Consider the following 42,084-nt stretch of genomic DNA (forward strand, 5'->3'; position numbering starts at 1 on the left):
GTGCCGGGCGGCGAAGCGTCCTGAACCACACCTTCGGCAGCCGCATGAAAGCCACACCCGGCACCCCTGGGCCAGCCAACCCTACGAACGGCTCGCTCAACCCGATCAAGAAGGTAGGGCCTCGTGAGCCGCGGAGTCCGCGGAGAGGACCGTCCTCCGCCCGGCGGCCGCTGACACGGCCGCCCCGCACAGCCCCGCCCCGGAACCCCCGGCCGCCTCCCGCGGCCGGGGGTTCCGCCGTGCGGCCTAGTTACCCCTTCGCGGGGTCGGTGCAGGAGCCGGTGGCGGTGGGGCTCGGTGCGGGCGCCGGGTCCCGCTCGGGGAGGCCCGGACCCGTGCGGCGCAGGTTGTGCGTCCTCATCACCGACTGCAGGTCGGGGTTGCCGTCGCGGCCGTCGGCGTCGGCGAGCGCGGGGCACGCCCAGGCGTCCTGGCGGCCCCACGAGTAGCTGATGTCGAACGCGGGCCTCGGGATGAGCCGGTCCCACCGGGTGAGGATCGCCTTCATCTCGCCCGCGGCCGGCAGCCGCCAGTTCTTCTCCCCGTCGCTGCAGGACTGCCCGAACGTCTGGAACACCGGCACGATCATCTTCCGGGTGAACCCGGCCCGGGTCGCCTGGCCCACCATCGTGTCGATCGCCTTCAGGTCGCACCCGTCGTGCCCGGAGCGGCACGGGTAGGGGTCGAGGCCGATCAGGTCGAGGTGGGTCTCCGACGGCTTCAGCGGGGCCATCGGCCAGTCCGTCAGCGACGCGAACGCCTTCTGGCCGGGCGCGTACCGGTGCACGATGTCGGCGCGCCGCCGCAGCTCGCCGGCGATGCCGGGGCACTGGTCGGGGTTCGGCTCGTCCGACAGGTACCAGCCGTACACGCGGTCGTTCCCGGCGAACCGCTTCACCGTGTCGGCGAACGCCGACGTGCTGTTCTGCTGGAAGTCGCCGCAGGTGGTGTTGCCGACCCACAGCAGCGCCCGGCCGCCCTTCGGCAGCGAGGCGATCTCTCCGGCGTCGGGGTCCACGTCGAACAGGTCGTAGCCGAGCGCCGCGGCCTTCGCGCGGTCGCCCGCCGGCATGTTCAGCGCGGCGTGCAGGGTCCCGGTGGCCAGGGCTCCGGCGGCCCGGGACGCGGCGGCCGGGCGGGCGGCGGCGTCGCCGGCCGACGGGGCGAGGAGGTATCCGGTGGCGGCGCCGCCGAGGGCGGCCGCGGCGGCCACCGCGAGGAGTCGCGTCTTCATGAGGTCTCCCGGCATCGCTGATGCGGCATGGGCATGAGATGCGCGTCCAGCGTCGCACGGGAACGGCGCAGATCACCGGGAAACCGTCCGCGGGCCGCGATGACCCCGGAAACGGACGGGACCGGCCGCCTTTACGGACGGCCGGTCCCTGGACGAGCGGTGCGCTCGCGGTGCCGGTGGTGCGGGAGGGTCAGACGCGCCAGGAGCGGACGAGCTCGTCCAGCGCCGCCTGGTCGTAGACGATGCCCTGGTCGCCCAGCTCCTTGGCGACCAGCTCGCCGTCGCCGTGGTGCTTGGCCAGCAGCCGGTACACCGCGTAGGGGAACCAGTGGTTGTCGCTGATCCGCCGGATCTCGGCCTCGTCGCAGCTGTAGCCCTCGGCGCGCACCTCGGCCAGCGTCGCGGCGATGTCGCCGTGCCGGCGTTCGAGGACGTCGATGACGATCGTGCGCAGGTTCTCCGGGTCGGGGGCGGGGCCGGTCTCCTCGTGCGGGACGCCGACCGCGCTGCGGCCGTTGAGGCTCCCGCGCGCGGCGGCGCTGACCACGGCCATCTCCGGGTCGGGCGCGGGCTCGGGCTCGCGCGGCGCGGCCGGGGAGGCCGCGGCGGGGGACGGCGCCGGGGCGGCCGCGGGCTCGGCCTCGCGGGTCGCGGCGGCGGAGCCGTTCGCCGAGCCGTTCGCCGTGCCCGACTCGATCGCCTTGCCGGAGTGTCCGGGCACCTGGATCTGCGGGAACGGCCCGGTGTTGCGCAGCGGCATCAGCGTGATCTGCTGCAGCGTGACCGGGCCGGCGATGGCGCGCGGCGCGGGCTCGGCGGCCTTCGGCTCCTCCTCCTCGTCGGATTGGCGCGAGACGTACCGGTGGAGTGTTCGCAGCAGGACGAACAGGCCGAGCATCGACACGATCGGCGGGACCGCGGCGGTCGCCTGGTAGGAGAACGACCGGTGCCCGACGTGCCCGACGTTGAAGATGAGGCTGGCCGTCCAGCCCGCGAGGGCGATGGCGAGCGGCAGGAAGAAGTCCAGCCAGCTCATCATGTCGCGGCGGCGCAGCACGAAGGCGTCGACGGCGAGCAGGAAGAGGCCGAGTTCGCCCACGATGATGAAGAGGTCGACCAGCAGCGGGAACGAGTCGGCCTTCCATCCGCGCAGGCCGTGTTCCAGTGCCCAGTGGTAGAGACCGGCGTAGGACTGGGCGAAGCCTCCCGCGGTCGCGGTCATGACCGCGATCGCCATGAAGGCGATGGCCCCCCACCGTGTGATGACCTGTACCCGGTTGGCAGCGCTCATGCGGCAGGTGCTCCAGATTGTCTTACTTAACCAAATGTGATCGGTGGGAGACTATCCATTCCCTGCGCGTTTCGTGGGGGATTCCAGTTACGTCTGTGTACCGGTCGGTCCCCGCCGGACCCGCGGGACGGATCCGGACCGCGCCCTTCGCCCGCCCGTGACCGTCCCGCCGGACGGCGCCGCCGTTGGCGCCGACTGCCCAAAGAACGGCGCCGATGTCGTGCTGACTCGCTCATTGACCTTCCTGACCGACCGTAGAAGCCTTGCGAGTGCGTCCGGGGTCCCGCACCCAGCGAGAAGGAGCGTCATGTCCGCGCTCGTCAGCACCTCGGACCACCCTGTACGCGACCGTGCCGGCCTCGGGCGGCACGCGATCCGCGAGGCCCCCGGCCCGTTCCGCGTCCGGCCCGCTCGCTCGGACGGGCTCGCCGCCCGGTCTCAGGGCCGCGGTCCCGGCCCGGAGGAGGCCGCGGAGGTCCGGGCGATCAAGGAGTGGATCGAGGCGCACCTGCGGGACCCGGATCTGACCCCGGCAGCGATCGCGGCCGCGCACCACATCTCCGTCCGGCAGCTGTACCGGGTGTTCGAGTCGTCCGGCACGACGGTGGCCCGGTACGTGCGGGACCTCCGGCTGGAGCGGTGCCGCCGGGAGCTGTCCGACCCGTCGCTGGCGGGCCTGCGGATCGGCGCGATCGCGAGCCGCTGGGGGCTGCCGGACGCGGCGGGGTTCAGCCGGGCGTTCCGGGCCGCCTACGGACTGTCGCCCTCCGCATACCGTGAGCGTGCGGCCGGTCCCCATCGGCGCGGCTGAGCGGGGTCGCGAGCCCCGGACCCGGGGGCAGGGGCCCGAATCGGTCCGGCGGCGTGCATCGATCCGGGGATCCGGGGAACGGCGACAGCAACGAGCGATTTGAGTGGAATGTCGAAATCCGTCGCGGGAGAACCCTGGGGGAGGGGGACACGATGAGCGACGTGGACGACGTGCTGGGGGCCGCGCTGCCGCTGGAGTACGCCGAGGACCTGGACCCGCTGCTCGACCGCATCGGGGACGCCTCGTGCGTCCTGATCGGCGAGGCCAGCCACGGCACCCACGAGTACTACGCGTGGCGGGCCGCGATCACCCGCCGGCTGATCGCCGAACGCGGCTTCTCCTTCGTGGCCGTCGAGGGCGACTGGCCGGACTGCCGCGAGGTCGGGCGGTCGGTCACGCTGGCGCCCGGCGGCGCGGAGGACCCGCGCACCGCCCTGGACGGCTTCGGGCGCTGGCCCACCTGGATGTGGGCCAACGAGGAGACCGTCCGGTTCTGCCGGTGGCTGCGCGAGCACAACGCCGGCCTGCCGCCCGACGAGAGGGCCGGCTTCTACGGCCTCGACGTCTACAGCCTGTGGGAGTCGCTGCGGGCCGTCGTCGACCACCTGGCCGAGCACCGCCCCGAGTACCTGGCGACGGCGCTGGAGGCCTACCGCTGCTTCGAGCCGCACGGCGAGGACCCGCGGTCCTACGGCTGGAACACCTCGCTGGTCCCGGACGGGTGCGCCGAGGAGGTCATGGCGCTGCTGACGCGGCTGCGCCGCCCGGTCTCGCACGGCGACTCCCGGGACCCCGACGAGGAGCTGGACGTCCGGCAGAACGCCGAGATCGCGGCGGGCGCCGAGCGGTACTACCGCACCATGATCGCCGGCGGGCCGGAGTCGTGGAACGTCCGCGACGTGCACATGGCCGACACGCTCGACCGGCTGACGGACTTCCACACCCACGGCGGCCAGACCGGCAAGGGGGTCGTGTGGGCGCACAACACCCACGTCGGCGACGCGCGCGCCACCGACATGGCGGACGCGGGCATGGTGAACCTCGGGCAGCTGGCCCGCGAGCGGCGCGGCCGCGACCGGGTCGTCATCGTGGGGTTCGCGGGCGGTCCCGGCGAGGTGGTCGCCGCGCCGAGCTGGGGCGACCCGATGGAGGTCATGACCGTCCCGCCGCCGGCGCACGGGTCGCTGGAGGAGGTGCTCGCGCGGTCGGAGCTGCACCGCGGCATGTTCGTGGTGCCGCCCGAACGGGACATGCCCGGGTTCCTCACCGGGACGCTCGGGCAGCGGGCGATCGGCGTCGTCTACGACCCCGACCGCGATCCGCGCCAGTACGTGCCGACGCGGCTCGCCGAGCGGTACGACGCGCTGTGCTGGTTCCGGATCACCTCCGCGCTCGCTCCGCTGCACCTGGAGGCGGCGCGCCGCGGCGAGCTGGAGACCATGCCGTCGGGCGTGTGAGCGCGGTCCCGGTTGGGCACGCCGACTCCGTGGACGGGCCGGCCGCGCGAGCCGGCCCGCAGGGAGATGAGCATGTCGCTGACCTTCGCCCCAGGACCCCTCGCCGGATCGCCCGGCGACGTCAACTACGGCATCGACGGGCCGAAGCACCGGCTGCTGATGCACGAGTTCCCGCGCCGGGTGCACGCCCGCTTCGGCGGTGAGGTCGTGCTCGACACCGAACGCGGCAGGCTGCTGCACGAGACGGGGCTGCTGCCCGCCCTGTACGTCCCGGAGGACGACGTGCGGACCGATCTGCTGGAGCGGACCGACCACAGCACGCACTGCCCGTTCAAGGGCGACGCCGCGTACTGGACGATCCGCGTCGGCGACCGGGTCGCGGAGAACGCGGTGTGGGGGTACCCGGAGCCGCTGCCGGAGTCGTCCTGGCTGCGCGGCTACATGGCCTTCTACTGGGCCCCGATGGACGCCTGGTACGACGAGGACGAGCGGGTCCACGGCCACCTGCGGGACCCGTTCCACCGGGTGGACGCCCGCGCCTCGTCGCGGCACGTCCGGGTGCTGCTGGACGGGGAGCTCATCGCCGAGACCGAGCACCCGAAGGTGCTGTCGGAGACGGGGCTGCCCAACCGGATCTACATTCCGGCCGTCGACGTGCGCCGCGAGTTGCTGACCCGCAGCGAGAAGCGGACCGTGTGCCCCTACAAGGGCGAGGCGACGTACTGGTCGCTGGACGGCGCGGAGGATGCGGCGTGGTCCTATGAGGACCCGCTGGAGAACGCGCTCAAGGTCGCCGGGCACTTCAGCTTCGACCACCGGGCGCTGACCGTCGAGGCCGAGCCGCCGCGGCGCGCGTGAGCGGCGGCGGGCCGGACGTCTGCGTCGTGGGGCAGATCGCCCGCGACCTGGTGCTCGTCGTCGGCGAGGTGCCGGGGCCGGGCGGCTCGGCGCGGGTGCGGCGCCGCCGGGAGATGCTCGGCGGGAAGGGCGCCAACCAGGCGGTCGGGCTGGCGCAGCTCGGCATGCGGCCCGCGCTGGCCGGCGTCGTCGGCGACGACGACGCCGGCCGCGACACGCTCGGCCAGGCGGTCCGCGACGGCATCGACGTGTCCGCGGTGGTGCGCCGCGAGGGCGCGCGGACCGGCCTGATCGTGGACGTCGTGGACGGCGACGGCCGCTGGCGCTACCTGGAGGACCTCCCGCCGCCCGTCCGGCGGACGAGGCGGTGCGGCTCGGCGCCGACCTCGTCCGGCGCGGCCCGGCGCTGGTCGCGCTGGCCGTGGAGGACGCGAACGTCTTCGTCTGGGAGGGCGGCCGCGCCGTCGTGCCGCTGGACGAGACGCCCGTCGCCGACACCACCGGTGCCGGTGACGCGCTCACCGCCGCGCTGATCGCCGCGCTCGCGCGCGGGGAGCCGCCGGAGCGCGCCGCCCGGTTCTCGGTCGCGGCGGCCGGCGCCACCGTCGGCCATCCCGGAGGGCGTCCCGCCCTGAGCTTCGAGGGCGTGGGGGCGCGCGCCGGTCTCTGACGCACTCGCGTCCATGACGGGCGCGGCTCTCCGACGAACTCGTGCCAGGGCGGTTTACCGAACAGGTGACAGCGGGCATGTCAAGGTACCCGGCGACCGGTAAGGAGGACGACTTTTGGCGACCCCCTCCTCACCGCCCTCCCCGTCCGTCCCCCGCCCCGGCTTCTGGGCCGCGCTCGACACCGCGCAGCGGACCGCGCTGCGCGCCGCCGCGCGGCCCCGCCAGTTCGCGGTCAAGGCGCCGCTGGTCTACCAGGGCGACGAGTCCGACCACGTGATCATCATCGAGCGGGGCTGGGCCAAGGTGACCTCCTCCACCGAGGACGGCCACGACGTGGTGCTGGCCGTGCGCGGGCCGGGCGACCTGCTCGCCGAGAGCGCGGTGCTCGGCGGCCGCACCCGCTCGGCGACGGTGACGGCGCTGTCCCCGGTGCGGGCGCTGGTGGTCCCGGCCGGCCGGTTCACCGGGTTCCTGGACGAGCACCCGGACGTGTGGATGCTCGTCACCGGCACGTTCGTGCAGCGCATCGACGACTCCGACCGGCGGCTGCGCGCGCACGTGACCAGCCGCGGCACGCAGCGGCTCGCGCGGCTGCTGGCCGACCTCGCCGAGCGCTCGGCGCAGCACGTCCCGCCCGCGCCGGACGGGTCGATCGTGATCGGGCCGCCGCTGTCGCAGGAGGAGCTCGGCAGCTGGATGGACGCCTCGCGTGAGACGGTCGCGCGGGCCATGACGGGGCTGCGCGCGGCGGGCCTGATCCGCACCGGCTGGCGCAGGATCACCGTCATCGACCTGCCCGGCCTGCGCGCGTTCGCCGAGGACGCCGAGCCGCCCGGCTAGCCGCGGCCCGGCCGCTCGCCGGGGCTTCGGCTCTCCGCGATGCGCCGCCGCGCCTCCTCCCAGGTGACGGGCAGGTCGGCGGCCTTCGCCTGCCAGAAGACGAACGTGGAGTCGCGCATCACCGCGCGCTTGGCCCGCATCGTCGACCGGTGCGGCTCCGCCGCGGCGTAGGCCCGGATCGCCTTCTCGTCGCGCCAGGCGGACAGCGTCCAGAACGTCCGTTCGAGCAGCTGGGCCTTCAGGGCGACGCCGTGCGCGCCGTCGGACCGGCGGGCCTGGCGCCGCAGGGACAGCGACGCGAGGAGGAACCCCGGCACGTGGCGCAGCGAGCGCACCTCGAGCCGGGACGCCATGACGGTGACCTCGGCGCCGGGGCCGGGGGCGTGGACGGGGGTCCAGGGCAGGGTCGGCATGGGACGGTCCTTCGCTCGGATGCAATCTTGTCAATGGCCAGATTGCCTCCGCGGCCGCGAACTTGTCAATGACAAGATAGGATCGGCGGCATGAGTGACGACGCCTACCACCACGGTGATCTGCGGCGCGCCATCATGGCGGCGGCCGTGGGCGCGATCGCCGAGTCGGGACCGGCCACCTGGAGCCTGCGCGAGCTGGCCCGCCGCGCGGGCGTCTCGCACGCCGCCCCCGCCCACCACTTCGGCGACAAGGCCGGGCTGCTCACCGCCGTCGCCGCCGAGGGCTATGGGCTGTTCGCCGACGCGCTCGAGGGCGCGGGCGACGACTTCCACGACGTCGGGCTCGCCTACATCCGCTTCGCCATCGACCACCGCGCGCACTTCGAGGTCATGTTCCGGCCCGAGCTGTACCGTGCCGACGATCCCGAGGTCGTCGCCGCACGCGCGCGCGCCGACGGCGTGCTCGTGCGCGGCGCCCGGAGCGTCGCCCCGGGCCGTCCCCGCGGCGACCTGACCGCCCCGATCGCCGCCTGGTCGATCGTGCACGGCTTCGCCGAGCTGTGGCTCCGCGGCGCCCTGCCCGCGGAGCTCGGCGACGACCCCGAGGCCGCCGCCGAACCCGTCATCCGCCTGCTGTTCGAGAAGCCCGCCCGGACCGCCGGGTCCTAGGACCGGGACGCGGCGGAACGCGGCCCCGCCGAGGCCGCCGGATCCGCCGGGTCCGCCGGGACGGCGCGGGCCTTCGCCGGGACGCACAGCGCCGCGACCACTCCTGCGGCGGCCACCGCCGACGCGACCCACAAGGCGGGCTTGAACCCGTCGATGAACGAGGCGGGCGTCTCGTAGCCGCCGCTGTGCGCGAACACCGCGGCGAGGATCGCGATGCCGAAGACGGCGCCGAGCTCGCGCAACGCCGTGTTGGTGCCGGCCGCCACGCCCGCGTCGCCCGCGGGCACCGCGGCGGTCGCCGCCCCGGCCGTCGTCGCGAAGACCATGCCGGTGCCGGCGCCCGCGACCACCAGCGGCGCGACGAGCGTCCCGTACGACACGTCCGGCGCCGTCACGGCCGCCAGCCAGCCGAGCCCGGCCGCCTGCAGCACCATCCCGCCCGCCATCAGCGGCCGCGGCCCGATCCGGTCGGCGAGCGCGCCCGCGAGCGGCGCGGCGACCATCGGCATGCCCGTCCAGACCAGCAGCCGCAGCCCCGTCTGCAGCGGGGAGTCGCCCAGCCCGACCTGGAACAGCTGGGTCATCATGAACAGCGCGCCGAGCAGCGACACCGCCAGCAGGAAGATCACCGCGTTCGCGGACGCGAAGCCGCGCAGCCGGAAGTACGCCAGCGGCAGCATCGGATGCGCGGCCCGGCGCTCCCACAACAGGAACGCCGCCACGAGCACGGCACCGGCCGCCAGCGACCCCGCCACCTCGGGCGAGTCCCAGCCCGCCGACGGCGCCCGCACCGGCGCCCACGTCAGCGCGAACATCCCGAGCCCCGCGAGGAGCTGGCCCGGCACGTCCAGGTGCGGGCGCGGTCCGCGGCTCTCCCGCAGCAGCGTCGCCGACAGCGGGATCATCACGAGCCCGACCGGCACGTTGATCCAGAAGATCCACTGCCACGCCAGGCCGTCGGTGATCGCGCCGCCCAGCACCGGCCCGCCGGCCACCCCGAGGCCGGTGATCCCGCCCCACAGCCCGATGGCGCCGCCGCGCTTCTCCACCGGGAACACGTCGCTGATCAGCGTGAGCGTCAGCGGCAGCAGCAGCGCCGCGCCGGCGCCCTCGACCACCCGGGCCGCGACGAGCGCGCCCGCGCCGCCCGCGAGCGCGCACGCGGCGGACGCCGCGGTGAACACCGCCAGGCCCGTCACGTAGATCCGGCGCCGGCCGAACCGGTCGCCGAGCGCCGACCCCGTCAGCATCAGGCAGGCGAAGGCGAGGTTGTAGGCGTTGATCGTCCATTCGAGGTCGGACAGGCTCGCGCCCAGGTGGGTGCGCAGCACCGGCAGCGCGGTCGCCACCACCACCACGTCCAGGGAGCACAGGAACGCCCCCAGCCCCGCCAGCACCAGCGTCCAGACCCGCCGCGCCGCCGGGACGGCGTCCGCCTCGGACGCCTCCCGGCCGGTCGCGGTCTTGCTCGTCATCTCCGGCATCCCGGTCCCTTCCCTTGGAGCGGATCGCTCACCGGGTACAGACCGCCGCCGATCCGGAAGGAACCGGTCCGCCGGGCACCGCCGCGGACGGCGGCTCGTACGGCAGCTCGGCGGGAAGCCCGAACCGGGGGAACAGGCCCGGATCGAGGAACGCCACGATCCCCGCGACGCGGCCGTCCGCGACCGTCAGCACCTGGACGCAGTGCGCGCGGTGCACGCCGTCCGGAGAGCGCATGTACGACGCGGCGGCGGGCCGGCCGTTCGCCGAGACGGGGAACAGCCGCAGGTCGCCGGGCGCGCCGAGGATGTGCGCGGCGGCGAACCGCGCCACGTGGTCGCGGCCGGCGAACCACGCCGCGAACGGCGGCATCTCCAGCGTCGCGTCCCGCGTCAGCAGGTCCGCGAGCGCCGCCGCGTCGGCGTTCTCGAAGGCCGCCGCGTACCGGTCCAGCAGCGCGCGGACGCCCGGGTCGTCCGGCTCGGCGACGCCGTCCTCCTCCGGGGCGAGCCGCTCGATCTGCTCGCGCGCCCGCTGCAGCATGCTCTTCACCGCGATCGTGGACGTGCCGAGCGTCTCGGCGACCTCGGCCGCCCGCCAGCCCAGCACGTCCCGCAGGATCAGCACCGCCCGCTGCCGCGCGGGCAGGTGCTGCAGCGCCGCGATCAGCGCCAGCCGGACCCCCGCGCGAGACGCGACGACCGCCGCCGGGTCGCCGCCGTCCGCCGCGTCCGCCCACCGGCCCGGAAGCGGCTGCAGCCACTCGACCTCCGTCCGGGCCGGCCCGACCGGGCCCTCCGGATCGGAGCCCGGGGCGCCGAGCCCCGACGGCAGCGGCCGCCGGCGCCGGGCGCCGAGCCCGGTCAGGCACACGTTCGTCGCGATCCGGTGCAGCCAGGTGCGCAGCGACGCGCGCCCCTCGAACCGGTCGAACGACCGCCACGCCCGCAGGTACACCTCCTGGACGAGGTCCTCCGCCTCGTCCAGGGACCCGAGCATCCGGTAGCAGTGCACCAGCAGCTCGGACCGGTACGGATCGGTCAGCCGCGCGAACTCCCCGTCATCGGCCATCGGCACTTCCCTCCACCGCTCTCACACCTGTACGGACCCGTGCGGAGCGGAAAAGGGACCGGGTTCCGGCCCGCGGATTCAGCGGGACGCCCGCGCGGCCGCCGAGCCGGCGCCCTCCCCGTGCGCGCCGCCGTCCTCGATCGCGGGGGCGTCCGGCGCGGTGTCCGGGACGACGGCCAGGTCCGCGCGGAACCGGCGGTTGAGGGCCGCGCGCATCCGCGCCGTCCGGCTCCGGGCCCGCGGGCTCTCGACCCCGCCGGTCTCGGGCGGGAGGTCCAGCGGCACCGCCGGCGCAGGGCGCGGATCGGTGATCGCGGCCGTCCGCTCCGCCGGAAGGCGCCGCTCGACCTCGCTGTACCGGCCCTCCGGCGACCGCCGGATGACGCCGGTCTCCAGGCCGTGCTCGACGAGCGCGAGGTCGCGGTGCTGCAGGCCGACGCAGATCCGGTAGGTGACGGCGTAGGCCAGCACGGGCCCGAGGATCACCAGGCCCCGGAAGAACCAGGTCGTCCAGAACAGCGGGACGTCGAACCGGTCGGCGATGACGTCGTTGCCGCCCGCCGCCCACAGGCCGCCGAAGAACACCACGCCGGCCATGCCGATCCCGGTCCGCGCCGGGACGTCGCGGGGCCGGTCGAGCAGGTGGTGGATCTGGCGGTCGCCGGTGACCCAGCGTTCCAGGAACGGGTAGAGGGCGAGTCCGGTGAACAGCACCCCGGGCACCACCAGCGCCGGGACGACCACGCTCAGCGTGACCGTGTGCCCCCACGCGGTGACCTCCCAGGCCGGCATGATCCGCAGCGCGCCCTCCAGCCAGCCCATGTACCAGTCCGGCTGGGAGCCGGAGCTGATCGCGCCCGGGTCGTACGGGCCGAACAGCCAGATCGGGTTGATCTGGATGAACGCGGCCATCAGCGTGGTGACGCCCAGCACCCACAGGAACAGCGACGTGGTCTTGCCGATGAACACCGGGAAGAACGGGTAGCCGCGCACGGTGGTGTTGCTGCTGCCCTTGCCGGGGAACTGGGTGTGGGTCTGCCGCCAGGTCAGCACGATCGCGTGCAGCGGGACGAGCGCCGCCAGGAGCCCGGGGATCAGCAGCACGTGGATGACGTACAGCCGCGGGATGATGTCGTTGCCGGGGAACTCCCCGCCGAACAGGAACATCACCAGGTACGTCCCCACCACGGGGATGGCCGCGGTGACGCCCTCGAGGATCCGGATGCCGGTGCCCGACAGCAGATCGTCCGGCAGCGAGTAGCCGAACAGCCCGTTGAGCATCGCCAGGATGAGCATGACGACGCCGATGATCCAGTTCAGCTCGCGCGGCTTGCGGAACGAGCCGGTGAAGAAGTGCCGCAGCGTGTGCACCAGGATCGAGGCCAGGAAGATCAGCGTGGCCCAGTGGTGGAGCTGCCGGACGAGCAGCCCGCCCCGCACGTCGAAGCTGATCTTCAGTGCGGAGGCGTACGCCTCGCTCATCCGCACGCCCTGCAACTGCGTGTACGAGCCGTGGTAGGTGACCTCGTTCATGCTCGGCTTGAAGAACAGGGTGAGGTACACCCCGGTGAGCAGGATGACCACGAACGAGTACATCGCGATCTCCCCGACCAGGAAGCTCCAGTGGTCCGGGAAGGCCTTGCGCAGCGCCTTGCGCGCGAAGCCGGTGGTGCCGAGCCGCTCGTCGAGGGCGTGCGCCGCGGCGTCGACGCCCCGCGCCGCACCCGTCCCCGTGCTCGGCATCGTGTCCGCCATCGACGCCGTCCTTTCGTCGGTCTGGACCGGTTCTGCGCATAAGACCGATCCAGACCGACGAAACGTGACACAAGGCGATGTAACGCCCGTCACATGGCGGTGCTCACACCAGGGCGGCGCTCGCAACAGGGCGGCGCTCAGACCATGGCGGCGCTCAGACGGCGGGCGCCGCCCACCTCTCCCGGCGCCGGTAGCGCGGCAGCCAGCGCGCCCGGTACAGCATCCGGAACGGCGGCGGCAGCAGCCGCAGCACCGCCCGGGACGTGGCGTCGGGCGCCCCGTCCAGCAGCCACGGCACGAACGATCCCAGCCCCCGCATGCCCAGCTCGCGGCGCATCTCGACGTCGAAGGTGCCCCACTCGAACGGGGTCAGCGCGCGGTGGATGAGCGGCAGCATCTCCGCCTCCTTGTAGTCCAGGAGGTCGTTCACCGCCGCCGGCAGCGCCCGCGCGTACTGGCGCAGGGCGCGCCGGTCGCCGTGCTCCAGCGCCGCGTCGACCCCGTCCAGCAGCGGGACGACCCGGAACGCGCGCGTCTCCAGCGCGTCGAACACGGCGGGATGCTCCCGGCCGCGCATCACCGCCCACAACGCGCGCTGCTCGGCGGCTTGCTGGGCCAGCCAGTGCCGGCGGAACATCGCCCATCCCCGGGCGACCCGCCCGGGGTCCGGCGCGGCGTCCGCGTCCGCGGCGGCCGACATCCGGGCCATGTCCCGTCGGAACGCGTCATAGGCGGCGTTCAGCATGGTCAGGTTGAACCGCCGTGGCGTGCTGCTCTCCGGTATGGCGCCCATGCCCCCTCCAAACCCTCCGTGCGACCCGTCACAGAGAAGATGGATCAGTGCCGCCGAACGTGACGCGATCGGGCCCGGTCCGGCTGTGACCTGCCCCACATCGCGCTCGTCCGGACGGCGTCATAAGTCCATGCAATCACCCTTCCCCGCCGCGTCCCGCTGATGCGGCCCCGTCTCCCGGAGGTGCTTCCCGCCCGCCGGCACGGGCCGCACCGCGGGTCCCGCGGCGGCCCCCGCGGCGGCGGCCCGCTGATCACGGCGAACCTCTGCCATGACCACGATCTTCGCGTAGCCTGCCGCCTGATGATTGATGAGCACACGTCGGTGGGTTCCCGGCATGTCCTGTGCGTCCTCGGCGCCGGGCTCGACCTCGCCGAGGTCGAGGCGATCGCCGAGCCGGAGGGCTTCGAGCTCGACTGGGAGTACTCCGGGCACGCGCCGGACCCGCGGATGCCGGCCGCGTTCGAGGCGTGCGGCGCCGCCGCCTCGTTCACCGCTCTGGACTGGGAGGCGGTGCGCGGCCACGACACCGTCGCCTACCTGCTGTCGCCGGCCGCCCGCCCCGGCGTCGCGTTCACCGTCGCGCGCCGCACCCTCGCGCTGACCGCCCGGCTGCTGCGCTCCGGCGCGACCGCGGTGAAGAACGAGAGCAACGGCCTCGCGCACGGCCGCGACCGGTGGCTCGACCTCGCCTACAAGGCGTACGCGGGCCAGGAGGCGGCCGTCCCGCTGTACCAGGCGTGCGTCAAGCGGCCGATCACGACCGGCGCGCTGTACTTCAGCTGCGGCATGCACCTGCTCGGCGCCCCGGACGTCGAGCTGGACCATCCGGGCGCCCCGCACCCCGAGGACGTCCTCGACCTGATCGACGGGCTGGCGCTCTACCTGCTGATGGAGCAGCGGACGCGGGAGCTGCACGACGGCGAGACGTTCGCCCTGGAGGACGGCGCCGACCAGTGGGTGCTGCGGCACGGCCCGTGCGAGCGGTTCGCGGAGGACGACTTCTTCCACAACCCGCACGGCTACTGGCGGCTCACCCCCGCTTGAGCGACCCGGCGGATCCCGCCGCGTCCCGCCGCGTCCCGTGCCGGGACGCGGCGGGCCGGCGCGGTCAGGTCACCGGGTTGTCGACCAGGTAGACGGTGGGGGAGGGGGCGCCGCACGTCGCCGAGGCCGTGGACCCGCCGTTGAACGACAGGTCGGCGGCGGCCGACCCGAGCGCGACGGACGTGCTCGTCGCCGACGACGACGGCGTGAACGGTCCCGCGGTCAGCGTGCCGTCGCCCGGCAGCGGCACCGTGATCTGCTCGTCGCGCGTCAGCGGCGTGTTCGGGATCGCGATGCCGCCGGACGGGATGACGTTCTGCGTCGCGGGCGTGCCGCCCTCGACCGCCAGGTTGAGCGCCGTGACCTTGCCGGACGCCGAGGTGTAGCCCTTGTCGATCAGCTTGTTCACGGTGCCCGCCGGGATCACCAGCGCGCCGCTGGCCTGGGTGAAGGAGAACGAGCTCCCGCGCTTGGCCACGAGCGGGATGTGCGCGCCGACCGCGATCCCGACGTCCAGGGCGTCGGCACCGACCTTGCACGTGTAGGGCGCGTTGATGATGCCGACCAGCTCGTTCGACGCGGGCTCGGGGAAGTTCAGCGGCGCGCCGGTGATCTTCGCCGGCGGCCGGCCCGCCGCGCCGCCGACGGCGATCGTCAGCAGCGCGTTGCCCGCCGACGGCTTGCAGTCCGCGGTGATCGGCAGGCTGAACCCGGCCGACGACTTCAGGTCCACCTCGGCGAGCGCGTGCTCGAACGCGAGCGTGACCTTGCCGCCGTTCGGCGCGGTGTACGGGCCGACGTCGAACGTCCCGGTCAGCGGCAGCCCCACCTTGAGCGGCCGCCCGGCATTGATCGCGATGTCGTCGATCTCGAACGGGCCGCCCGCCGCGATGTTGATGCTGGACGGCGTGGAGCCGCTCGCCCCGATGCTCAGATCGGTGATCTTCGCGTCCGCCCTGTCGATGCCGAGGATCGGCGCCAGCGAGGTCAGCCAGGACGGGAACGTGATGCTGCCCGATCCCTGCGACAGGTAGAACCGCTGGCCCGGCCCGAGCTGGACGGGTGCGACGCCCTGCACGTCCACGTCGGTCGGCAGGTAGAACACCGGCAGCCCGCCGAGGCTGATCGTGCAGCCGATCGGCAGCTTGAACCGGCCGGTGTCGACCCCGACGGCGGGCACGTCCTGGGGCGGGAGCGCGTGCGCGGGCGGCGCCTGCACGAACGCGAGCACCGCGAGCGCGAGCAGCGCGAGGGCGGCGCCCGCGCGGGCGGCGAGGGAGCGCCGCAGCGGGCCGCGCCCGGCCGTCGCGGCGCCCGCCTGTCCGACTCTCATGGGGACTCCTCTCAGAAGTACGCATGCGTACCTGTGGGTCCCGGACATGGTGGACCCCGGCCGATGGGGCGGGATACGGACGGTGATGCGGAAACGCCGCGGAGCGGTTAGCAACCGCCCATAGAAAGGCCGCCCACGGCGGCACGGCCGCCGGGCGTCCGCCCACTACAATGCGCTGCATCGAACGACAGCGGCCCCCCGACGACGGCGCCTCCCCCGGCGGCCCGCGGTCCGGCGATCGGCGACCCGGCGGCCCCCGGCTGGCCGAGGTCTACGACCCGGCGCGTCCCGGCCTGCCCCGCGGGCGCAGCAGCCTGCCCGCGCCGGTCGTCCGCAAGGCGCAGCGGAAGCGGCTGCTCGCCGCGGTGATCTCCGCCGTCGCCGAGCACGGCTACCCCCGCACCACCGTCGCGATGGTCGTCGCCCGCGCCCGCGTGTCCCGCAAGGCGTTCTACGACCACTTCACCGGCCTGGAGGACTGCTTCCTCACCGCGCTCGCCGACGCCCAGAAGGTGATCCTGCGGGAGCTGATGAACGCGCCGAAGAGCCTCGGCGCGAAGCCGTCTCCGCGGGCCGTCCTCCAGGCGGGCCTGCGCTCGTACCTGACCCTGTGTGCGCGCGAGCCGGAGTACGCGCGCTGCATCCTGATCGAGCTGCCCGCCGTCGGCCCGCGCGCGCTCAAGGGCCGCAACAAGGCGTACGGGGCGGTCGCCGACGTGCTGCGGCTCTGGCGCGAGCACGCCGCGAAACGCCACCCCGAATGGCCGCCCGTCGAAGAGCCCGCCTACCGCGCCGCGGTCGGCGCCATCGCCGAGCTGATCACCGAGCACGTCTGCGCCGGGGACGCGGCGGGCCTGCCCGCGTTGCACGGCCCGCTCACCGAGATCCTGCTGCGGATCCTCGCCGCGCCGCTCCCGGACGACCGCTGAACCGCCCCTCGGGGCCGTACGGTTCTGTCATGGGCATGGTGCACACGGTGGGGCTCGTCCTGCATCCCGAACGCGACTCGAAGGCGGCCGTCGACACGATCGTCGGATGGGCGGGCCGGCGCGGCGGCGCGGTGCTGGGGCTGCCCGACGAGATCGGCCGGATCGACTGCAGCGCCGTGGCGGTGGAGGCCGCCGCGCTCGCCGAGCGCGCGGACCTGCTCGTCAGCCTCGGCGGCGACGGGACGATGCTGCGCAGCATGCGGCTGGCGGCGGGCGCGGCGACGCCGGTCCTCGGCGTCAACCTCGGGCGCCTCGGGTTCCTCGCCGAGATCGACGTGGACGGGCTGGCGGACGCGCTGACCAGCATCGACGCGCACCGGTACGAGGTTGAGCCGCGGATGGCGGTGTGCATGCGGCTGCCCGATGGGGAGGTCGTGTCCGCGTTCAACGACATCGCGCTGGTGCGGATGCCGGGCGACGGCCTCGCCGCGGTGGAGGTGTCGGTGCAGGGCCACCCGTTCGTCCGGTACGCGGGCGACGCGGTGATCGTGGCGACCTCGACCGGCTCGACCGCCTACAGCTACTCCGCCGGCGGGCCGATCGTCTCGCCCGCCGTCGAGGGCTTCCTGGTGGTGCCGGCGGCGGCGCACTCGACGTTCAACCGCGCCGTCATGCTGTCGGCGGACGAGGACGTCGAGCTGACGCTGCTGCCGACGTCGGGGACGCTGGCGGTGGAGGTGGACGGCGGGATCGCCGCGCAGCTCGAGGCGGGGGACCGGCTGCGGGTCACCGCCGCCCGCGGCGCCGCCCGCGTCGTCCGGCTGGGCGGGACGACCTTCTACGAGCGCGCCCGCCGCAAGCTGCGCGTCAGCGGCAGCGCCGAGGCGGACTAGAGGCGGGCCGGAGGAGGGCGGGCGCCGGGCCGGGACGGTCAGAGCCAGCCGCGCTCGTCGGCGACGCGCAGCGCCTCCATCCGGTTGTGGGTCCCGGTCTTGGCGATCGCCGCGGACAGGTAGTTGCGGACGGTCCCCTCCGACAGGTACAGGTTCCCGGCGATCGCCGCGACGGTCGCGCCCGAGCGCGCCGCGTTGAGCACGTCGACCTCGCGGGGGGTCAGCGGCGAGTCCCCGGCCGCCAGCGTCGCCGCCGCCAGCGCCGGGTCGACGACCCGCTCGCCGGCCATCACCCGGCGGACCGCGTCCGCGAGCGCCTCGGCCCGCGCGTCCTTGACCACGAACCCGACGGCGCCCGCGCCCATCGCCCGGCGCAGGTAGCCGGCGCGGCCGAACGTCGTCAGGATCACGACCCGGCAGTCCGGCGCCTTCTCGGCGAGCACCGCCGCCGCGGCCAGCCCGTCCACGCCGGGCATCTCGATGTCGAGCAGCGCCACGTCCGGCCGGTGCTGCAGGACCGCGCCGACCACCTCGTCGCCGCGGCCGACGGCGGCGACGACCTCGAAGTCGTCCTCCAGGTCGAGCAGCGTCGCCAGCGCCGTGCGGATGAGCTCCTGGTCGTCGGCGAGCAGCAGCCGGATCGTCATGTGCGCGCACCCTCCGCGGTCCCGACCGTCACCTTCAGCCGCCAGCCGCGTGGCCGGACCGGGCCGGCCTCCACGCCGCCGCCGGCCGCCTCGACCCGCTCCCGCAGCCCGGCGAGCCCGTTCCCGCAGGACGCGGCGGCGCCCACCCCGTCGTCCACTATCTCCACGCCCGCGGGCGACAGCGTCACCGTGCAGCGGGTCGCGCGCGCGTGCCGGACCACGTTCGTCAGGCCCTCGCGCACCACCCAGCCGAACAGCTCCTGGTGGGCGGGGTCGACCATCTCCGTCGCCGCCGGCAGGTCGGCGGCGACGCCCGCGGCGCGCAGCACCTCCCGGCCCCGCGCCAGCTCGCCCGCGAGGGACACCTGCCGGTACCCCGACACCGCGGCGCGCACGTCCGTCAGCGCCTGCCGCGCCAGCTCCTCCACCGCGGTGATCTCCTCCACCGAGCGGGCGGAGCCGCTCTCGGCGAGCCGCCGGGCGAGCCCGCTCTTGACCGTGATGACGGTCAGCGAGTGGCCGAGCAGGTCGTGCAGGTCGCGGGCGATCCGGGCGCGCTCGGCCTCCGACGCCAGCCGGGCCACCTCGGCGCGCGCCTCCAGCAGTTCCGCGTTGGCGCCGGCCATCTCGGCGTACGCGTAGACGGTCATGGTGGTGAACACGACCATCAGCGCGGTGAGCAGGTCGGGACCGGTGTGCCACGGCCGCACCGCCCACGGGACGATCAGCGGGGGCAGCGCCCCGGCCAGCACGATCAGCGCGATGCGCCGGCGCAGCATCAGGGCGGTGAAGGCGGTGATGACCGCCCACAGGTAGAAGGCCAGGTTCCGGGCGAACGGCAGCTCCGCGAGGAACAGCACGACCATGACGCCGTGGAAGAGCCAGAGCCGCCCGCGGTCCCGGCGCACGACCGCCCCGCCCGCGAGGACGTAGGCGACCGCGAACGCCCCGGCGATCGCGAACCCGGCCGCGGCGGCGGCCCCCGAGGAGTACTGCGCCACCCCGAGCGCCGTCACCGACGGGTACACCAGCATTCCCGTCGCCAGCGCCGTCCGGCGCCAGCCGCGCGCCCACCGGTGCGGGTCGGCGCCGTGCTGCTTCGGGGGCGGGCCGCCGTCCGGCGGCCGCTCCACGGCGTCCTGCATGCCCGGCACGTTACCGGCCTCCCGTCGCCTCGTCCGCGTTCACTCGGCGGCGAACAGTGCCCGCATGCGGCCGCGGGCGGTGATGAGGACGACGCCCAGCAGCAGCACTCCGCAGACGGCCTGCTCGATCCGCATCCACGGGGGGAGGAAGCCGGGCAGCGAGACGATCACGACGATGGCGGCGGTCATCACCGCCGACAGGATCCGCAGCCGCCGGAACGCGCCCCGGGAGCCGCGGGCGGCGCGGTGGGCGAGCGCGAACGACAGCACGGAGGCGAGGGCGACGATGCCGCCCCGCACCCAGACGTTGTCGTTCACCATCGAGCGGTGGTCGCGGAGGAGGAAGACGGCTCCCATCGTGAGCCAGCTGAGCGCGAGGTAGCCGCCGGTGAGCAGCTTCAGGTCGCGGAAGGCCCGCAGGTTCTGCGGGTGGCGGAGGTCCTGGGCGGTGCCGTTCTCGTTCTCGTTCATACCGGAAATGGTCCGCGCGGGGGCCCGGTCACCGGCAGTGAGACGGCGCATCACCCGCCCATGACATTCGTCATGGGACGGCCGTTCGCGCTGCGGACGCCGAGCGCCCGGAACAGGAACGCGGTGAGCTGGGCGGCGGCCGCGGACGCGCTCTCCCGCGCCGTCCCGGTGAGCTGGTGCTCGAACGCCCGGCCGAGCGCGGCCCGGATCGACCGCGCGTCCGGCTCGGGGTCGGCCCACGGCAGCGACCCGTCCGCCAGGCCCGCCGCGAGGATCTCGGCGATCAGCGCCTCCTGCTCGGCCACCGCGCGGGCGCGCTCCTCGGTGCAGCCGCGGGCCCGCACGGCCTCGCCCGAGGCGAGCGCCAGCGCGCGGCGGCGGCGCCGGTCGTCGGCGGTGATCCGGAGCATGCCGTCGACCACCGCGCGCAGCGCCTCGGGCGGACCCGCGGCGGACGCCGCCCACGAGCGCATCTCCGCCGTCATCAGCGCGCCGTCGCGCCGGAACATCGCCAGCAGCAGCGCGTCCTTGGACGCGAAGTGCCGGGCGAACGCCTCGCCCGGCAGCCCCGCCTCCGCGATCACGTCGCCGACGGTCACCGGCACGCCGTTCGCCGCCAGCAGGCAGCGGTACGCGGCATCGATGATGCGGACCCTCTCGGCGGCCTCTGCCGGTGCCGTCACGGCCCCTCCCCGCACGCCATCGTCCGGACGTCCCGGACGCCCCACCGGGCTCCGGGAGCCTCCAGCCTAACCCGCCGCCCGGCCGCCCGTCCGCCTCCACGAAGGCCACGCTGAGGTGGCCGCGTGGCACGGTCCACCTCGCTCACCTGCGCGGACTCGCGGGCACCGGCGCCGCGTCCGGGACCCGGTCCGGCGCTACACTCGCGTCCCGGTAGAGATCATCGCGCGGATCCGCCGTCCCGCCGGAGGGTCCCCGGGCGAGAGGGACCGGCGTGCACATCTCGATAGCGGACCTCGCGGACGGCGCGGCGGACGCGCCTCCGCTCGACGGCGACGGCGCGGTCCGCGCCCCCCTCGCCGTCGTGGACCTCGCGCCCGCCGACGCCGCGGTCGTGGAGCGCGCCGCGCGCCGCGCCCGGGACTGCGACCGCGTCCTCGTCGGCGTCGGCTCCGGCGACCCCGCGCTGGTCCGCGCCTTCGACGTCACGCTCACCGGGGCGGCGGACGCCGGGCCGGAGTGCGTCGCCGCCGCGGACCCGGCGGAGCGCGCCGCGGCGCTGCGGGACGCGGCGGAGCGCAACCCGCAGGCGGCGCTGGTGCTGCGCGACGTGCTGCGCACCACCGCCGGGATGGACGTCCCGGCGGCGCTGGACGTGGAGTCCTACGCGTACTCGGCGCTGCTCGGCGGGGCGGAGTTCGCGCGGTGGCTGGCCTCGCGCGGGCCGCGGCTGCTGCCGTCCGACGTCCCCGACCCGGTCCTGCTGGCCCGGGACGGGGACGTGCTGTCGATCACGCTGAACCGGCCGCAGCGCCGCAACGCCTACGGGCGCCAGCTGCGGGACGCGCTCGTCGACGCCCTCCGGCTCGCGCTGCTCGACGACGGGATCGCCCGGGTCGTCCTGGACGGCGCGGGCCCGGTGTTCTGCTCCGGCGGCGACCTGGACGAGTTCGGCACCGCGCCCGACCTGGCGACGGCGCACTTCGTGCGGACCCGCGCGGGCGCGGCCCGGCCGATCCACCGGCTCGGGACACGCATCGAGGTCCGCGTGCAGGGCGCCTGCGTGGGCGCCGGCGTGGAGCTGCCCGCCTTCGCGGGCCGCGTCGTCGCGGCGGCGGACGCGACGTTCCGGCTCCCGGAGGTGGCGATGGGCCTGATCCCCGGCGCGGGCGGGACGGTGTCGCTGCCGCGCCGGATCGGCCGCTGGCGCACCCTGTACCTCGCGCTCACCGGCGAGCCGGTCGACGCGCGCACCGCGCTCGCCTGGGGACTGGTCGACGACGTCCGGCCGTGAGGGCGGCCGGAACCGCGCCGGACCGCGTCGGATAACGTCTCGACCGTGCGACCCACCATCTCCGAGCAACCCGAACCGCGCCTGGAAGAGCGGCACTCCGTCCTGGAGCTCCTGGACCTGGAGGAGCTCGACCGGGACCTGTACCGCGGCGCCCTCGTGTTCGACGACCCGTACCCGCTCTACGGCGGGCAGGTCGCGGCGCAGGCGCTGCGCGCGGCGGGCGGCACCGTCCCGGAGGGCCGGCTGCCGCACTCGCTGCACGGCTACTTCCTGCGCGGCGGCGACGCCGCCCGGCCCACGATCTTCCGGGTCGACCGGGACCGCGACGGCCGCTCGTTCTCCGCGCGGCGCGTGGTCGCCCTGCAGGGCGGCGAGGTCATCTTCAACATGTCGGTGTCGTTCCAGCGGCCCGCCGAGGACGAGGACCGCCAGGTGCATCCCGCCCCCGACGCGCCCGCCCCCGAGACGCTGCCCGACGCGGAGATGCCGCGGCTGTTCTCGATGGACAGCCGCGTCCCGCCGCAGCCGTACCCGGCGTCGGACTTCCCGACCCGGCTCTGGTCGCGCTGCGACGAGCCGCTGCCGGACGACGACCTGCTGCACGCGTGCGTGCTGACGTACCTGTCCGACATCTCCTCCGGGCTGTCGGCGCTGCACGACGGGACGGCCCGGTCCGGGTCCAGCCTCGACCACGCGGTCTGGTTCCACCGGCCCGTCCGGATGGACGACTGGGTGCTGATGGACCTCGTCCCGCTGACCGTCGCCTCGGGGCGCGGCCTGTATTCGGGAACGATCCACACCCGCGGCGGCTCCCTCGTCGCGAGCCTCACCCAGGAGTGCCTGTTCCGCACGCCGCGCGACCGCCCCGCCTCCTGAGCGGGCTACGCCGCCGCGGGTGTTCAGCGCCAGGTGTCGTTCGCGGTGTGCGGAGAGGTGCCGGTGATGTAGACGCGGTTGGCGCCGCACGGGGGCCTGGAGGGGTATTGCGCGGGTGCTTGCAGACTGTGGTGACATCCCGTGCATGTGTTCGAGGGCAAAACCATCGAAGCTGCAGACTGTAATGCTATGGTCACGGAGTGAAGGTCGTGGTGCAGGTCAAGCTCATCCCCGACGTCGTACAGGCGTCGGCGCTGGAGCGCACCCTGCACACGGTCAACGAGTGCGCGAATCAGGTGTCGGCCGCCTCGTTCGCGACCTACGGGCTCAAGGGATCGGTCAAGGATCTGCGGTCGATGGCCTACGGCGAGCTGAAGGCCCGTGGTCTGGGTGCGCAGGCCGCGCAGCACGTCATCAAACGCGTCGCCGACGCCTACACCGCCCTGCGGGCCGGTGTCCGGGCCGGGAATCTCGGCGGCGTGGGTTCCAAGCGGCGCCGCAAGGCCGAGTCCAAGCCCATCGCCTTCCGGGCGGACGCGGCGCATACCTACGATGACCGGTGCGCCTCGTGGAATTACGATGCCCAGACCGTGTCCATCTGGACGATGGACGGGCGCCTGAAGAACGTCCGGTTCGCCTGCTCGGCGGGGGCGCTCAAGCAACTCGTCCAGTATCGGAAAGGCGAATCTGACCTGGCCTTCCGAGATGGGAAGCGGTTCCTGGTCGCTACCTGCGAGGTCCCCGAAGCCGAGCGGTACGAGTCGAGGGACTGGCTCGGAGTGGACCGGGGCATCGCCAACCTGGCCACCACGAGCGACGGCGAGAACCATTCGGGGCGGCGCCTGGACCGCTACCGCCGCTGGCAGGCCCGCAAGAAAGCCGAGATCCAAGCCTGCAAGACACGCTCGGCCGCGCAACTGCTCAAAAAGCGGGCCCGCCGCGAGTCACGGCATGCCACCCACGTCAACCACCGGATCTCCAAGACCGTCGTTGCTGTCGCCCAACGCACCGAACGCGGCATCGCCTTGGAGGAGCTCCAGGGCATCCGCGAGCGGGTCACGGTTCGACGCGACCAGCGAGCACGGCAGTCGTCCTGGCCGTTCCACCAGTTGGGGGCGTTCATCGCCTACAAGGCCCGTCGTGCCGGCGTGCCGTTCATCGAGGTGGACCCGGCCTACACCTCGCAGCGCTGCCCGCGCTGCGGCCACACCGCCAAGGCCAACCGGCCTTCGCGAGACGCTTTTCGCTGTCGTCGGTGCGGCCTCGCTGGGCCCGCCGACGTCGTCGCCGGGGTCAACGTGCGCGACCGCGCACGCCCGGCGTGGGTATTTGTCAACATGCCCCAACCGGCCCCCGCCTCAACGGCGGGACCGGCGATGTGACCCGTGCCCGTCCTCCCATCAAGGACACCCGGGAGCATAAGCACGGCCTTCCGGACCGAGCCGGCACGCTCGGTCCATCAGGACCGAGCAGTTGACGTCGGAGAGGTGGTCCAGCTCGCAGTTCTGGACCTAGGCGGTGTCGGTCCAGTCGTCGTCGTTGCAGTACCTGTCGCCGGGATGGTGGAAGTCGCCGTATCCGTACGGGACGGCGGAGTAGTCGTACCCGGACCCGGACCCGGCCGGGTCGAGCTGGTCGGTGCAGGCCTTCGCGACGGAGTTCCAGTTCCATCCCACAGGTTCGCGGTGACGTCACTGGCGTTCAGGGCGGGTGCGGCGGCGCGGGCCGTCCCGTCCGGGGACGGGACGGCGAACGGCGCGGCGGCGACGGTGAGGAGGGTGGCGGCGGCGATCAGGGAGCGTGCGGGGGTTCCACGGTGCATGTCGGCGAACTCCTGTCACAGGGCACATGGCGCGTGCCTGAGGGGGTGGGGGACGGCCGTCCGCGAGCACCGTGAGAATGCTCTCCTCTTGCAGCCGGGTCAAGCGATTGCGCAAGATTTCATGCTTCTTGCAGAAACCGGACCGTCATGCGCCTTCGGTCTTCGCCGTGTCCCGCGCGTTCGCGCGCTCCCGCTGCGGCACCACCGTGTACTTCGGGTCCTCCGCCGACCGCATGCCGGCGTAGAACACTCCGAACCGCGTGCACGCCGAGCCCGCCAGCAGCGCCGCGCCGCTGATCGCCGCCGCGATCCGGCTGCGCCCGCCGAGCACCGCGCCTCCGGCCGCGCCCGCGGCCGACAGGATCCGCGCCGCCCGCATGAGCCCGCCGCCCTTGCCCTGCCGGTACGGCTCCGCGACCATCCCGAGCCGGCGCTCCATCAGCGTCACCGCGGCCAGGTCGAGCCCCGCGCCGAGGACGGCGGCGCTGCGCATCGGCGCCGTCTCGGTGACGGGCGCGGTGAGCAGCGCCATCCCGGACGCGGCGGCGGTGGCCGAGCCGACGAACACCAGCGGCATCTCCCGGTAGCCCTCGTGCCAGGCCGGCACCGCCGTGTCGGCGATGAGGACGGCGGTGTAGGTCGCGACCACCGGCCCCAGCGCCGCGGCGCCCACCGTCGCGGCCCTGCCCAGCGGCTTGAAGAGCCCGGTCGCGTCCAGCACGGCGGCGGCGCCGGCCGCCGGCCCGTATGCCGCCAGCACCCACGAGCCCATGCTCATCGGCGAGGTCGGCTTCATCACCCGCAGCATGTTGACGAACCGCGCGGGACGTCCGAGGTCGTGGATCAGCGCGGCCGCCGATCCCGCGATGGCGGCCAGCGAGGAGATCTTCAGCGCCCGCGCGGCGACCGGGCGCCCGGTCAGCTCCGCGCCCGCCGCCAGCACCGACCCGGCGCCCGCCAGCCCGCCGAGGAACAGGTAGGCGGCGACGTCGGACGCCGCCCACACCGGCGCGTTCAGCACGGGCTTGCCGTAGTAGGACGTGAACTCGGCCTCGGGCACCATCGCCCGCTCGCCGCGCCCGCCGCGGCGCCTGCGGCGCCCGCCCTTGCCGGTGCCCTGGCCGATCAGGGCGTCCCGGCCGGGTCGGCGCCCCTCGATCCCGCCCTTGGTGACGTCGGACGTGCTCATCGCCCGCCTCCCCGCCGGCCGTGGACGGCGAACAGCGCGGCGGCCCCCGCGGCGAGCGCGGCGGCGGCGGCGCCCGCGTGCTTCCACATGGCGGGCAGGTCCCGCGTGGTGACGACCGGGTCCGGCGGCAGCCCGTACACCTCGGGCTCGTCCAGCAGCAGGAAGAACGCGCCGTCGCCGCCGACGCCGTCCTCCGGGTCGTGCCCGTACAGCCGCGCGTCGTCCACGCCGATGTCGTGCAGCTGGTCGACCCGGGCGGCGGCGCGTTCGCGCAGCTCGTCCAGGGGGCCGAACTGGATGGAGTCGGTGGGGCACGCCTTGGCGCAGGCCGGTTCGAGGCCGTCGCCGATCCGGTCGTAGCACAGGGTGCACTTCCAGACGCGGCCGTCCTCCTTGCGCTGGTCGATGACGCCGTAGGGGCAGGCGGGCACGCAGTAGCCGCAGCCGTTGCAGACGTCCTCCTGGACGACCACGGTCCCGAACTCGGTGCGGAACAGCGACCCGGTCGGGCAGACGTCGAGGCAGGCGGCGTGCGTGCAGTGCTTGCAGACGTCCGACGCCATCAGCCAGCGGACGCCGGAGTCGGCGTTGCCCATGGGCTTGTCCTGCTCGATGAACGCGACGTGCCGCCAGGTGTCCGCGCCGAGCCCCTGGGTGTTGTCGTAGGACATCCCGGTGAACTCCAGGCCGTCCTCGGGGACGGCGTTCCACTCCTTGCAGGCGACCTCGCAGGCCTTGCAGCCGATGCACACGGAGGTGTCGGTGAAGAAGCCCATGCGCGGCGGGGCGTCGGGGTACCCGGCGTCCTTCGCGACGTCGGGCTCGGCGCCCGCCAGCAGGTTCCGTCCGACCAGCCCGCTCACCGCGGTCACCTCCAGCCCGTGGACAAGGCGGTGCGACCCTTCCCGCCAGGCGGCCTCCTACACCTGGAGGCGCGGGCGGGCCGGCACGACGATGCGACGTAACGGTGCATTGACGGCCTTTCGGACGGCTGGATAGCGTCGGAAGATCGTCGAGGAGGCTGCGATGGCGGTGGAACCGTCCGGCTACGCCGGCCCGCTGGACCGCACGCTCGGCCTGGTGGTGACCGCGGCGTCCGACCGGGAGGTCGTCGCCGAGATCGAGGTGACCGGCAGGCTCATGCAGGCGTACGGGATCGTCCACGGCGGCGTCTACTGCGCCGTCAACGAGACCGTCTGCAGCATGGGCGCGGCGCTCACCGTCGGGCTGGAGCACCAGGTCGTCGGCGTCAGCAACCACACGCGCTTCATCCGCGCCGTCCGGGAGGGCCGGCTGACCGCCCGCGCCCGCCCCGTCGACCGGGTCGGCGACCACGTCACCTGGCAGGCGACCATCACCGACGACCGGGACCGCGTCGTCGCCGAGGGCACCGTCAACCTGCTGCGGCTCACTCCGCGGGACGCGCCGGAGCCCGCGACCGGACGGGCGGCGGGGTCATCGGCGGCGGGTTAGCCGGCGGCCGGCCGGCGAGCGGCGGGCCCGCGGGCCGGTCAGTCGGCGGTCAGGGCCTTCCAGTGGCGGTCGGCGACCGGCCGCCACGCGCCGTGCCGCTCGTGGAAGAGCGCGAACGCCTGCGAGCCGCTCCAGTCGTCCGGCAGCAGCTCGGCGGGCAGCGCCGGATCGAGGAACGGGAACCGCCGCCATTCCTGGACGAGCCGGGCGTGCGCGGCGAACGTCCCGGGGTCGTCGGCGGGACGCAGCGCGCGGACCGCGTCGAGGAAGTCCTCGTAGGCGAGCTCGATCTCGTCCAGGTTCCACGCCTGCCGGGCCACGCGGCGCGCCTCGCCGAGGTCGCCGAGGCTCCCGACGAACAGCGTCGAGGTGTCCGCGACGCCGATCTCGGCGAGCACCTCGCGCACCTCGGGCTCGCGCTCGGGATGCGGGCTGACCCACACGCCGGGGGACAGGTTGCCGAGGCCGTTCCAGGACAGCCGGGTCCGCAGCAGGTGCCGCAGCTTCCGGTTCGTCTCCGGGACGGTGGCGAGCACCAGCAGCCACCGCCCGTCCCAGTCGCCGCCGGGCCGGCCGAAGCCGTAGATGCGGTCCGTGCCGTCGGTGAGCAGCCGCCGCCCGGCCGGGGTGAGATGCCAGGCGGTGCGGCGGCCGTGCCGCTCGCCGGAGAGCCAGCCCTCGGTCGCGCTGCGGGCGAGCGCCTGCCGGACGGCCTTCTCCTCCACCCCGACCAGCCCGAGCGCCTCCAGGAACGCGGCCGTCCAGACGGGCTCGCCCGCGGGCAGGACGAACTCGCCGAGGACCGTCAGCAGCAGCGAGCGCGCGCTCGCCGCGCCGAGCTCCCGGCGGCGCCGGAAGCGCGGGCCCGCCGCCGGGCCCTCGTCGCCGTCCGGCCTCTCCCGCGCGGACGCCGCCGCGTCCGCGGCCGTCCCCGCGTCCGCGCCGCCGGTCCGGTCCATCGGCTCTCCCTCCGCGGGCGTCTGCATCCGGTCCCTCATCATTCCACATAACTATTGACTAGCGTTTTGTGACTGTAGAACATGTTGGCCACGGTTCACGGCGAGGGGAGCCCCCGATGACCGCTGACGCGGCGGCCGGCCAGGCGCGGCCGGACACGTTCAACGCCTCCGATTATCTGCTGCGGGCGGCGCGGGATCCCGGGACCGCCGGCCGGACGGCGCTCACCGGCCCCGGCGGCGACCTGACCTACGCCGACCTCGACGCCCTCGCCGGGAACATCGCGGCCGGGCTGGAGGCGTGGGGGCTGCGCCCCGAGGAGCGGGTCGTGCTCTTCATGGCGGACGGCCCGTCGATGGCGGGCGCGGTCCTCGGCGCGATGCGGCTCGGCGCCGTCCCCGTCCCGGTGTCCACGATGCTGACGGGCGCCGAACTCGCCGCTCTGCTGAACGACGCGCGCGCCCGCGTCCTGATCGTCAGCGACCGGTTCGCCGGGGCCGCCGAGGAGGCCCTCGCGCTCGCCCCGGGCGTCCGGCGCGTCGCGGTCGAGGGCGACGCGGTGCTGCGCGTGCCGGAGGGCGCCCGGCTGAACCCCTTCGCCGACCTCGTCGCGGAGGGCGCGGCGCAGGGCGGGGAGATCCGCGAGCCCTACGCGACCTCCGGGGACTCCAGCGCGCTGTGGCTCTACACGTCCGGGACGACCGGCAAGCCCAAGGGCGCGATGCACCGGCACGCCAACATCCGGCACGTCGTGGAGACCTACGGCAGGCAGGTCCTCGGCATCACCCCCGACGACCGCTGCTACTCCGTCGCCAAGCTGTTCTTCGCCTACGGCATCGGCAACTCGATGTTCTTCCCGCTCGCCGTCGGCGCCACGACGGTCCTCGACCCGGACCGGCCGACGCCCGCGTCCGTCGCCGAGCGGCTCCGCGAGTACCGGCCCACGCTGTTCTTCGCCGTCCCCACCTTCTATGCCGCGCTGCTCAACGCGGACGTGCCGGCCGACGCGTTCGCGTCGGTGCGGCTCGCGGTGTCGGCGGGCGAGCCGCTGCCCGCCGAGCTGTGCCGCCGCTTCACCGAGCGGTACGGCGTGGAGATCATCGACGGGATCGGCTCCACCGAGTGCCTGCACATCTTCCTGTCGAACCGCCCGGGGGAGGTGCGGCCCGGCACCACCGGCGTCGCCGTCCCCGGCTACGAGCTGCGGGTCGTCGACTCCGCCGGCGCCGACGTCCCGCCCGGCACGCCCGGCTCGCTGCTGGTGAAGGGCGAGTCGATCGCCACCGGCTACTGGTGCCGGACGGAGACGACCCGGCAGGTGTTCCAGGGCGCGTGGCTGCGCACCGGCGACACCTACGTGGTGGACGAGGACGGCTACTACACCTGCCTCGGGCGCACCGGCGACATGCTCAAGGCGGGCGGCATCTGGGTGTCGCCCGCCGAGGTGGAGGCCCGGCTCCTGGAGCACCCGGCGGTCGCGATGGTCGCCGTCGTCGGCCTGCCGGACGGCGACGGCCTGGACAAGCCGATCGCCTGCGTCGTCCTCGCGGACGGCGCGAAGGCCGAGCCGGAGGAGCTGATCGACTTCTGCCGGGCCGGGCTCGCCGCGTTCAAGCGCCCCCGCGAGGTGCTGATCATGGACGTGCTGCCGACCACGGCCAGCGGGAAGCTGCGCCGCTTCGCCGTCCGAGATCTGGCCGCCGCGCTCCTCGGCCGGGACTGACCCGCGCGCCCCCGGGCCCCTCGGCGGCCCGGTGCGCGCCGATATACTACAAACTCTTGACGTGATGACCGTGTTCTGTGGAGCATGGGAGCACGGACAGACGGGAGGAGCACCCCATGCACGTCGAGTTCCGGACGGATCCGGCCCGCTACCGGCACTGGAGGGTCGAGGTCGACGGTCCGGTCGCCACGCTGACGATGGACGTCGACGAACAGGGGGGCCTGGTCCCCGGCTACGAGCTGAAGCTCAACTCCTACGACCTCGGCGTGGACATCGAGCTGTACGACGCCGTCCAGCGGCTGCGGTTCGAGCACCCCGAGGTGCGCGCGGTCGTGGTGACCAGCGGCAAGGAGAAGATCTTCTGCGCCGGGGCGAACATCCGGATGCTGGCCGCGTCCGAGCACGCGTGGAAGGTGAACTTCTGCAAGTTCACCAACGAGACCCGCAACGGCATCGAGGACGCGACCGCGAACTCGGGCCAGACCTACATCGCCGCGTGCAACGGCACCGCGTCCGGCGGCGGCTACGAGCTGGCGCTCGCCTGCGACCACATCATGCTCGTGGACGACCGGTCGTCCACCGTCTCGCTGCCCGAGCTCCCGCTGCTCGGCGTGCTGCCCGGCACCGGCGGCCTGACCCGCGTCACCGACAAGCGGCACGTCCGCCGCGACCGCGCCGACTACTTCGCCACCAAGGCCGAAGGGCTCGGCGGCAAGAAGGCCGTCGCGTGGCGGCTGGTCGACGAGGCCGTGTCCCGCACCGCGTGGGACGCGACCGTCGCGGAACGCGCCCGCGAACTCGCCGCCCGCTCGACCCGTCCCGCCGGCGCCCGCGGCGTCGCGCTCACCCCGCTCGACAAGACCCGCACCGGCGACCAGATCACCTACCGGCACGTCACGGCGAAGCTCGACCGCGACGCCGCCGCCGTGGAGATCACCGTCGCCGGGCCCGCCGCCGACGCGCCCGAGGACATCGCCGCCGTCCACGCCCAGGGCGCGGACTTCTGGACCCTCGCGATGACCCGCGAGCTGGACGACCTCATCCTCGACCTGCGCACCAACGAGCCGTCCCTCGGCACCTGGATCCTGCGCACCGCCGGCGACGCGCTGAAGGTCCTCGACCACGACCGCCTGCTGCTCGACAACGCCGCCGACTGGCTCGCCAATGAGATCGTCCTCTACCTCAAGCGGACGCTCAAGCGCCTCGACGTCACCAGCCGCAGCCTCATCGCGCTGATCGAGCCGGGCAGCTGCTTCGCCGGGTCCCTCCTGGAGCTCGCGCTCGCCGCCGACCGCTCCTACCACCTGGAAGGCGTCTTCGAGGACGTCGACCCGGACGCCGAACCCGCCACCGTCGCCGTCGACGCGATGAACCTCGGCCCCCTCCCGATGGGCAACGGCCTCACCCGCCTGGAGACCCGCTTCCTCGGCGACGACGAGGGACTCGCCGCCGTCCGCGACGCCGCCGCCAAGCCCCTCGACGCCGGCGACGCCGAACGCCTCGGCCTGGTCACCTTCGCGCCCGACGACATCGACTGGGACGAGGAGGTCCGCATCGCCGTCGAGGAGCGCGCGGGATTCTCCCCCGACGCCCTCACCGGCATGGAGGCCAACCACCGCTTCCCCGGCCCCGAGACCCTGGAGACCAAGATCTTCGGCCGGCTCACCGCCTGGCAGAACTGGATCTTCAACCGGCCGAACGCGTCCGGCCCGGACGGCGCGCTGCGCCGCTACGGCACCGGACGGCGCGCCGACTTCGACCGAAAGCGAGTCTGAGCATGCCCGTCTCCGCGGACTACTCCGAGAAGATCCCGAACAACGTCGACCTGCACGAGGACCGGCGCCTGCAGCGGGCCCTGGAGTCGTGGCAGCCGAACTTCCTGTCCTGGTGGGAGTCGATGGGCCCGACCCTGCCCACCCAGGACGTGTACCTGCGCACCGCCGTCAACGTCGGCCGCGAGGGCTGGGCGCACTTCGGGCACGTCGCGATGAAGGACTACCGCTGGGGGATCTTCCTCGCCGAACGCGACGGCGACCGCCGCATCGGCTTCGGCGCGCACAAGGGCGAGCCCGCCTGGCAGAAGGTCCCCGGCGAGTACCGCGCCGAACTGCAGCGGCTCATCGTCATCCAGGGCGACACCGAACCCGCGTCCGTCGAGCAGCAGCGCAACCTCGGCGCCACCGCCCCGAGCCTCTACGACCTGCGGAACCTGTTCCAGGTGAACGTCGAGGAGGGCCGCCACCTGTGGGCGATGGTGTACCTCCTGCACGCCTTCTTCGGCCGCGAGGGCCGCGAGGAGGCCGAGGAACTGCTGCACCGCAACTCCGGCAGCGAGGAGTCGCCGCGCATCCTCGGCGCCTTCAACGAGGAGACGCCCGACTGGCTCTCCTTCTTCATGTTCACCTACTTCACCGACCGGGACGGCAAGTACCAGCTCGGCACCCTCAAGGAGTCGGGCTTCGACCCGCTGTCGCGCACCTGCGAGTTCATGCTCAAGGAGGAGGCCCACCACATGATGGTGGGCACCACCGGCATCGACCGCGTCGTCGAGCGCACCGCGCAGCTGATGATCGAGCACGACACCGACGACGTCGCCCCGTACGGCGCGATCCCGCTGGACATGGTCCAGAAGTACCTGAACTTCCACTACTCGGTGTCGCTCGACCTGTTCGGCTCCGAGACGTCCAGCAACGTCGCCAACTACTACACCGCCGGGCTCAAGGGCCGCTGGATGGAGGGCCGCCGCAAGGACGACCACCGCCTCACCGGCGACTCCATCATGGTGGACGCCCTCGTCGACGGCGAGATCGGCCAGACCGAGGTCGCCGCCCTCGTCGGCCTCAACACCGACCTGCGCCGCGAGTACGTCTCCGACTGCCAGAGCGGCGTCAACCGCTGGAACCGCATCCTCGCCGACGCCGGCCTCCCGCAGCGCCTCTACCTCCCCAGCGTCGCCTTCAACCGCAAGGTCGGCGCCTTCGCCGGCATCGAGGCCACCCCGCAGGGCGAGCGCCTCACCGCCGAGGAGTGGGAGGCCCGCAAGGGCGCCTGGCTGCCGACCGAGGTCGACAAGACCCACGTCCGCTCCCTCATGCGCCCCGTCCACGAGCGCGGCAAGATCGCCTCCTGGATCGCCCCGCCCCGCAACGGCATCAACGGCCGCCCCTTCGACTACCAGTACGTCAGGCTGTGTTGACCCAGGGGGCTGTGTTTTCCCAGGGGGGCGACCCCCTGGAACCCCCGTCACGACGGACGGGGCGTTTCCCGCTCCGCTGGCGCTCCGCGCGAAACGCCCCGTCCGTCGCCGGGCATGCCCGCTGCGCTCGCTGGCGCTCGCTCCGCGTGCCTGCCCGTGTTGACTCAGGGGGGCGACCCCCTGGAACACCCGTCGGGCAGGCCCGCTGCGCTCGCTGGCGCTCGCTCCGCGTGCCTGCCCGTGAGGTGGCTGGGGTCTGGCCTTCCGTTGTGTGTTCAGCCGGGAGTTCCGTCAGGCTCTGTGGACGCGGAGGGGGAGGGACTTCCAGGCGCGGAGGGTGTTGTTGTGGTGGCGGGTCGGCGTTCCGGCCGGTTCGAGGCGGTCCGCGCGGCGGGCCAGGGCCGTCAGGAGGGCCTCCGACTCCAGGCGGGCCACGTGCTGGCCGACGCACTGGTGCAGGCCCATGCCGAAGCCGACGTGGCCGGACGGGTCGCGCGCCAGGTCGAACGCGTCCGGGGCGTCCCAGCGGCGCGGGTCGCGGTTGGCGGCGCCGAGGAACATGAGGATCTTGCGGCCGTCCGGGATCACCGTGCCGCCGATCTCCTGGTCGCCCACGGCGGTCCGGAAGAACGTCTGGACGGGTGACTGCCAGCGGACGGCCTCGTCGAACGCGGTGCGGGCCAGATGCGGTTCGTCGCGCAGGCGCCGCCACTGGCCGGGGTTCACCGCGAACGCGTAGAGGACGGCGGCGAGGCCGTGGACGGTCGTGTCGACGCCGGCCGACAGCAGCGACCGCACGATCAGCGGAGCCTGCTCGGGCGTGATGTCGCCCCGGTCCGCCGCCGCCCAGATCTGCGCGCCGAACCCGTCGGATGACAGCCGGTCGCGTGCGCACTGGGCGTTCACCCATCCCAGCACGTCGGGCATGCGTGCTCGGCCCTTCCGGACGAGGTCGTTGTCCGGGCCGAACGTGTTGAACAGGTGGTCGCCGTAGGGGAGGAGGTTCTCGCGCCCGTCGCGTCCGAGGCCGACGGCGTCGGGGAAGACGCGGAGCGGGAACGCCTCCGCCAGGCGCGGCACGGCGTCGAACTCGGCGTCGGACAGGACCTCGTCGACGAGCCGTTCGGCGTCGGCGAACCAGGCTTCGCGCAGGCGCCGGAGCGCGCGCGGGCCGAGGACCTTGGCGAGGACGGCGCGCGGCGCGTCGTGGCGCGGCGGGTCGGCCTCCAGCAGCAGGCTGGGCGGCCGCCACGGCTTCTCGTGCCGGAAGTCGCTGAGCCCCACACCGGCGGCGGACTGGAAGCCCTGCCAGTCGGCCAGCGCGGCGCGCACGTGCTCGTAGCGGGCCAGCGCGAACACGTCGTACCTGGTCAGATAGGTGACGGGACCGGCCTCCCGCAGCGCCTCGTGCAGCGGCAGCGGGTCTTCGAGGTGCTCGTGCCCGAACGGGTCGGCGTCGATCGCGGGCGGAGCCTGCACGGTGCTCATGGCGTTTCCTTTCACAGGTCCAGGACGAGGCGTTCGCTGCGCGACCGGGACACGCACACGAACATGCAGTCGCCGGCCTCCCGCTCGTCGTCGTCGAGGATCGAGTCGCGGTGGTCGGGCACGCCGCCGAGGACGGCGGTCTCGCACGTCCCGCACAGCCCTTGCCGGCAGGACGACAGCACGCTCACCCCGGCGGCGCCGGCGGCGTCCAGCACCGACCGGCCCGGCGGGACGGTGACCGTCACGCCGGTGCGGCGCAGTTCCAGCTCGAACGGCTCGTCGCGGACGGCGCCGCTCTCACGGGCGACGAACCGCTCGGTGCGCAGCAGCCCGCGCCGCCAGCCCGCGCAGCGCTCCTCCACGGCCTCCAGGAGCGGCGCCGGGCCGCAGCAGTAGACCTTGGTGGACGGGTCCTCACCGGGCAGCCACGCGGCCAGGTCGAGGAGTCCCTGCTCGTCGTGCGGGACGACGGTCACCCGGTCGCCGTAGGGTTCCAGCTCGTCCAGGAACGCCATCGACGCCCGCGAACGGCCGCCGTAGAGCAGCCGCCAGTCCGCGCCGAGCATCTCCGCCTGCCGCACCATCGGCAGCAGCGGCGTGATCCCGATCCCGCCCGCGATGAACAGGTACCGGTCCGACGGGACGAGCCGGAAGTTGTTGCGCGGACCGCCGATCCCGACCGGGTCGCCGACGCCGAGCTCGTCGTGGACGAACGCCGACCCGCCGCGCCCGCCGGGCTCCCGGAGCACCCCGACCCGGTACGTCCGCGCGTCCCAGCGGTCGCCGCAGAGCGAGTACTGCCTGGTCAGGCCGTTCGGAAGGACGAGGTCGACGTGCGCGCCGGGCGCCCAGTCCGGCAGCCGGCCGCCGTCGGGACGGGCGAGCGCCAGCGTCACGACGCCGTCGGCCGCCCGGTCCTTGGCGGCGACGCGGAGTTCGAGGGCCGTGTCCGCCATGGGGCCTCCTCAAGGTCCGGATACGGCCTCGAGAATCGCCTCCGGCGCGGCGCCCCGGCCACGGCCTTCTCATCTGGTGAGAGACGAATCGCCCACGGCCCGCGCGATGCCCCGCGCCGCCGCTTTCAGGGCGGGGATCGGCGCCCGCGCGTTGCCGTCGTTCGGGACGACGACCGACAGCGACGCGATCACGTCGCCGCCCGGCCCCCGGACCGGCACGGCGATGCCGGTCGCGCGCTCGTCGATGTACCCGGGGCAGAACGCGACGCCGCCGCGGCGGACGTCGGCGAGCAGCGCGCGCAGCCGGCGCGGGTCCACCACCGTGTTCGGCGTGAACGCGGCGAGGTCCCCGGCGAGCACCTCGTCGCACAGGCCCGCCGGGGCGTGCGCGAGCAGCACCAGGCCGCTGGACGAGGCGTGCAGCGGCAGCCGCCCCGCGATCCGCGTCACGTTGATCACCGCGTTCGGCATCGACAGCCGCTCCACGAACAGCACCTCGCGGCCGTCGAGGACCCCGAGCTGGGTGTGGTGGCCGATCACCGCGTGCAGGTCCTCCATGTACGGCATCGCGGCCTCGCGCAGCCCGAGCGTCGGCGCGGCCCGCGACGCCAGCTCCCACATGCGCATGCCGACCCGGACGCGGCGCCGCTCGTCGCGCGCCAGCAGCCCGTGCCGCACCAGCTCCTCGACCAGCCGCGACGCCGTCGCGACGTGCAGGCCGGTCCGCCGCGCGATCTCCGACACCGACAGCGACGGATGGTCGGGATCGAAGGCGTCGAAGATCCGCACCGCCCTGGTCAGGACGGAATCACGTGCCACCCCGCCATTCTGCCCCGTACGCGGTCCGCGTCAGGTCGCCGCGGCCCCGGGGGGCGCCGGGAACAGCCGCAGCCAGGCGGTGCCGGTGGCGCCGTCCTTCGTCCCGCGCACCTCGACGGGCTCGAACTCCGGGGCGGTCCCGCCGGCGGCGCGGTGCACGAGCGGGGAGACGATCACGCCGAGCACGGCCGCGCCCGGTGCCAGCCGGCGCCGCAGCACGGGCGCGTCCAGCAGCCGGGCGGCGCGGCCGAGCACCGCCCCGGTGATCCCGCCCGGTCCCGCGTGCACCGGGCCGGTGTCCACCGCGACCCGCACCTGGAACCGCCGGGGCGCGTCCGCCCCGCCGTCGTGCCGGGCGATGCGGTCGGCGAGCGCCCTGGCCAGCGGGCCCGCGGGCGCCCCGGCGGGGACGCCCGGCGGGATGACGAGCAGCGCGCCGTCCCCGCGGTCCTCGTGATGGCACGCGGCCCACGGGATCCCGGCGGACTCGAACGCGTCCTCCAGCGACCGGAACAGGACGCCGCGGATGGCCGCGCGGTCCGACTCCGTCCGCTCCGGCGAACCGAAGCCCACCACGTCGGCGAACATCACCGTGCAGTCCTGGCCGGTCAGGAAGGGGGCGCCGGACGGCGGGCCCGGAGGCTCGCCCGCCGCGGTGAGGCGTTCCAGCCGGTCGGGGGCGAGGACGTCGATCGTCGCGGACCCGGCGCGGACGAGGCCCTCGCCGTCCCACCGGGCGAGCACGCTGTCGACGGCCGCCGGCGACGACGACGTCCAGCCGGCCAGCTCCCCGCCGGTCACCGGGAGCGTGCGGCCCCGCGCCCGCGACAGCGTGGTGAACAGCGCGGCCAGCCGCCGCTGGGTGTCGGCCAGCTCCGTGCTCGTCGTGCGGCCGGCCTCCTCGGCGGCGCGGTCGTAGGCCTGCTTCTCCAGCACCGACTGCACGCCCGGACGGCTCTCCACCAGCGGTCGGAAGTCCTCCGCCGCGACGACGAGGGCCCGCACCGTGTCCAGCGCGATGACCGTGGCGGACCAGGTGTCGTCGGCGAACAGCGCCCGCTCGCCGACGAGGTCGCCGGGACCGCGCACGGCGACGATCCGCTCCTCGCCCGCCCGGTCGACGCGGACCTTCGTCCAGCCGGACCGGAGGACGACGACGTAGTCGGCCGTGTGCCCCTGCCGCAGGATCGGCGTGCCGGGGCCGTAGGTGCGGGGGCGCGCGGCGGCGCGGACGGCGCGCCGGTCGTCGGGGGCGAGGGCGTGCCAGAAGCTGTCCCGCTGCTCGGCTATCCCGGCGTCGCGGTCCCGCGTCCCGGCGGACGACGCCGCCCGTGCGCGCGCGAACTCCACCAGCGGCGCGGCGAACAGGGCCAGCACCGCGAACGTGAGGGCGGCGACCAGCCCGGCGGCGAGCGTCCCCGTCGCGGCGGCGGCCCACGCCGTGCACACCGCGCCGAGGACGCCGACCACCACCAGGCCCCACACGAGAGCGCGGCCGACGGCCGGTCCGCCCGCGGAGACGGGGCGCGGACCCGCCGCGGCGAAGGCCGGGGAGGCGTCGGAGAACGCCTCCAGCAGGCGGCGGCCCGGCCCCCGCTCGACGGTGGGCGCGGCGGCCCGGCGGGCGGCGGCGGTGCCGGCCGGGGCATCGGAGAAGGCCTCCAGCAGCCGCCGCCAGGCGCGGTCAGGACTCGGCATTGCGTCCCCCAGTCAGTCCGGCCCGGTCAGGCCCGTCGTCCTCGTCCTCGTGGTCGCCGTCCTCGCCGACCCGCCCGGGCGGGAAGGCCAGCAGCGCGTACCGGCCGAGCTTGGCCAGGACCGCCGGGGCGCCCGCGCCGAGCGCGAACGCCGCCCAGGGCGCGGTGATCATGTCGCTGGCGGCCGCGGCGGAGGTCACCATCGCGGCGAGCATGCAGTGCAGCGCGCAGGCGAACAGGTAGTACCCGCCGCCCGGCCCGCCGGGGTACTTCCACGGCGGCCGCGCGACGCGCCGGTTAGCCTCCAGGAAGGCCAGCGTGCGGTTCGCCACGGCTCCCATGACTCCCCACAGGACGAACTGCCACATGCTCCGACGCTAGGCGCCCGCGCGGGGACGCACTGTGACGCGTCGTACAGAACGCGCACTCCGCCCGGAGACGGGCGACTCGGCGGGCGATTCAGCGGGCGAGGTGGCGGGAGATCACCAGGCGCTGGATCTGGTTGGTGCCCTCGAAGATCTGCATGACCTTGGCCTCGCGCATGAAGCGCTCCACCGGGAAGTCGCGGGTGTAGCCGGCGCCGCCGAGGACCTGGACGGCGTCGGTGGTCACCTTCATCGCGTTGTCGGTGGCGACCAGCTTGGCGATGGACGCCTCGCGGCCGTAGGGGCGGCCGGCGTCCTTCAGCCGGGCGGCCGACAGGTAGGTGGCGCGGGCCGACTCGACCGCGGCGGCCATGTCGGCGAGGACGAACGCCAGGCCCTGGTGGTCGATGATCGGCCTGCCGAACGCCTCGCGCTCCTTTGCGTAGGCGACGGCGTGGTCGAGGGCGCCCTGGGCGAGGCCGGTGGCGACGGCGGCGATGCCGAGGCGGCCCGCGTCCAGGCCGGCGAGCGCGATGGACAGGCCCTGCCCCTCGCCGCCGATGAGGTTGCCCGCCGGGACGCGCGCGTCGACCAGCCTGACCGTCGCGGTGGTGGAGCCCATCAGGCCCATCTTGTCCTCGGGCTGGTCGAACTCCAGGCCGGGGGTGTCCGCCGGGACGTGGAAGCAGGAGATGCCGCGCGAGCCCTCGTCGGAGGTGCGGGCCATGACGGTGTAGAAGTCGGCCTTGCCGCCGTGCGTCGTCCACGCCTTGGCGCCGTTGAGGACGTAGGAGTCGCCGTCCCGGACGGCCTTGGCGCGCATCGCGGCCGGGTCGGACCCGGCGTGCGCCTCCGACAGGCAGTACGCGCCGAGCCGCTCGCCCGAGAGCATGTCCGGCAGCCAGCGGGCGCGCTGCTCGTCGGAGCCGAAGGCGAACAGCGGGAAGCAGGACAGCGCGTGCACGCTGACGCCGACCCCGACGCTGGCCCACACCGCGCCGATCTCCTCCAGCACCTGCAGGTAGATCTCGTACGGCTGGGCGCCGCCGCCGAACTCCTCGGGGTAGGGGAGCGTGAGCAGGCCCGCCCGGCCGAGCGTGGTGAACGCGTCGCGGGGGAAGGCGCCGGCGCGCTCGGCGTCCGCGACGCGCGGCGCCAGCTCCTTGGCGGCGATCTCGCGGGTGAGCGCGAGGAGGTCCTCGGACTCGGACGTGGGCAGGTGCCGGGTGGCGGGCATGCGCGGACTCCTTTCGCCACCTGCACGGTACCAGAACGGGTACCAGAGAATCCTTTTTGGTACTGTCACGGGATGACGGAGACGCGGGCGGAGCGGCGGCGCGCGGAGCTGGTCGAGCGGCTCATCGAGGTGTTCCTCGACCGCGGGTTCGCCGAGCTGAGCGTCGCCGAGCTGGCGGCCGTCCTGCGCTGCTCCAAGAGCACCCTGTACGCCGTCGCGGCCAGCCGCGAGCAGATCATCGTGACCGTGGTGCGGGCGTTCTTCCGCCGCGCCACCGAGCGCGTCGAGGCGGTCGTGGACGCGAGCGCCGGGCCCCGCGAGCGGGTCGGCGCCTACCTGCGGGCCATCTCCGCCGAGCTCGCGCCCGCCTCGCCCGCCTTCTTCGCCGACCTGGACGCCTTCGCCCCGGCCCGCGAGATCTACAAGCGCAACACCCTGATCGCCGCGCGGCGCGTGCAGGAGCTCGTCCGCGAGGCCGCACCCGGCGCGGACGCCGCGGACGCCGCGTTCGTCGGCGCCGTCGCCGGCCAGGTGATGGAGTCGATCCACCGGGGCGAGATCAAGGCGCAGACGGGCCTGGACGACTCCGCCGCCTACGCCGCGCTCGCCTCCCTCATCGTCGCCCGGACGACCGCCTGATCACGCCGTCGCCGACTGCAGGGCGTGCTCGACCAGCCGGATCAGGACGTTCTTGGCCGAGTCGTGGTGCCGCACGTCGCACAGCACGACCGGGACGTCCGGGTCGAGGTCGAGGGCGTCGGCGATCTGCTCGGGGGTGTAGCGGCGGGCGCCGTCGAAGACGTTCGCCGCGACGACGAACGGGATCCCCCGGTTCTCGAAGAAGTCGATGGAGGCGAAGCTCGTCGGCAGCCGCCGCGTGTCGACCAGCACGATCGCGCCGACGGCGCCGTAGGCGATCTGGTCCCACATGAACCAGAACCGCTCCTGCCCCGGCGTGCCGAACAGGTACAGCCGGACGCCGCCGGTGAAGGTGAGCCGCCCGAAGTCCATCGCGACGGTCGTGGTGGTCTTGCGCTCGACGCCGCCGAGGTCGTCCACGCCGACGGACGCGTCGGTGAGGACCTCCTCGGTGCGCAGCGGGCGGATCTCGCTGACCGCGCCGACCAGGGTCGTCTTGCCGACGCCGAAACCCCCCGCCACCAGGATCTTCAGCGTGTGCGCGGGGAGGTCCTCGGCGGGCGCGGTGGGGTCATAGGCGGCGGAGTTCATCGAGCACTCTCATCAGGATCTTCGGGTCGGGACGGCCGGTGCCCTGCCCGGACGGCCCGGCCTGCGGGACTTCTTCGACGAGGCCGTAGTGGTGCAGGTCCGCGAGCAGGATCTGCACGACCCGCAGCGGCAGGTCGGTGTCGGAGGCCAGGTCGGCGGGGGTGGAGGGGCGGTGGCACAGCTCCAGCAGCCGCCGCTGCTCGCGCGACAGCCACACCCGCTCGCCGGGCGTGCGGCCCGTCGCGACGACCAGCGTGACCATGTCGACGGCGATCCCGTGGGGGCGGGTCCGCCCGCGGGTCACCGCGTAGGGCCGCACGATCGGGCCGGCGTCCGCGCCGACCCAGCGCTCTCTCGGAGTCTCCACGGCCGGCTCAGCCCGGGGCGCCGGCCTGCGACGGGTCGGCCGCGTCCTGCGCCCGCGGCGCCGTGCCGAGCTGGCGCCGCACCCGTTTGATCAGCATGGTGGTCTCGTAGGCGACCAGCCCGGCGTTGCCGCCCGCGTCGCTCAGCACCGCCAGGCAGCTCCCGTTGCCGGCGGGCATCACGAAGAACAGCAGCCCGTCCAGCTCGACGACCGTCTGCCGGACCTGCTTGGCCTGGAAGTGCTCGCGGGCGCCGTTGGCCAGGCTGTGGAAGCCCGACGACAGCGCGGCGAGGAACTCGGCGTCCTTGCGGGTGACCCCGCCGGAGGCGCCCATCACCAGGCCGTCCCGCGACAGCAGCACGGCCTGGTGCACCTCCCCGACCCGCTCGACCAGATCGTCCAGCAGCCAGTCCAGCTCTCCGGTGGCGTGGCCCTGCTGCGTCATCCCTGCCCCCATTCATCGCGTGGATCGCGATCGTCCGGATCGTCGTCGTCCCTGCCCCGAAGCCATCCCGACTGTAGCGATGACATCAGGTCCCGGTTGACCTCCGGGCTCGGCTCCTCGTACTCCTCGTCCGGCCCGCCGCCCCAGGCCCGGCCGGGGTCGGCGGGCCCCGGCGCGGGCCGCGCGCGCAGCTGCGGCGCCATGTTGCGCTGCCGCACCCGGCGGGGGAGCCGGCCCGTCACCTCGCTCGACTCGCCCGCGGCCGCCTCCGGGTCCGCGGCGGCCGGCCCCGGCCGTCCGCCGCCTGGCCCGTGCGGGTCGTGCGGCTCCCGCCCGCCGGACCTTCACTACAGCTTGGCATTGGCGTTTGGAACGGTTTGTGTAGGATAGGTGGGAGACTGTGAAGCCCGCACGCCAGTGTGGGTGGAGTCATTGGTGAAATACCACTCTGGTCGTTTT

44 protein-coding genes are annotated in these 42,084 nt (G+C 74.3%); 18 read left to right on the forward strand and 26 right to left on the reverse strand.

Going from position 1 to position 42,084, the window contains the following annotated elements; genetic code table 11:
* Positions 1 to 250 precede the first annotated feature (250 nt).
* The gene (locus tag amrb99_RS41835; protein WP_190867098.1) at positions 251 to 1,234 is read right to left on the reverse strand and encodes a hypothetical protein; all 984 of its coding nucleotides are present in this window, start codon (positions 1,232 to 1,234) and stop codon (positions 251 to 253) included.
* A gap of 190 nt (positions 1,235 to 1,424) precedes the next feature.
* Positions 1,425 to 2,525: a DUF2637 domain-containing protein gene (locus amrb99_RS41840; RefSeq protein WP_190867100.1), complete on the reverse strand. Its 1,101-nt coding sequence runs from the start codon at positions 2,523 to 2,525 to the stop codon at positions 1,425 to 1,427.
* A 307-nt stretch (positions 2,526 to 2,832) separates the two neighbouring features.
* On the opposite strand from amrb99_RS41840, the gene amrb99_RS41845 reads away from it, so the two are divergent.
* The 6 genes from amrb99_RS41845 to amrb99_RS41865 all read left to right on the forward strand — a co-directional run bounded on the left by amrb99_RS41845 (position 2,833) and on the right by amrb99_RS41865 (position 7,162).
* The gene (locus amrb99_RS41845; RefSeq protein WP_190867102.1) at positions 2,833 to 3,336 is read left to right on the forward strand and encodes a helix-turn-helix domain-containing protein; all 504 of its coding nucleotides are present in this window, start codon (positions 2,833 to 2,835) and stop codon (positions 3,334 to 3,336) included.
* A gap of 152 nt (positions 3,337 to 3,488) precedes the next feature.
* Complete coding sequence (locus amrb99_RS41850) at positions 3,489 to 4,793, forward strand: erythromycin esterase family protein (RefSeq protein ID WP_190867104.1); 1,305 nt, start codon at positions 3,489 to 3,491, stop codon at positions 4,791 to 4,793.
* Positions 4,794 to 4,865: 72 nt separating this feature from the next.
* On the forward strand, positions 4,866 to 5,651 hold the full coding sequence (locus tag amrb99_RS41855) for a DUF427 domain-containing protein (RefSeq protein ID WP_190867106.1): 786 nt from the start codon (positions 4,866 to 4,868) through the stop codon (positions 5,649 to 5,651).
* Positions 5,648 to 6,184, forward strand: a complete 537-nt coding sequence (locus amrb99_RS51960) for a PfkB family carbohydrate kinase (protein WP_347257086.1) — start codon at positions 5,648 to 5,650, stop codon at positions 6,182 to 6,184. Before amrb99_RS41855 ends, amrb99_RS51960 begins: the two co-directional genes overlap by 4 nt.
* A complete protein-coding gene (locus amrb99_RS50335; protein WP_347257087.1) occupies positions 6,073 to 6,321 on the forward strand; it encodes a PfkB family carbohydrate kinase in 249 nt (82 codons plus the stop codon). Before amrb99_RS51960 ends, amrb99_RS50335 begins: the two co-directional genes overlap by 112 nt.
* A gap of 115 nt (positions 6,322 to 6,436) precedes the next feature.
* On the forward strand, positions 6,437 to 7,162 hold the full coding sequence (locus amrb99_RS41865; RefSeq protein ID WP_190867108.1) for a Crp/Fnr family transcriptional regulator: 726 nt from the start codon (positions 6,437 to 6,439) through the stop codon (positions 7,160 to 7,162).
* On the opposite strand, the gene amrb99_RS41870 is transcribed toward amrb99_RS41865, so the two are convergent.
* A complete protein-coding gene (locus amrb99_RS41870) occupies positions 7,159 to 7,575 on the reverse strand; it encodes a DUF3291 domain-containing protein (RefSeq protein WP_190867110.1) in 417 nt (138 codons plus the stop codon). The two genes, amrb99_RS41865 and amrb99_RS41870, sit on opposite strands and share 4 nt — an antisense overlap.
* 90 nt (positions 7,576 to 7,665) lie before the next feature.
* On the opposite strand from amrb99_RS41870, the gene amrb99_RS41875 reads away from it, so the two are divergent.
* Positions 7,666 to 8,244: a TetR/AcrR family transcriptional regulator gene (locus amrb99_RS41875; protein WP_190867112.1), complete on the forward strand. Its 579-nt coding sequence runs from the start codon at positions 7,666 to 7,668 to the stop codon at positions 8,242 to 8,244.
* Here amrb99_RS41875 and amrb99_RS41880 read toward each other — a convergent pair.
* The 4 genes from amrb99_RS41880 to amrb99_RS41895 form a co-directional block, all read right to left on the reverse strand.
* Positions 8,241 to 9,719, reverse strand: a complete 1,479-nt coding sequence (locus tag amrb99_RS41880) for an MFS transporter (RefSeq protein ID WP_190867114.1) — start codon at positions 9,717 to 9,719, stop codon at positions 8,241 to 8,243. The two genes, amrb99_RS41875 and amrb99_RS41880, sit on opposite strands and share 4 nt — an antisense overlap.
* A 37-nt stretch (positions 9,720 to 9,756) precedes the next feature.
* Positions 9,757 to 10,797, reverse strand: coding sequence for a sigma-70 family RNA polymerase sigma factor (locus amrb99_RS41885; protein WP_190867116.1), 1,041 nt, complete (start codon positions 10,795 to 10,797; stop codon positions 9,757 to 9,759).
* Between the two features lie 78 nt (positions 10,798 to 10,875).
* Positions 10,876 to 12,552 carry a ubiquinol-cytochrome c reductase cytochrome b subunit gene (locus amrb99_RS41890; RefSeq protein WP_241756448.1) on the reverse strand — a complete coding sequence of 559 codons (1,677 nt, stop codon included), beginning with the start codon at positions 12,550 to 12,552 and terminating at the stop codon, positions 10,876 to 10,878.
* A gap of 154 nt (positions 12,553 to 12,706) precedes the next feature.
* Positions 12,707 to 13,345 carry a hemerythrin domain-containing protein gene (locus amrb99_RS41895; protein ID WP_190867118.1) on the reverse strand — a complete coding sequence of 213 codons (639 nt, stop codon included), beginning with the start codon at positions 13,343 to 13,345 and terminating at the stop codon, positions 12,707 to 12,709.
* A gap of 303 nt (positions 13,346 to 13,648) precedes the next feature.
* On the opposite strand from amrb99_RS41895, the gene amrb99_RS41900 reads away from it, so the two are divergent.
* On the forward strand, positions 13,649 to 14,392 hold the full coding sequence (locus tag amrb99_RS41900) for a DUF4261 domain-containing protein (protein ID WP_190867120.1): 744 nt from the start codon (positions 13,649 to 13,651) through the stop codon (positions 14,390 to 14,392).
* Between the two features lie 64 nt (positions 14,393 to 14,456).
* Here the strand turns inward: amrb99_RS41900 and amrb99_RS41905 are convergent, their stop codons facing one another.
* Complete coding sequence (locus amrb99_RS41905; RefSeq protein WP_190867122.1) at positions 14,457 to 15,725, reverse strand: DUF6801 domain-containing protein; 1,269 nt, start codon at positions 15,723 to 15,725, stop codon at positions 14,457 to 14,459.
* Between the two features lie 170 nt (positions 15,726 to 15,895).
* Here amrb99_RS41905 and amrb99_RS41910 point away from each other — a divergent pair, with 170 nt between their 5' ends.
* Positions 15,896 to 16,654: a TetR/AcrR family transcriptional regulator gene (locus amrb99_RS41910; RefSeq protein WP_190867124.1), complete on the forward strand. Its 759-nt coding sequence runs from the start codon at positions 15,896 to 15,898 to the stop codon at positions 16,652 to 16,654.
* A 29-nt stretch (positions 16,655 to 16,683) separates the two neighbouring features.
* Positions 16,684 to 17,547 (forward strand): NAD(+)/NADH kinase, encoded by an 864-nt coding sequence (locus amrb99_RS41915; RefSeq protein ID WP_190867126.1) that lies wholly within the window; start codon positions 16,684 to 16,686, stop codon positions 17,545 to 17,547.
* A 38-nt stretch (positions 17,548 to 17,585) separates the two neighbouring features.
* On the opposite strand, the gene amrb99_RS41920 is transcribed toward amrb99_RS41915, so the two are convergent.
* Genes amrb99_RS41920 through amrb99_RS41935 form a run of 4 tightly spaced genes read right to left on the reverse strand, consistent with a single transcriptional unit; the run spans position 17,586 to position 20,493 of the window.
* Positions 17,586 to 18,194: a response regulator transcription factor gene (locus amrb99_RS41920; RefSeq protein WP_190867128.1), complete on the reverse strand. Its 609-nt coding sequence runs from the start codon at positions 18,192 to 18,194 to the stop codon at positions 17,586 to 17,588.
* A complete protein-coding gene (locus amrb99_RS41925) occupies positions 18,191 to 19,339 on the reverse strand; it encodes a sensor histidine kinase (protein WP_190867130.1) in 1,149 nt (382 codons plus the stop codon). Before amrb99_RS41925 ends, amrb99_RS41920 begins: the two co-directional genes overlap by 4 nt.
* Positions 19,340 to 19,378: 39 nt before the next feature.
* On the reverse strand, positions 19,379 to 19,810 hold the full coding sequence (locus amrb99_RS41930) for a hypothetical protein (RefSeq protein WP_190867132.1): 432 nt from the start codon (positions 19,808 to 19,810) through the stop codon (positions 19,379 to 19,381).
* A gap of 50 nt (positions 19,811 to 19,860) precedes the next feature.
* The gene (locus amrb99_RS41935; protein ID WP_190867134.1) at positions 19,861 to 20,493 is read right to left on the reverse strand and encodes a TetR family transcriptional regulator; all 633 of its coding nucleotides are present in this window, start codon (positions 20,491 to 20,493) and stop codon (positions 19,861 to 19,863) included.
* Positions 20,494 to 20,765: 272 nt separating this feature from the next.
* Here amrb99_RS41935 and amrb99_RS41940 point away from each other — a divergent pair, with 272 nt between their 5' ends.
* From amrb99_RS41940 to amrb99_RS41950, 3 genes are all read left to right on the forward strand, one after another.
* A complete protein-coding gene (locus tag amrb99_RS41940) occupies positions 20,766 to 21,785 on the forward strand; it encodes an enoyl-CoA hydratase/isomerase family protein (RefSeq protein WP_206700319.1) in 1,020 nt (339 codons plus the stop codon).
* 45 nt (positions 21,786 to 21,830) lie between these two features.
* Positions 21,831 to 22,661, forward strand: a complete 831-nt coding sequence (locus amrb99_RS41945) for an acyl-CoA thioesterase domain-containing protein (RefSeq protein ID WP_347257088.1) — start codon at positions 21,831 to 21,833, stop codon at positions 22,659 to 22,661.
* A gap of 200 nt (positions 22,662 to 22,861) precedes the next feature.
* Positions 22,862 to 24,043 carry a transposase gene (locus amrb99_RS41950; protein ID WP_347257089.1) on the forward strand — a complete coding sequence of 394 codons (1,182 nt, stop codon included), beginning with the start codon at positions 22,862 to 22,864 and terminating at the stop codon, positions 24,041 to 24,043.
* A gap of 129 nt (positions 24,044 to 24,172) precedes the next feature.
* Here the strand turns inward: amrb99_RS41950 and amrb99_RS41955 are convergent, their stop codons facing one another.
* The 3 genes from amrb99_RS41955 to amrb99_RS41965 form a co-directional block, all read right to left on the reverse strand.
* A complete protein-coding gene (locus amrb99_RS41955; protein ID WP_206700320.1) occupies positions 24,173 to 24,337 on the reverse strand; it encodes a hypothetical protein in 165 nt (54 codons plus the stop codon).
* Between the two features lie 291 nt (positions 24,338 to 24,628).
* Positions 24,629 to 25,672: an NrfD/PsrC family molybdoenzyme membrane anchor subunit gene (gene nrfD / locus amrb99_RS41960; RefSeq protein WP_190867136.1), complete on the reverse strand. Its 1,044-nt coding sequence runs from the start codon at positions 25,670 to 25,672 to the stop codon at positions 24,629 to 24,631.
* Entirely contained in the window at positions 25,669 to 26,448 is a 780-nt protein-coding gene (locus amrb99_RS41965; RefSeq protein ID WP_206700325.1) for a 4Fe-4S dicluster domain-containing protein, read from the reverse strand. Before amrb99_RS41965 ends, nrfD begins: the two co-directional genes overlap by 4 nt.
* Before the next feature lie 250 nt (positions 26,449 to 26,698).
* On the opposite strand from amrb99_RS41965, the gene amrb99_RS41970 reads away from it, so the two are divergent.
* Positions 26,699 to 27,145, forward strand: coding sequence for a PaaI family thioesterase (locus amrb99_RS41970; RefSeq protein ID WP_190867140.1), 447 nt, complete (start codon positions 26,699 to 26,701; stop codon positions 27,143 to 27,145).
* A 38-nt stretch (positions 27,146 to 27,183) separates the two neighbouring features.
* On the opposite strand, the gene amrb99_RS41975 is transcribed toward amrb99_RS41970, so the two are convergent.
* The gene (locus amrb99_RS41975; RefSeq protein WP_206700321.1) at positions 27,184 to 28,131 is read right to left on the reverse strand and encodes a PaaX family transcriptional regulator C-terminal domain-containing protein; all 948 of its coding nucleotides are present in this window, start codon (positions 28,129 to 28,131) and stop codon (positions 27,184 to 27,186) included.
* Positions 28,132 to 28,220: 89 nt separating this feature from the next.
* Between amrb99_RS41975 and amrb99_RS41980 the strand changes: the two genes are divergently transcribed.
* The 3 genes from amrb99_RS41980 to boxB all read left to right on the forward strand — a co-directional run bounded on the left by amrb99_RS41980 (position 28,221) and on the right by boxB (position 33,021).
* Positions 28,221 to 29,825 (forward strand): benzoate-CoA ligase family protein, encoded by a 1,605-nt coding sequence (locus amrb99_RS41980; protein WP_190867142.1) that lies wholly within the window; start codon positions 28,221 to 28,223, stop codon positions 29,823 to 29,825.
* 116 nt (positions 29,826 to 29,941) lie between these two features.
* A complete protein-coding gene (boxC, locus tag amrb99_RS41985; protein ID WP_190867143.1) occupies positions 29,942 to 31,600 on the forward strand; it encodes a 2,3-epoxybenzoyl-CoA dihydrolase in 1,659 nt (552 codons plus the stop codon).
* Between the two features lie 2 nt (positions 31,601 to 31,602).
* Positions 31,603 to 33,021 carry a benzoyl-CoA 2,3-epoxidase subunit BoxB gene (gene boxB, locus amrb99_RS41990; RefSeq protein WP_190867145.1) on the forward strand — a complete coding sequence of 473 codons (1,419 nt, stop codon included), beginning with the start codon at positions 31,603 to 31,605 and terminating at the stop codon, positions 33,019 to 33,021.
* Positions 33,022 to 33,312: 291 nt separating this feature from the next.
* On the opposite strand, the gene amrb99_RS41995 is transcribed toward boxB, so the two are convergent.
* The 6 genes from amrb99_RS41995 to amrb99_RS42020 form a co-directional block, all read right to left on the reverse strand.
* Complete coding sequence (locus amrb99_RS41995) at positions 33,313 to 34,509, reverse strand: cytochrome P450 (RefSeq protein ID WP_190867147.1); 1,197 nt, start codon at positions 34,507 to 34,509, stop codon at positions 33,313 to 33,315.
* Between the two features lie 11 nt (positions 34,510 to 34,520).
* Positions 34,521 to 35,465, reverse strand: coding sequence for a PDR/VanB family oxidoreductase (locus tag amrb99_RS42000; protein WP_190867149.1), 945 nt, complete (start codon positions 35,463 to 35,465; stop codon positions 34,521 to 34,523).
* 69 nt (positions 35,466 to 35,534) lie between these two features.
* Positions 35,535 to 36,284, reverse strand: a complete 750-nt coding sequence (locus amrb99_RS42005) for an IclR family transcriptional regulator (RefSeq protein ID WP_347257090.1) — start codon at positions 36,282 to 36,284, stop codon at positions 35,535 to 35,537.
* Between the two features lie 30 nt (positions 36,285 to 36,314).
* Positions 36,315 to 37,982, reverse strand: coding sequence for a cyclic nucleotide-binding domain-containing protein (locus amrb99_RS42010; RefSeq protein ID WP_190867151.1), 1,668 nt, complete (start codon positions 37,980 to 37,982; stop codon positions 36,315 to 36,317).
* A complete protein-coding gene (locus amrb99_RS42015; RefSeq protein ID WP_190867153.1) occupies positions 37,969 to 38,349 on the reverse strand; it encodes a hypothetical protein in 381 nt (126 codons plus the stop codon). The genes amrb99_RS42010 and amrb99_RS42015 overlap by 14 nt, the downstream gene beginning before the upstream one ends.
* Positions 38,350 to 38,440: 91 nt before the next feature.
* Positions 38,441 to 39,583, reverse strand: coding sequence for an acyl-CoA dehydrogenase family protein (locus amrb99_RS42020; protein ID WP_190867155.1), 1,143 nt, complete (start codon positions 39,581 to 39,583; stop codon positions 38,441 to 38,443).
* A gap of 72 nt (positions 39,584 to 39,655) precedes the next feature.
* On the opposite strand from amrb99_RS42020, the gene amrb99_RS42025 reads away from it, so the two are divergent.
* The gene (locus tag amrb99_RS42025) at positions 39,656 to 40,222 is read left to right on the forward strand and encodes a TetR family transcriptional regulator (RefSeq protein ID WP_190867157.1); all 567 of its coding nucleotides are present in this window, start codon (positions 39,656 to 39,658) and stop codon (positions 40,220 to 40,222) included.
* On the opposite strand, the gene amrb99_RS42030 is transcribed toward amrb99_RS42025, so the two are convergent.
* Genes amrb99_RS42030 through amrb99_RS42045 form a run of 4 tightly spaced genes read right to left on the reverse strand, consistent with a single transcriptional unit; the run spans position 40,223 to position 41,867 of the window.
* On the reverse strand, positions 40,223 to 40,813 hold the full coding sequence (locus tag amrb99_RS42030; protein ID WP_190867159.1) for an ATP/GTP-binding protein: 591 nt from the start codon (positions 40,811 to 40,813) through the stop codon (positions 40,223 to 40,225).
* Positions 40,794 to 41,180: a DUF742 domain-containing protein gene (locus tag amrb99_RS42035; protein WP_190867162.1), complete on the reverse strand. Its 387-nt coding sequence runs from the start codon at positions 41,178 to 41,180 to the stop codon at positions 40,794 to 40,796. Before amrb99_RS42035 ends, amrb99_RS42030 begins: the two co-directional genes overlap by 20 nt.
* 7 nt (positions 41,181 to 41,187) lie before the next feature.
* Positions 41,188 to 41,625 carry a roadblock/LC7 domain-containing protein gene (locus amrb99_RS42040; protein ID WP_190867163.1) on the reverse strand — a complete coding sequence of 146 codons (438 nt, stop codon included), beginning with the start codon at positions 41,623 to 41,625 and terminating at the stop codon, positions 41,188 to 41,190.
* Complete coding sequence (locus amrb99_RS42045) at positions 41,622 to 41,867, reverse strand: hypothetical protein (RefSeq protein ID WP_190867165.1); 246 nt, start codon at positions 41,865 to 41,867, stop codon at positions 41,622 to 41,624. The genes amrb99_RS42040 and amrb99_RS42045 overlap by 4 nt, the downstream gene beginning before the upstream one ends.
* Positions 41,868 to 42,084: the final 217 nt, after the last annotated feature.

Origin of the sequence: Actinomadura sp. RB99 (assembly GCF_014706005.1) — a bacterium.
In the GTDB taxonomy this organism is placed as follows: domain Bacteria; phylum Actinomycetota; class Actinomycetes; order Streptosporangiales; family Streptosporangiaceae; genus Spirillospora.

What these genes read in the sequence shown, in the direction of transcription:
- amrb99_RS41835 (WP_190867098.1), bottom strand. Translation starts at nt 1,234, where the DNA reads ATGAAGACGCGACTCCTCGCGGTGGCCGCCGCGGCCGCCCTCGGCGGC.
- amrb99_RS41840 (WP_190867100.1), bottom strand. Translation starts at nt 2,525, where the DNA reads ATGAGCGCTGCCAACCGGGTACAGGTCATCACACGGTGGGGGGCCATC.
- amrb99_RS41845 (WP_190867102.1), top strand. Translation starts at nt 2,833, where the DNA reads ATGTCCGCGCTCGTCAGCACCTCGGACCACCCTGTACGCGACCGTGCC.
- amrb99_RS41850 (WP_190867104.1), top strand. Translation starts at nt 3,489, where the DNA reads ATGAGCGACGTGGACGACGTGCTGGGGGCCGCGCTGCCGCTGGAGTAC.
- amrb99_RS41855 (WP_190867106.1), top strand. Translation starts at nt 4,866, where the DNA reads ATGTCGCTGACCTTCGCCCCAGGACCCCTCGCCGGATCGCCCGGCGAC.
- amrb99_RS41870 (WP_190867110.1), bottom strand. Translation starts at nt 7,575, where the DNA reads ATGCCGACCCTGCCCTGGACCCCCGTCCACGCCCCCGGCCCCGGCGCC.
- amrb99_RS41875 (WP_190867112.1), top strand. Translation starts at nt 7,666, where the DNA reads ATGAGTGACGACGCCTACCACCACGGTGATCTGCGGCGCGCCATCATG.
- amrb99_RS41880 (WP_190867114.1), bottom strand. Translation starts at nt 9,719, where the DNA reads ATGACGAGCAAGACCGCGACCGGCCGGGAGGCGTCCGAGGCGGACGCC.
- amrb99_RS41885 (WP_190867116.1), bottom strand. Translation starts at nt 10,797, where the DNA reads ATGGCCGATGACGGGGAGTTCGCGCGGCTGACCGATCCGTACCGGTCC.
- amrb99_RS41890 (WP_241756448.1), bottom strand. Translation starts at nt 12,552, where the DNA reads ATGGCGGACACGATGCCGAGCACGGGGACGGGTGCGGCGCGGGGCGTC.
- amrb99_RS41895 (WP_190867118.1), bottom strand. Translation starts at nt 13,345, where the DNA reads ATGGGCGCCATACCGGAGAGCAGCACGCCACGGCGGTTCAACCTGACC.
- amrb99_RS41900 (WP_190867120.1), top strand. Translation starts at nt 13,649, where the DNA reads ATGATTGATGAGCACACGTCGGTGGGTTCCCGGCATGTCCTGTGCGTC.
- amrb99_RS41905 (WP_190867122.1), bottom strand. Translation starts at nt 15,725, where the DNA reads ATGAGAGTCGGACAGGCGGGCGCCGCGACGGCCGGGCGCGGCCCGCTG.
- amrb99_RS41910 (WP_190867124.1), top strand. Translation starts at nt 15,896, where the DNA reads ATGCGCTGCATCGAACGACAGCGGCCCCCCGACGACGGCGCCTCCCCC.
- amrb99_RS41915 (WP_190867126.1), top strand. Translation starts at nt 16,684, where the DNA reads ATGGGCATGGTGCACACGGTGGGGCTCGTCCTGCATCCCGAACGCGAC.
- amrb99_RS41920 (WP_190867128.1), bottom strand. Translation starts at nt 18,194, where the DNA reads ATGACGATCCGGCTGCTGCTCGCCGACGACCAGGAGCTCATCCGCACG.
- amrb99_RS41925 (WP_190867130.1), bottom strand. Translation starts at nt 19,339, where the DNA reads ATGCAGGACGCCGTGGAGCGGCCGCCGGACGGCGGCCCGCCCCCGAAG.
- amrb99_RS41930 (WP_190867132.1), bottom strand. Translation starts at nt 19,810, where the DNA reads ATGAACGAGAACGAGAACGGCACCGCCCAGGACCTCCGCCACCCGCAG.
- nrfD (WP_190867136.1), bottom strand. Translation starts at nt 25,672, where the DNA reads ATGAGCACGTCCGACGTCACCAAGGGCGGGATCGAGGGGCGCCGACCC.
- amrb99_RS41965 (WP_206700325.1), bottom strand. Translation starts at nt 26,448, where the DNA reads ATGGGCTTCTTCACCGACACCTCCGTGTGCATCGGCTGCAAGGCCTGC.
- amrb99_RS41970 (WP_190867140.1), top strand. Translation starts at nt 26,699, where the DNA reads ATGGCGGTGGAACCGTCCGGCTACGCCGGCCCGCTGGACCGCACGCTC.
- amrb99_RS41975 (WP_206700321.1), bottom strand. Translation starts at nt 28,131, where the DNA reads ATGCAGACGCCCGCGGAGGGAGAGCCGATGGACCGGACCGGCGGCGCG.
- amrb99_RS41980 (WP_190867142.1), top strand. Translation starts at nt 28,221, where the DNA reads ATGACCGCTGACGCGGCGGCCGGCCAGGCGCGGCCGGACACGTTCAAC.
- boxC (WP_190867143.1), top strand. Translation starts at nt 29,942, where the DNA reads ATGCACGTCGAGTTCCGGACGGATCCGGCCCGCTACCGGCACTGGAGG.
- boxB (WP_190867145.1), top strand. Translation starts at nt 31,603, where the DNA reads ATGCCCGTCTCCGCGGACTACTCCGAGAAGATCCCGAACAACGTCGAC.
- amrb99_RS41995 (WP_190867147.1), bottom strand. Translation starts at nt 34,509, where the DNA reads ATGAGCACCGTGCAGGCTCCGCCCGCGATCGACGCCGACCCGTTCGGG.
- amrb99_RS42000 (WP_190867149.1), bottom strand. Translation starts at nt 35,465, where the DNA reads ATGGCGGACACGGCCCTCGAACTCCGCGTCGCCGCCAAGGACCGGGCG.
- amrb99_RS42010 (WP_190867151.1), bottom strand. Translation starts at nt 37,982, where the DNA reads ATGCCGAGTCCTGACCGCGCCTGGCGGCGGCTGCTGGAGGCCTTCTCC.
- amrb99_RS42015 (WP_190867153.1), bottom strand. Translation starts at nt 38,349, where the DNA reads ATGTGGCAGTTCGTCCTGTGGGGAGTCATGGGAGCCGTGGCGAACCGC.
- amrb99_RS42020 (WP_190867155.1), bottom strand. Translation starts at nt 39,583, where the DNA reads ATGCCCGCCACCCGGCACCTGCCCACGTCCGAGTCCGAGGACCTCCTC.
- amrb99_RS42025 (WP_190867157.1), top strand. Translation starts at nt 39,656, where the DNA reads ATGACGGAGACGCGGGCGGAGCGGCGGCGCGCGGAGCTGGTCGAGCGG.
- amrb99_RS42030 (WP_190867159.1), bottom strand. Translation starts at nt 40,813, where the DNA reads ATGAACTCCGCCGCCTATGACCCCACCGCGCCCGCCGAGGACCTCCCC.
- amrb99_RS42040 (WP_190867163.1), bottom strand. Translation starts at nt 41,625, where the DNA reads ATGACGCAGCAGGGCCACGCCACCGGAGAGCTGGACTGGCTGCTGGAC.